At 43.0% G+C, this 57,671-nt stretch carries 57 protein-coding genes, 3 rRNA genes, 1 other RNA gene and 1 riboswitch (2 of these 62 cut by a window edge); of the genes, 47 read left to right on the plus strand and 14 right to left on the minus strand.

Going from position 1 to position 57,671, the window contains the following annotated elements; translation table 11 throughout:
• Positions 1-921, plus strand: the 3' portion of a protein-coding gene (locus ACZ5NG_RS04040; protein WP_464252717.1) for a 6-phosphofructokinase. 150 nt of this gene lie to the left of the window's left edge; 921 of the gene's 1,071 nt are visible here — the last part of the coding sequence; its start codon lies off the left edge, out of view; the stop codon is at positions 919-921.
• A gap of 420 nt (positions 922-1,341) precedes the next feature.
• Here the strand turns inward: ACZ5NG_RS04040 and ACZ5NG_RS04045 are convergent, their stop codons facing one another.
• Complete coding sequence (locus tag ACZ5NG_RS04045; protein ID WP_464252718.1) at positions 1,342-2,358, minus strand: hypothetical protein; 1,017 nt, start codon at positions 2,356-2,358, stop codon at positions 1,342-1,344.
• Between the two features lie 91 nt (positions 2,359-2,449).
• Between ACZ5NG_RS04045 and ACZ5NG_RS04050 the strand changes: the two genes are divergently transcribed.
• Entirely contained in the window at positions 2,450-2,758 is a 309-nt protein-coding gene (locus ACZ5NG_RS04050; protein ID WP_464252719.1) for a hypothetical protein, read from the plus strand.
• Positions 2,759-2,783: 25 nt separating this feature from the next.
• On the opposite strand, the gene ACZ5NG_RS04055 is transcribed toward ACZ5NG_RS04050, so the two are convergent.
• Positions 2,784-3,383 carry a class I SAM-dependent methyltransferase gene (locus tag ACZ5NG_RS04055; RefSeq protein ID WP_464252720.1) on the minus strand — a complete coding sequence of 200 codons (600 nt, stop codon included), beginning with the start codon at positions 3,381-3,383 and terminating at the stop codon, positions 2,784-2,786.
• Positions 3,384-3,460: 77 nt separating this feature from the next.
• A complete protein-coding gene (locus ACZ5NG_RS04060; protein ID WP_464252721.1) occupies positions 3,461-3,778 on the minus strand; it encodes a hypothetical protein in 318 nt (105 codons plus the stop codon).
• 321 nt (positions 3,779-4,099) lie between these two features.
• Here ACZ5NG_RS04060 and ssrS point away from each other — a divergent pair.
• The 6 genes from ssrS (at position 4,100) to ACZ5NG_RS04090 (ending at position 10,055) form a co-directional block, all read left to right on the plus strand.
• Positions 4,100-4,281, plus strand: a non-coding RNA gene (ssrS, locus tag ACZ5NG_RS04065) — 6S RNA.
• Between the two features lie 123 nt (positions 4,282-4,404).
• Positions 4,405-5,964 (plus strand): spore germination protein, encoded by a 1,560-nt coding sequence (locus ACZ5NG_RS04070; RefSeq protein WP_464252722.1) that lies wholly within the window; start codon positions 4,405-4,407, stop codon positions 5,962-5,964.
• On the plus strand, positions 5,951-7,105 hold the full coding sequence (locus tag ACZ5NG_RS04075) for a Ger(x)C family spore germination protein (protein ID WP_464252723.1): 1,155 nt from the start codon (positions 5,951-5,953) through the stop codon (positions 7,103-7,105). The genes ACZ5NG_RS04070 and ACZ5NG_RS04075 overlap by 14 nt, the downstream gene beginning before the upstream one ends.
• A gap of 16 nt (positions 7,106-7,121) precedes the next feature.
• Positions 7,122-8,216 carry a GerAB/ArcD/ProY family transporter gene (locus tag ACZ5NG_RS04080; RefSeq protein WP_464252724.1) on the plus strand — a complete coding sequence of 365 codons (1,095 nt, stop codon included), beginning with the start codon at positions 7,122-7,124 and terminating at the stop codon, positions 8,214-8,216.
• 136 nt (positions 8,217-8,352) lie between these two features.
• Complete coding sequence (gene ltaE / locus ACZ5NG_RS04085; RefSeq protein ID WP_464252725.1) at positions 8,353-9,381, plus strand: low-specificity L-threonine aldolase; 1,029 nt, start codon at positions 8,353-8,355, stop codon at positions 9,379-9,381.
• Between the two features lie 140 nt (positions 9,382-9,521).
• Complete coding sequence (locus ACZ5NG_RS04090; RefSeq protein ID WP_464252726.1) at positions 9,522-10,055, plus strand: cell division protein SepF; 534 nt, start codon at positions 9,522-9,524, stop codon at positions 10,053-10,055.
• A 331-nt stretch (positions 10,056-10,386) separates the two neighbouring features.
• Here the strand turns inward: ACZ5NG_RS04090 and ACZ5NG_RS04095 are convergent, their stop codons facing one another.
• The gene (locus ACZ5NG_RS04095; RefSeq protein WP_464252727.1) at positions 10,387-10,839 is read right to left on the minus strand and encodes a hypothetical protein; all 453 of its coding nucleotides are present in this window, start codon (positions 10,837-10,839) and stop codon (positions 10,387-10,389) included.
• Positions 10,840-10,844: 5 nt separating this feature from the next.
• Positions 10,845-11,918: an NAD(P)/FAD-dependent oxidoreductase gene (locus tag ACZ5NG_RS04100; protein ID WP_464252728.1), complete on the minus strand. Its 1,074-nt coding sequence runs from the start codon at positions 11,916-11,918 to the stop codon at positions 10,845-10,847.
• A 90-nt stretch (positions 11,919-12,008) separates the two neighbouring features.
• On the opposite strand from ACZ5NG_RS04100, the gene ACZ5NG_RS04105 reads away from it, so the two are divergent.
• The 3 genes from ACZ5NG_RS04105 (at position 12,009) to ACZ5NG_RS04115 (ending at position 13,732) form a co-directional block, all read left to right on the plus strand.
• Positions 12,009-12,215 (plus strand): hypothetical protein, encoded by a 207-nt coding sequence (locus ACZ5NG_RS04105; protein WP_464252729.1) that lies wholly within the window; start codon positions 12,009-12,011, stop codon positions 12,213-12,215.
• Between the two features lie 14 nt (positions 12,216-12,229).
• Positions 12,230-12,454 (plus strand): hypothetical protein, encoded by a 225-nt coding sequence (locus ACZ5NG_RS04110; RefSeq protein ID WP_464252730.1) that lies wholly within the window; start codon positions 12,230-12,232, stop codon positions 12,452-12,454.
• Between the two features lie 186 nt (positions 12,455-12,640).
• Complete coding sequence (locus ACZ5NG_RS04115) at positions 12,641-13,732, plus strand: NAD(P)/FAD-dependent oxidoreductase (protein WP_464252731.1); 1,092 nt, start codon at positions 12,641-12,643, stop codon at positions 13,730-13,732.
• A gap of 18 nt (positions 13,733-13,750) precedes the next feature.
• Here the strand turns inward: ACZ5NG_RS04115 and ACZ5NG_RS04120 are convergent, their stop codons facing one another.
• Complete coding sequence (locus ACZ5NG_RS04120) at positions 13,751-14,902, minus strand: hypothetical protein (protein WP_464252732.1); 1,152 nt, start codon at positions 14,900-14,902, stop codon at positions 13,751-13,753.
• A gap of 454 nt (positions 14,903-15,356) precedes the next feature.
• Between ACZ5NG_RS04120 and ACZ5NG_RS04125 the strand changes: the two genes are divergently transcribed.
• The 3 genes from ACZ5NG_RS04125 to rrf all read left to right on the plus strand — a co-directional run bounded on the left by ACZ5NG_RS04125 (position 15,357) and on the right by rrf (position 20,321).
• Positions 15,357-16,892, plus strand: a 16S ribosomal RNA gene (locus ACZ5NG_RS04125).
• Between the two features lie 181 nt (positions 16,893-17,073).
• Positions 17,074-20,019: ribosomal RNA gene (locus ACZ5NG_RS04130) — 23S ribosomal RNA — on the plus strand.
• Between the two features lie 187 nt (positions 20,020-20,206).
• Positions 20,207-20,321, plus strand: a 5S ribosomal RNA gene (gene rrf / locus ACZ5NG_RS04135).
• Together the 16S, 23S and 5S rRNA genes form the textbook arrangement of a ribosomal RNA operon.
• A 65-nt stretch (positions 20,322-20,386) precedes the next feature.
• On the opposite strand, the gene ACZ5NG_RS04140 is transcribed toward rrf, so the two are convergent.
• Positions 20,387-20,662, minus strand: a complete 276-nt coding sequence (locus ACZ5NG_RS04140; RefSeq protein ID WP_464252733.1) for a hypothetical protein — start codon at positions 20,660-20,662, stop codon at positions 20,387-20,389.
• A gap of 83 nt (positions 20,663-20,745) precedes the next feature.
• Here ACZ5NG_RS04140 and ablB point away from each other — a divergent pair, with 83 nt between their 5' ends.
• On the plus strand, positions 20,746-21,594 hold the full coding sequence (ablB, locus tag ACZ5NG_RS04145; RefSeq protein ID WP_464252734.1) for a putative beta-lysine N-acetyltransferase: 849 nt from the start codon (positions 20,746-20,748) through the stop codon (positions 21,592-21,594).
• On the opposite strand, the gene ACZ5NG_RS04150 is transcribed toward ablB, so the two are convergent.
• Positions 21,589-22,635 (minus strand): hypothetical protein, encoded by a 1,047-nt coding sequence (locus ACZ5NG_RS04150; protein WP_464252735.1) that lies wholly within the window; start codon positions 22,633-22,635, stop codon positions 21,589-21,591. The two genes, ablB and ACZ5NG_RS04150, sit on opposite strands and share 6 nt — an antisense overlap.
• Positions 22,636-22,781: 146 nt before the next feature.
• On the opposite strand from ACZ5NG_RS04150, the gene ACZ5NG_RS04155 reads away from it, so the two are divergent.
• From ACZ5NG_RS04155 to selB, 10 genes are all read left to right on the plus strand, one after another.
• A complete protein-coding gene (locus tag ACZ5NG_RS04155; RefSeq protein WP_464252736.1) occupies positions 22,782-22,970 on the plus strand; it encodes a ferredoxin in 189 nt (62 codons plus the stop codon).
• Between the two features lie 294 nt (positions 22,971-23,264).
• On the plus strand, positions 23,265-25,478 hold the full coding sequence (locus ACZ5NG_RS04160) for a hypothetical protein (RefSeq protein ID WP_464252737.1): 2,214 nt from the start codon (positions 23,265-23,267) through the stop codon (positions 25,476-25,478).
• Between the two features lie 4 nt (positions 25,479-25,482).
• Positions 25,483-26,244 (plus strand): fumarylacetoacetate hydrolase family protein, encoded by a 762-nt coding sequence (locus tag ACZ5NG_RS04165; protein WP_464252738.1) that lies wholly within the window; start codon positions 25,483-25,485, stop codon positions 26,242-26,244.
• 179 nt (positions 26,245-26,423) lie between these two features.
• On the plus strand, positions 26,424-26,807 hold the full coding sequence (speD, locus tag ACZ5NG_RS04170) for an adenosylmethionine decarboxylase (RefSeq protein WP_464252739.1): 384 nt from the start codon (positions 26,424-26,426) through the stop codon (positions 26,805-26,807).
• A gap of 208 nt (positions 26,808-27,015) precedes the next feature.
• The gene (locus ACZ5NG_RS04175) at positions 27,016-27,792 is read left to right on the plus strand and encodes a polyprenyl synthetase family protein (RefSeq protein ID WP_464252740.1); all 777 of its coding nucleotides are present in this window, start codon (positions 27,016-27,018) and stop codon (positions 27,790-27,792) included.
• A gap of 26 nt (positions 27,793-27,818) precedes the next feature.
• On the plus strand, positions 27,819-28,538 hold the full coding sequence (locus ACZ5NG_RS04180) for a demethylmenaquinone methyltransferase (RefSeq protein ID WP_464252741.1): 720 nt from the start codon (positions 27,819-27,821) through the stop codon (positions 28,536-28,538).
• Between the two features lie 61 nt (positions 28,539-28,599).
• The gene (locus ACZ5NG_RS04185; protein WP_464252742.1) at positions 28,600-29,463 is read left to right on the plus strand and encodes a menaquinone biosynthetic enzyme MqnA/MqnD family protein; all 864 of its coding nucleotides are present in this window, start codon (positions 28,600-28,602) and stop codon (positions 29,461-29,463) included.
• A 141-nt stretch (positions 29,464-29,604) separates the two neighbouring features.
• On the plus strand, positions 29,605-30,078 hold the full coding sequence (locus tag ACZ5NG_RS04190) for a YkvA family protein (protein WP_464252743.1): 474 nt from the start codon (positions 29,605-29,607) through the stop codon (positions 30,076-30,078).
• 66 nt (positions 30,079-30,144) lie between these two features.
• Entirely contained in the window at positions 30,145-31,566 is a 1,422-nt protein-coding gene (gene selA / locus ACZ5NG_RS04195; protein WP_464252744.1) for an L-seryl-tRNA(Sec) selenium transferase, read from the plus strand.
• Positions 31,563-33,476, plus strand: coding sequence for a selenocysteine-specific translation elongation factor (selB, locus tag ACZ5NG_RS04200; RefSeq protein WP_464252745.1), 1,914 nt, complete (start codon positions 31,563-31,565; stop codon positions 33,474-33,476). Before selA ends, selB begins: the two co-directional genes overlap by 4 nt.
• Before the next feature lie 149 nt (positions 33,477-33,625).
• Here selB and ACZ5NG_RS04205 read toward each other — a convergent pair whose 3' ends face one another.
• Positions 33,626-33,856 carry a DUF1657 domain-containing protein gene (locus ACZ5NG_RS04205; RefSeq protein WP_464252746.1) on the minus strand — a complete coding sequence of 77 codons (231 nt, stop codon included), beginning with the start codon at positions 33,854-33,856 and terminating at the stop codon, positions 33,626-33,628.
• Between the two features lie 129 nt (positions 33,857-33,985).
• Here ACZ5NG_RS04205 and ACZ5NG_RS04210 point away from each other — a divergent pair, with 129 nt between their 5' ends.
• From ACZ5NG_RS04210 to ACZ5NG_RS04230, 5 genes are all read left to right on the plus strand, one after another.
• Entirely contained in the window at positions 33,986-34,405 is a 420-nt protein-coding gene (locus ACZ5NG_RS04210; protein WP_464252747.1) for a nucleoside recognition domain-containing protein, read from the plus strand.
• 13 nt (positions 34,406-34,418) lie between these two features.
• A complete protein-coding gene (locus ACZ5NG_RS04215; RefSeq protein WP_464252748.1) occupies positions 34,419-34,898 on the plus strand; it encodes a nucleoside recognition domain-containing protein in 480 nt (159 codons plus the stop codon).
• A gap of 73 nt (positions 34,899-34,971) precedes the next feature.
• Positions 34,972-35,220 carry a hypothetical protein gene (locus ACZ5NG_RS04220; RefSeq protein WP_464252749.1) on the plus strand — a complete coding sequence of 83 codons (249 nt, stop codon included), beginning with the start codon at positions 34,972-34,974 and terminating at the stop codon, positions 35,218-35,220.
• A gap of 72 nt (positions 35,221-35,292) precedes the next feature.
• Positions 35,293-35,475, plus strand: coding sequence for a YgaP-like transmembrane domain (locus ACZ5NG_RS04225; protein ID WP_464252750.1), 183 nt, complete (start codon positions 35,293-35,295; stop codon positions 35,473-35,475).
• Between the two features lie 71 nt (positions 35,476-35,546).
• Complete coding sequence (locus tag ACZ5NG_RS04230) at positions 35,547-35,708, plus strand: hypothetical protein (protein WP_464252751.1); 162 nt, start codon at positions 35,547-35,549, stop codon at positions 35,706-35,708.
• Between the two features lie 249 nt (positions 35,709-35,957).
• Here the strand turns inward: ACZ5NG_RS04230 and ACZ5NG_RS04235 are convergent, their stop codons facing one another.
• Complete coding sequence (locus tag ACZ5NG_RS04235; RefSeq protein WP_464252752.1) at positions 35,958-36,797, minus strand: DegV family protein; 840 nt, start codon at positions 36,795-36,797, stop codon at positions 35,958-35,960.
• A gap of 223 nt (positions 36,798-37,020) precedes the next feature.
• A riboswitch (purine riboswitch) is annotated at positions 37,021-37,122 on the plus strand.
• 250 nt (positions 37,123-37,372) lie between these two features.
• Here ACZ5NG_RS04235 and ACZ5NG_RS04240 point away from each other — a divergent pair.
• The 7 genes from ACZ5NG_RS04240 to ACZ5NG_RS04270 all read left to right on the plus strand — a co-directional run bounded on the left by ACZ5NG_RS04240 (position 37,373) and on the right by ACZ5NG_RS04270 (position 44,246).
• On the plus strand, positions 37,373-38,491 hold the full coding sequence (locus ACZ5NG_RS04240) for a BMP family ABC transporter substrate-binding protein (protein ID WP_464252753.1): 1,119 nt from the start codon (positions 37,373-37,375) through the stop codon (positions 38,489-38,491).
• Positions 38,492-38,578: 87 nt separating this feature from the next.
• Entirely contained in the window at positions 38,579-40,105 is a 1,527-nt protein-coding gene (locus ACZ5NG_RS04245) for an ABC transporter ATP-binding protein (RefSeq protein ID WP_464252754.1), read from the plus strand.
• On the plus strand, positions 40,102-41,208 hold the full coding sequence (locus ACZ5NG_RS04250; protein ID WP_464252755.1) for an ABC transporter permease: 1,107 nt from the start codon (positions 40,102-40,104) through the stop codon (positions 41,206-41,208). The genes ACZ5NG_RS04245 and ACZ5NG_RS04250 overlap by 4 nt, the downstream gene beginning before the upstream one ends.
• Positions 41,190-42,152 (plus strand): ABC transporter permease, encoded by a 963-nt coding sequence (locus ACZ5NG_RS04255; protein ID WP_464252756.1) that lies wholly within the window; start codon positions 41,190-41,192, stop codon positions 42,150-42,152. Before ACZ5NG_RS04250 ends, ACZ5NG_RS04255 begins: the two co-directional genes overlap by 19 nt.
• A gap of 25 nt (positions 42,153-42,177) precedes the next feature.
• Entirely contained in the window at positions 42,178-42,750 is a 573-nt protein-coding gene (locus ACZ5NG_RS04260; RefSeq protein ID WP_464252757.1) for a xanthine phosphoribosyltransferase, read from the plus strand.
• A gap of 130 nt (positions 42,751-42,880) precedes the next feature.
• Entirely contained in the window at positions 42,881-43,612 is a 732-nt protein-coding gene (locus ACZ5NG_RS04265) for a protease complex subunit PrcB family protein (RefSeq protein ID WP_464252758.1), read from the plus strand.
• Between the two features lie 82 nt (positions 43,613-43,694).
• Complete coding sequence (locus ACZ5NG_RS04270; protein WP_464252759.1) at positions 43,695-44,246, plus strand: hypothetical protein; 552 nt, start codon at positions 43,695-43,697, stop codon at positions 44,244-44,246.
• 238 nt (positions 44,247-44,484) lie between these two features.
• Here ACZ5NG_RS04270 and ACZ5NG_RS04275 read toward each other — a convergent pair whose 3' ends face one another.
• Positions 44,485-44,736 carry a DUF1540 domain-containing protein gene (locus tag ACZ5NG_RS04275; RefSeq protein WP_464252760.1) on the minus strand — a complete coding sequence of 84 codons (252 nt, stop codon included), beginning with the start codon at positions 44,734-44,736 and terminating at the stop codon, positions 44,485-44,487.
• Positions 44,737-44,964: 228 nt separating this feature from the next.
• Between ACZ5NG_RS04275 and yedE the strand changes: the two genes are divergently transcribed.
• From yedE to ACZ5NG_RS04300, 5 genes are all read left to right on the plus strand, one after another.
• Complete coding sequence (gene yedE / locus ACZ5NG_RS04280) at positions 44,965-46,074, plus strand: YedE family putative selenium transporter (protein ID WP_464252761.1); 1,110 nt, start codon at positions 44,965-44,967, stop codon at positions 46,072-46,074.
• Positions 46,034-46,246, plus strand: coding sequence for a sulfurtransferase TusA family protein (locus tag ACZ5NG_RS04285; RefSeq protein ID WP_464252762.1), 213 nt, complete (start codon positions 46,034-46,036; stop codon positions 46,244-46,246). Before yedE ends, ACZ5NG_RS04285 begins: the two co-directional genes overlap by 41 nt.
• A gap of 297 nt (positions 46,247-46,543) precedes the next feature.
• Positions 46,544-47,257 carry a thermonuclease family protein gene (locus tag ACZ5NG_RS04290; protein ID WP_464252763.1) on the plus strand — a complete coding sequence of 238 codons (714 nt, stop codon included), beginning with the start codon at positions 46,544-46,546 and terminating at the stop codon, positions 47,255-47,257.
• A 20-nt stretch (positions 47,258-47,277) separates the two neighbouring features.
• The gene (locus ACZ5NG_RS04295) at positions 47,278-48,672 is read left to right on the plus strand and encodes an MFS transporter (RefSeq protein WP_464252764.1); all 1,395 of its coding nucleotides are present in this window, start codon (positions 47,278-47,280) and stop codon (positions 48,670-48,672) included.
• 452 nt (positions 48,673-49,124) lie between these two features.
• Positions 49,125-50,549 carry an MFS transporter gene (locus tag ACZ5NG_RS04300; protein ID WP_464252765.1) on the plus strand — a complete coding sequence of 475 codons (1,425 nt, stop codon included), beginning with the start codon at positions 49,125-49,127 and terminating at the stop codon, positions 50,547-50,549.
• Between the two features lie 96 nt (positions 50,550-50,645).
• On the opposite strand, the gene ACZ5NG_RS04305 is transcribed toward ACZ5NG_RS04300, so the two are convergent.
• Positions 50,646-51,542: a LysR family transcriptional regulator gene (locus tag ACZ5NG_RS04305; protein ID WP_464252766.1), complete on the minus strand. Its 897-nt coding sequence runs from the start codon at positions 51,540-51,542 to the stop codon at positions 50,646-50,648.
• Positions 51,543-51,795: 253 nt separating this feature from the next.
• Between ACZ5NG_RS04305 and ACZ5NG_RS04310 the strand changes: the two genes are divergently transcribed.
• The 5 genes from ACZ5NG_RS04310 to ACZ5NG_RS04330 all read left to right on the plus strand — a co-directional run bounded on the left by ACZ5NG_RS04310 (position 51,796) and on the right by ACZ5NG_RS04330 (position 56,972).
• Positions 51,796-53,844, plus strand: coding sequence for an alkaline phosphatase family protein (locus tag ACZ5NG_RS04310; protein ID WP_464252767.1), 2,049 nt, complete (start codon positions 51,796-51,798; stop codon positions 53,842-53,844).
• A gap of 121 nt (positions 53,845-53,965) precedes the next feature.
• The gene (locus ACZ5NG_RS04315) at positions 53,966-54,292 is read left to right on the plus strand and encodes a thioredoxin family protein (RefSeq protein ID WP_464252768.1); all 327 of its coding nucleotides are present in this window, start codon (positions 53,966-53,968) and stop codon (positions 54,290-54,292) included.
• A 26-nt stretch (positions 54,293-54,318) separates the two neighbouring features.
• The gene (trxB, locus tag ACZ5NG_RS04320; RefSeq protein WP_464252769.1) at positions 54,319-55,533 is read left to right on the plus strand and encodes a thioredoxin-disulfide reductase; all 1,215 of its coding nucleotides are present in this window, start codon (positions 54,319-54,321) and stop codon (positions 55,531-55,533) included.
• A gap of 135 nt (positions 55,534-55,668) precedes the next feature.
• Positions 55,669-56,679 carry a DMT family transporter gene (locus ACZ5NG_RS04325; protein WP_464252770.1) on the plus strand — a complete coding sequence of 337 codons (1,011 nt, stop codon included), beginning with the start codon at positions 55,669-55,671 and terminating at the stop codon, positions 56,677-56,679.
• Positions 56,680-56,681: 2 nt separating this feature from the next.
• Complete coding sequence (locus tag ACZ5NG_RS04330) at positions 56,682-56,972, plus strand: hypothetical protein (RefSeq protein WP_464252771.1); 291 nt, start codon at positions 56,682-56,684, stop codon at positions 56,970-56,972.
• Positions 56,973-57,112: 140 nt separating this feature from the next.
• On the opposite strand, the gene ACZ5NG_RS04335 is transcribed toward ACZ5NG_RS04330, so the two are convergent.
• Complete coding sequence (locus tag ACZ5NG_RS04335; protein ID WP_464252772.1) at positions 57,113-57,481, minus strand: GIY-YIG nuclease family protein; 369 nt, start codon at positions 57,479-57,481, stop codon at positions 57,113-57,115.
• 2 nt (positions 57,482-57,483) lie between these two features.
• A protein-coding gene (locus ACZ5NG_RS04340) for a DUF6530 family protein (protein ID WP_464252773.1) crosses the window boundary here: on the minus strand, positions 57,484-57,671 show its end. Its footprint extends 292 nt past the window's final position; the window shows 188 of its 480 coding nt (coding positions 293-480); its start codon lies off the right edge, out of view; its stop codon occupies positions 57,484-57,486.

Here is a 57,671-nt window from a genome sequence, read left to right on the forward strand (position 1 = left end):
ATTATGCCTTTAGGGGATAAAGAGGTATCCGGTATTCTGCCTAAAGGCGGCACCATTCTCGGCACTACCAACCGGGATAACCCTTTTCACTATCCGATAGGTAATAATCAATATGAAGATAAATCAGATGAATGCATCCAAGTGATTAAAGAACATGCCGATTGCTTAATAGTTATCGGCGGCGACGGAACGCTGTCAATTGCATATGAATTATACCAAAAAGGCTTACCGGTAGTAGGCTGCCCGAAAACCATTGATAACGACCTGTATATCGGCAACTCTCAAACTTTTGGTTTTGACACCGCTTATAGTTATGCTACCGAAGCATTAGACAGATTGCATTCAACTGCGGAATCACACCACCGCATAGTTTGTTTGGAAGTAATGGGCCGAAATGCCGGCTGGATTGCTCTTTATGCCGGTGTAGCGGGAGGAGCCGACGTTATTTTACTGCCTGAAATACCCTTTAGCTACGATAAGATAGTAGATAAAATTAAAGAAAGACAGGCCCAAAATAAGCGATTTAGCTTAATAGTTGTAGCTGAAGGGGCAGCACCGTTAGGCGGCGATTTGGTGTACCAAAATGAAGGTGCTAATGAGCCCTTAAGGCTGGGGGGCATTGCCAATATTGTGGCCCGAAATTTAGAAAAATTAACCGGCAGTGAAGTCAGATCAATTGTGTTAGGGCATTTACAGCGCGGCGGTACTCCTACCGCACATGACCGCATACTGGCTACGATGTACGGTACATCGGCTGTGAAATTAGTGGCAACCGAACAATACGGAAAGGTAGTTACTTTAGATAATCACAGAGTAGTTCCTATTCCTTTAGAAGAAGCCACCAAAAAAGTCAGGTTAATAGAAGGGGATAATGAACTATTAAATATAGCCAAGCAAATAGGTATATCTTTTGGTCAGTAGCTAAGATATCTCTTACTGCCTAATACCAAAGAACAGCTACCGCTATACCGGTGGCTGTTCTTTTTCTTTTTTAAGAGTTTCGGCTATTTCTTTTACCGAAGTACTTAACGATTCATAGGATTTAGCAATTTTCCACAGTGCAACCAACCAGCGGGAGCAGTACAAGGATAAGATTAATAATAGAAAGAGCTAAAATTTCCATTCCTCCTTAAAATTTTATATATCAAACTAAACACACTCTTCTGCATTACTCAAATTTGTCCTTTAAAATTTGGTAAAAATTATTTCTAAAAAAACTTAGTATGTTGCTGTAGATAGAGATAGATTCTGCCAATAATAATTGTTGCTAAAAAATCAAGGGAGCGAAAGCGCACACCCTTGATTTTGGTAATGGTTCTTCAAAATTAGGTTGATTTATCATTAAGTTGTCCACTCATCATGAATGATCCCTACTAATAGCCATTCACCCTGATATTCTTCAAACACTAAACGCAAGCTTTGCCAGTCCATTCCTGCGTATTTTTCATCAAAACCTTCAAAATGGTATTCCACAATAATTGCTCCCGGGTAAACCTCTGGGGCGTTGTTTATCATATTGCCTTGGAACAACTGTTTATTATAGCTGACCTGATCGGCATTTTTGAAATCATGGTTGTAGATGAAACGGTTATAATATTCCGCCGGAGTTAATAAAATTGGTTCACCGGTTCCGTCATAACTTCCCCAGCAGTATTCATGTGATGAAGAAAAGAATTGCTGAAGATCAGTTGGCTTGAAAACAAGATCATTTTCAATATCTACATAACTATAAGGGCTGAATCGCACACCCTTTTCCGGGTGCACAAAATCAATTAACCCTTCCATATTTTTATCGGCAATTAAACTTAATACATTGTCTGCCCGGGTGGAGATAATTTTTTCTGCTTCATCCGGTGAAAGTGATTCTTCCTCTGCCTCTAAAACTTTAAAATCATAATTTTGAATAATCCATCGATCATCTTTGAATTTAAAAGTAACGGTTAATTGGTATTTGCCGGTCATTTCCGTTTCGTTAATTTGTGTTACTTGGACTTCCCGATCGCTGACTTTTTTTAGCTCGTACGGTTTATCGGTTATTAACATGATTGGGCCACCCCGGGAGCGGAGGTAGAGCCCATCTTCTTCTTCATAGAAAAAATCGTTGGCATAAGTTTTAGCTAAGTCCTCATCCATAAATGACGACATGTGTTGAATCCATTGTTCTTTAGTATCAAAGTTTTTAACTTTTCTGCTGTTGGGCTCAACTTCTTGGTAAATACCCTCTTTAAACTTGTTTGTTAATTCCTCTATGGGAATTGCCGGAATGTCTTTATCGTTTGTACCAACAGTGTTTCCGCTGCAGCCGGACAGTGCGGCAAACAGAACAATAGCCGTTAATAAAAAAATATACTTTTTCATTAAACTATTGGCGAAGACTCCCTACTTAAGAGTAAGTGGGGGATCGCCATACCTCCTTTCTTTGCATCTAAATAATAAGGCGTTTTTGTTGATGCAAATGTTTCTATTGCCGAGCAAAATTCTATATACATTTTTTGTCAAACGACTGAATGCCTTCTTTGATTGGCTCAACCAAAACCAATGTTCCTCACATGCACAGTTGCTTTACCGCATACTGCTGATGGTAAACAACAAAGGCATTAAGCAGTGGGTTTGTCAAGATCGACTGGCGAAAAAACGGTGTGCGCAGCCGGACAGGCGGTTTTATGTCCGCAAAAAATCCGCTCAAGGGGCACAAAATGCTCAACCGCCGATTGATGAAGAGCAACAAAAAATATTCGATGCGCTGTTAATAAGTTAAAGGGGCGTTTTTAGCAAAAAGACTGTTATTCACTTTGCTTTTCTAAAACGCAAACATTGTGATTATCAATTACTTTTATTTTAAAATATAAATGCCTTTCCAGCCATTTAAAAGTGACAGGGCTGTAAAAGCAAATATGGGTGGGGTCTTGGCGGTACCACCAGTTTTTGAAATCGCCTTTACGGGCAGTGTGAAACAGTGTAGAAACAGCTAACAAGCCGTTTTTTCGCAAAAGTGATGCTAAAAGCTTAATTTCTTTGTGAGGGTGCGTTAAGTGTTCCAGTACTTCGGTGCATGTTATTAAGTCATACTTTTTATTCAAAAAGTTATTGTCCGGGTAAAAATAGGGATCGTAAATATCAGTTTTAATACCCATTCTTTGCAACAAAATTTGCAATACCGGTTCCGGACCGCAGCCAAAGTCTAAAGCGCCGTTTACCTTGGTTAATTTATCTATACCGGCGGTTTTAATAAATTTTTTAAAGTAATTAACGTAGCCTTCGTCTTCAATTGAATTATTGTGCAGTTTATATCGTTGCAGTTCAGAGTGACTGTCTAAAATGTACTTGTCATCAATGAATATTAAATCACATAGCAAGCAATGATAATAAACCGGTTCAACCACTTCAGTTATTACCTTGGTTTTGCTGCCGCATAGTTTACATAGCTTACTAATTATTAATCACCTGCCGAAACTTATTTTTAAAACAAAGTTAAAGGGAAGAAGAGCCAGTAACGATCAATTGTAGATACACTTAACAACCAAGCAGCCAGCGAGGTTAATACAGCTACCGCCACATGCCGGCAGTTTTTTATCCATTGCATGCTGTGGCCCAAGCCTAAGCCAAGCAGAACAAAGGTAATGCTTAAAGTATACAGGCCGATTGACCAATTAACAAAAAAGCTAAAAATGCAAGATGCCAAAGCACCCAGCCAATAATATTCCGGATCTTTCCATAATGCCAGCCCCAGCGACAAAATTGTCACTGCTGCAGTAAAGCACAGAGTGAAAGTTAACATCAATAACCAACCCCGTAAATTTGGCAGTAAATTTTTTATAAGGTTAAGTTTATCATATCAAAAATAATGTGCTTTAATAACTATCTTTTCCGGCATTTTTTTCCACCGTCGGGCACAGTATTGCCTGCCTTTGCTTATTTAACTGCTTACTAACTAATCCATTTTCTCCAAAATTAAAAATTTAAAAACCATTTTGCAAAACAGCCATTTATGCTATAATGAATCTGCAAGCAACAAAAATAATTGCTTAAAAAAATGTTGTTGCCAAAATTAGTACGGCATAATAAAATAATTAAGCAAACAATTTTTCTAAATAATATATGTTTCCTGCTTTGTACGTTGCCTTAGTTTGTTTTTAACCTACGTTGTGAATACGGGAGTCCTACGTTCATTAACGTATGTCAAGCCGCCGTTTGTAGCGGACGGCAGAAATTAATGACGGGACACCCACCTGTGAGGAGCAGGTTTTAAAAACATTAAGGCGACGGCATAGTGGGGTATCAAGTTGCTTATTTAGGTAAAAACCACTTTCTTTGAAAAGAAAGTGGTTTTTTTGTTTACATATTTGCTCCCCAAAATGTAAACATTATCATATTAAGGTTGCAACTGTTAAGGTGGGAAAAAACATGTTAAAAAAATTGATCAAAAAAATATCACCGGGCAGAAAAGATAAAAGCCAAAATACAGCAAGCGTAAATAAAACGCCTATTTATCCCAGCTTAACTAAAGTTGAAAAGTACCTTCGGCAGGAGTTTGGCAATACCAGTGATTTAATTATCCGACGTTTTGTTATTGCCGGTCAGGTTCCGGCTTTACTGGTATATTTAGATAACATGGTAGATTTGAAAATAGTAAATGAGCATATTATGGAACCGCTGATGGAAAAACAACACTATCCGGTAGAGGATATAGAAGAACTGGTGCGTACTGTGGTGACGGTAGGCCAGGTGCAAATCTTTCATACGATGGATAAAGTACTGGAAGATGTGCTTTACGGCAGCACGGCCGTTTTTATTGAACAAATGCCGTTGGCCCTTGTAGCGGATACTAAAGGTTGGAAATTTCGGGATATCCAAAAGCCGGACAGCGAGCAAAATGTGTTAGGGCCCAAAGAGGCATTTACCGAAACGGCGATAATAAATCAAACTATTCTGCGCCGCCGTATCCGCAGCACCAGACTAAGGTTTGAACAATTGACGGTGGGTGAAATCAGCAAAACCGATGTATTCATTGCCTATATCGATGGATTGGCTAAACCGGAGTTAATAGAAGAAGTTAAGCAGCGCTTTAACCAATTTAAAATCGATGGCGTACCGGCCACGAATTACTTAATTGAGCTCATCGATGATCACCCGCTCTCACCCTTTACCACGATTGAACGCACTGAAAGGCCGGATAAAATGACTGCCGCCCTTTTAGAAGGGCGGGTGGGAATTATTGTGGATGGCACACCCTTTCAATTAATTGTTCCTACGATATTTTGGGATTTCCTAATGACTACCGACGATTATGCCGGCCGTTTTTATTTCGGCAGTTTTATGCGCATACTGCGTATATTGTCCTTAATAGTAACTTTAACCTTGCCGTCACTGTACATTGCTATTACCACCCATCATCAAGAAATGCTGCCGACCGCGCTGGCGTTGTCCATTGCCGGAGCACGGGAAGGAGTGCCTTTTTCAGTTTTTATAGAGGCGTTGTTGATGGATATTGTTTTTGAACTGGTACGCGAAGGCGGCGTGAGACTGCCTAATGCTGTCGGTCAGGCGGTAAGCATTGTCGGAGCACTGGTGCTGGGTGATGCAGCAGTGCGTGCCGGTATTGTTTCGGCTACTGTGGTTATTGTGGTGGCGGGCACCGGACTTGCTTCCTTTGTCATTCCCGGCTACACTGCCTCTAACACGATACGGCTTTTGCGGTTTCCGCTGATGCTTTTGTCCTGGTTGTGGGGATTGCACGGTCTAATAAGCGGCCTGTTAATTATAATTTGTCATGCTATTTCTCTTTCTTCTTTTGGACAGCCCTATTTGTGGCCTGTTGCACCGGTAAAATTATCCGGTCTTAAAGACACTGTTATTCGGGCGCCCCGTTGGGCAATGGGTAAACGTCCGAATATGGCGTTAGACAAAGATCGCCTGCAGCTTAAGAAGTCTCACACTAATAAGGAGGAAAATGATGAGAGTTAAAGCGGCGGTGATGATGCTAATTACTGTATTGCTTTGTCTGCTAAGTGGCTGTGTAACTATTCGTGAAATAAACCAGTTAAACTTTGTGTTGGCCTGTGCCGTTGATTATGATCCGCAAACAGAAGAATATATCATTACTAATCAAGTGCAGGTAACTAAACCTCGTGGGGAGATACAGGAAGGTCCTTCTTGGTTGCTTTATCAAGCCCGGGGGCGTACTTTTTTTGAAGCGGCGCGTAATTTGAGTAAGCAAAGCTCGCGGCGGATGAACTACACACATTGTCATGTATACATTGTTGGGGAAGAAATGGCTAAAAAAGGTATTAAAGGATTGGTTGATTTTTTGCAGACTGATGCAGAAACCAGAGTTAGCCAGTCGGTGCTGCTGCTGACTCAGGGAAATGCAAGTGATCTTTTAGCAGTTAATGAAGGCAAAGAATCTGCTCCCGCCCTAGCTATTGGCCAAATTGCCGAGCAAATTGAAGCCGGCAGTGCTTTGGCTCCTCAAACTACGGTGAGAAATTTTATCAGATCGTTATATGCTAAGCCTTCTTACAGTGTGATGCAGCTGATTGGCCGCACCGCACCGGATATAAATGCACCAGAGGCAACTGATAAGTTTTATATTGCCGGCGCGGGTGTGTTTAAAGACGATAAATTAATCGGTTATTTAACCCCTCAGGAAGCCCGGGGGTATCTTTGGATTATGGGAGAGCTGGAAAGTGCGGTATTGGTGGGCACCACTCCGGATGGAAAAAGCAAATTTTCTTTTGAAGTTAACGATGTTAATTCAAAGGTAAAACCGGATATCCGGCAGGATGAATTAACGGTGAATATTTCTGTGAACACCATTACCAATATCAGTCAGTTTGAAGAACACTATTCAATTGATACTCCGGAAACAATTTTAGAATTCCAGAAGGTAGAAGCAGAGGTTATTGAAAGGGAAATAAAAGCGGCCATTGCCAAGGCACAGCAGCTTAAGGCGGATATCTTTGATATTGGCGATAAACTGCACAAATTTCACCCCGAAATATGGAGGCAGTTAGAAAGCGACTGGCCGGCTATATTTGCCGACCTGGAATTTGATGTGCAGGTAAAAAGTAAAATAATCGGTGTCGGCCGAATTACCGGTATTTAAAAGGTGGTTAACCGCTTTGAACAATCTTAACAGATTAACCTCTAGGCAGTTTGCCATGGGTTGGGTTGGCAAAACAACTTCAATTTTAATTCTGGCCAGTTTAACGGAAATTGTAAAAACTGCCGGACGAGATGCTTGGCTGGCGGTAATCATCGGCAGTTTTATCGGGGCAGTGTTTTTTGCTGTGCTGTTGAAGTTGGCTTCTCAATTAGGCCGGGATTCACTGGCGCAGTGGTCGAAAAAAAACTTTGGCAAATTTTTTGGGTTTATTATTACGGCGATATACATTCTCTTTTTTATAACTTTAGCTGTGTTGGCTACCAATCAATACGGGCAAATCATGGAAGGGGTTTTCCTTCCGGAAGACCCGATAGAAGTATATTATTTGCTGCTGATTATTCCCGCTGTTTATGCCGTACTATTAGGCATTTCCGTATCTTACCGATTAAACGAAACGTTGTTACCATTTCTCATCATAGTAAATATACTGTTAATTGCTTTAAATTTTCCGGATATGGATTTTTCCAATATACTGCCGATATTAGAAAAGGGCCCCCTGCCGGTTATTCAAGGGGCGTTAGAAGTGGGCAGCAAGTTTTCGTTTTTTGCCATTATTTTGGCACTGTATCCGTTGATTGATAAACCGCAAAAATTAAAAAAACATTGCATTATTGCCATAGTGGTTATTATGCTGTTGGCCCAGCTCAATATGCTGATTGTGGTTATTTTTGGGGCGGACTATGCGGCTTCAATTAATTTCGGGCTTTTAGAATTAACTCGCAATATCACTGTTTCCGAACCCTTATCGCGATTGGATGCGGTAGCTATTTTAATTTGGGTTACCGGAATATTTATATTTGTCACTCATTTTATTTACGGTGCCGCGGTTTTAACGAGAGATTTGCTTGGTTTAAAGAGGTATCAGGGTATGGCGGTGTTTTATGGCCTACTGATTATTGTGATAAACATTATTTGGCAGCCAAACATTATTGACATAAAAAAATTTACTGCAACGTATCTGGTTTATATTCAGTTTGCGATAGGCATAGTGCTGCCGCTGCTGTTAATAATGGCGACAGCGGTGAAGAAAGGATTGAAAAGGGGCTCGTAAGTTCACTTGCGCTCATAAACTTTATTTTTCGCTCCGGTTAGCTTTAATAACTGATATTGAATTTGGTAACCCTGCCAAAATACGGTTATAATATGTTTGATAGCACTTAACTTACAGACAAGGAGTGTACTGTAAGATGATTGATTTACGCAGTGATACAGTTACTCAACCTACTTTAAAGATGCGTGAAGCAATGGCCAATGCAGAAGTTGGGGATGATGTTTACCAAGAAGATCCTACTGTGCGCAAGCTGGAGGAAACCGTTGCTGATATGCTGGGTAAAGAAGATGCACTTTTTGTACCCAGCGGTACTATGGGTAACCAACTTTGTATTTTGGCACAGACGGAACGCGGCGATGAGGTCATCGTTGATGCCGAATCCCACATTTATTATTATGAAGTAGGTGGCCCGGCGATGTGGTCGGGCGTGCAGTTAAATCCGGTGCGCGGTTTAATCGGCAGGGAAGCGGCGCAAAAACTGCAAGCTGTTTACCGGACGCCGGATATTCATTTTCCGGTCAGCAGGCTGTTATGCCTAGAGAACACATTTAATCGGGGCGGCGGCACGGTAATGACCCCGGAAGAAATGAAAGACGTTTATGAATTGGCCAAAGAAATGAACCTTAAGGTACACTTAGACGGAGCAAGGATATTTAATGCTGCGGTGGCTTTGCGCTGTGATGTAAAAGAATTTACCCAGTACTGCGATACCGTAATGGTTACTTTATCTAAAGGCTTATCGGCTCCCGTTGGCTCGCTGGTAGCCGGTGATGAAGCATTTGTGGATAAGGCCAGAAAATACCGTAAAGCAATGGGTGGCGGTATGCGGCAGGCCGGTGTGCTGGCAGCGGCGGGTTTAGAATCTTTAAAACTTATTGACCGCTTAGCGGAAGATCATGCCAATGCCATGCTGTTAGCGGAAGGATTAGCAGAAATTAAAGGCTTAAAGGTTGAACTGCATCGGGTACAAACCAATATCGTAATTGCTGAGATAACTAATCCGGACATAGATGCTGCCGACTTTGTGGCCGAAATGGAAAAAAAAGGCGTGAGGGTTTCCCTTTTTGGGCCGCAGTTGCTGCGTTTTGTCACTCATAAAGATGTGGGCAAAAGCGATATAGAAAAAGCGATAAAAATTGCCCAAATTATTATTGGCGCTATTTAACTTTTATGGAAATTTTGGGCCGATTTTAGAGGTTTTTATTGAAATTTCATACCATAATGTGTAAAATTATTTACAAAGTGTCGATATTTTTTGGTAGAGAAAAATTTCACCCTGCGGGGGATTGGAGGGTAATATTAGTTTTGGCTAAAATTACAGATAAGTTTTTAAATTTGCTCGGTTTTGAAGTGGTTGAAGAAAGCGTAGATCCTGACAAGCTGCTGCCTGCAGTAAAAAATGAAGAACCAAAAGAAGAACTTTGGAAATTGCCCGATAAACCTCAAGAAAAGAAAAAAGAGCGTCGAGGGGAATTAAAAGCGGTACAGAGTTTCAACCCAACCACGGCAAAAATGGTTGTCTTTCGTCCGGCATCTTTTGACGAAGTACATAAGGCAGCAGATCAACTGTGCAATGCCTATTCGGTGATAATTGATTTAAACGACCTTACTGTAGAAGATGCCAGAAGAGTGTTAGATTATTTAAGTGGCGTGGTGTTTGCAATTGACGGCAATGCCAGTCGGGTAGGTAGCGGCATTTTTATATTTACCCCGAAAAATATTACTATTGAAGGTGCAGCTGCTGAACTTATGTTTGACACCAAAAGGTTTAAAGTTGCTGAACAAGAAACAGCAGAAGATGAGAAGGATACCAAAATATTTAACATAGCCGGTGCATAAAAAATAAGAGGCTGAAGCACAACGGGCTAAAAGCGGCAGTGCTTCAGCCTTTTTGTGTGGGGGTCGGTTTCCATGCCGGCCCCCTTAGAGGCTGCGATAAAACGCCAAGGCATTTACCGGAACAAACAGTTAGCCGGCTAATTCAAAGAGCGTTGCTAAGGGAGGATTAGCGCCGAGGACTGCTCAGGGAGCTTTGCCCCGGGTTTCGCAGGGGCCCGGAGGCGGCGGAGCTCGTTCATTTATACGTGCCGGCGTGCTTGGGTAGTGTAAATGTCTTGGTGGCTATCTAAAAGGTTCTTTTACGAGAACCGGCAAGCATGCTTCCCTCTCCCTACGTCGATGTTTTTCCTTTGTGCAAATTAAAATTATCGGCAACCCAAGTCAGGGTGACAAAGACCAAAACATTGGTAAACCAGCTGGCAGCCATACCCCAATAGGTGTGAGAGATTATATTTCTTGATACCAATAATTGCTCAAAAGCTAAAAACAAAGTTGCGGTAGCAATAATGTGTGCGACCTTTAACCAACGGTTTTGCGGAATATACTGCACAAATAAAGTGCCCATGGTTAATACCGCCCCAAGGGTAAAGAAAGCCGAACCGCCACCCAGTTTTACTCCGGCTGACACATGATACAGGTTCATTTTAGCTGCACCGGTATCAATTATTAATTGCAAAATCATAGCACAAACGCCGCCCCAAAGGATGTATTTTAATTGTTTTTTGTCCACAAGAAGCAAAAAAATCAACCAACTTGCGGTAAAAGTTGTTAACCATTCTTTCATTGCCTTTAACTCTCCTCGTTGCAGCCGCTAATTCTGGTCAATAAATTGGATATCAGTTTAAATCCGCTGTAATTTGCCGTTGACAGCAATGATTTAATTCCCGGTAATTTCAGCATTTTAATCAGCAAATCCAATTCTTGATTGTTTAAGCGGTTTAAGGACTGTCTCAGATGATACAGTCGTTCATTATCTTTTAACAGCGGTTTTATTTGCTTATCAAATTTTTTCCCTTTGGCCAGACAACGGGCGGCTTCAATACCGCTGACAATGGAGTTAAAAACGCCATGCCCCCAAAAAATGTCCACCAAACCGCCGGCGTTGCCAATCAACAGCGTGTTATCATATTGATTTGTAGTTGTTTTACCGGTTTGGTATTCCATTTCATAAAAGCCCCGCCCGTTAGGTTCGGCCGGCAGTTTGTTAACAAATGTGTTCCAGTAATCATGCAGTTCCTGCCGACTTATTCCGTTTACCGCCAATAATAAAGTCGCTGACTTCTCATTAATTGGAATCAGCATGGCAAAACCCTCACGGGCAAATTCCCGATCAAACCACAAATCTACTTTAGCGGTATCAAATTTGCCCACGATAACACTGCCCCTAATCCAACACTGAAAAGTAGGTTGCCATATTTTTAAAGTAATAGGGATACTGGGGGAACCGTCAGCCAGCACCACCCAATCATACTGTTTTTTAATCTGAAAATAATCTACATGTTTTTTGGTCATTACTTTGGTTTGTAATTTTTTGGCTAACTGCTGGGCAAGGGAGTTTGGGCCCTGACCTAATTCAATTATATTTCCCAACCGGCCGGAATAAGTCAATTTGCTCCTTGGCCCGTGTATAACCAAACGCTTAATTTGCCCGCTGGGTTCTATGTTTAAACGGTAATGTTTTTTCAGATGAATTAACTGTTTTTCAATACCTATCTGGCCGAGATCAAGCATGGCCGCATAAAAAGGAACGGGTGTGCCTAACTGATAGCGGCGCTCAAAGATGTCCGGTGTAATACCGTGTCTTTCTAATTCCCAAGCACAAGAAAGCCCTGCCACACCAGCGCCTATAATTGCAACTTTCATTAACCCACCGCCTGGAATTAGGTTTTTAAGTGTAATTTATCCAGAATATAAAGAAGTAATCCCGATAACAATATTTTTAGGTGATGGACAATGCGTCGACTGACCCAAAAAGAAGTGATGAATTACGCCTTTAAAACGGCAGTAGAGCGAGAAGAGCGTTTTGCCGCTAAATATTTTTATTGGTCGAAACAGGTAAAAGGCAGTGATCTGACCGCGCTGTTTGGTGATTTTGCGGTAGCCAGCCGTTCAAGAGTGGCGAAAATTAAACAGGAACTAAATAAGTTCAACATTAAGTAGGAGGTATTTGGCCCATGGATACCCTGGATTTACTATACGACGCCTTAAAAGACAAAATGGAAAACCAAATGTTTTATAACGAACAAGCGGTTAAGATTGCAAACCCAATGGCCCGACAATTTTTTATCAATCTAAGGGATGAAGAGATGCAGCAGATTACGATGCTGCAGAAAAAAATCAATGCTATTGAAGGCAAACCCTTTCCGGTTAGCAAAATTTTGCCTAAAATTCAAATCTAAGACCTTACTTTGGGGTTAAACGTCTATCCAGCCAGAAAACGAACAAAAACCAACCGATTACCGCTACACCTAATACAGATAAAGCGATGACAAATGTCCAAAAGCTCATCAAAGGATTCCCCCGCTAAAAATTACTTTTTCTTAGTTTGTTTTTAACTTTGTAAATTTATACTGAGGTGAGAAACAGTGAAAGTGGCAATATTGGGAGCGGGCATATCCGGCTTAACATGCGCTCATGAGTTAGAGCGTAACGGTATTATGCCGGATGTATTTGAAATAAGAAATAAATCCGGGGAAATGTTCGCGCACGTAGGGGCAATGATGAATTTATTAATTCGCCCTAAAAGTGATCCGGTAAAGTATTTAGAAGAGGAATTTCACATCAAACTAAAACCGCTGGCAAAAATGAAAAAAGTAGAAATGTGCATGCCCGGTGTGACCAAAGAGATCACCGGAAATTTAGGCTATTTTTTTCTTCGCGGGCAGTACCAAGGCTCGGTGGAAAGTCAGCTAACTCAGATGGTTAAAACTAAAATTAACTACAACGTAAAGGCCGACTATGAAGAATTAAGCAAGCAGTACGATTACGTAGTGGTTTGTGACGGTAGCGGTCATGTAGCTAAAAGTTTAGGGCTTTGGGATAATCTCTTTTTTTCTCTTTTAAGAGGGGCCATTGTTTTAGGGGAATTTGACACCAATAAGCTGGTAATGTGGTTTAACAAAAAATATAATGACACCGGCTATGCATATTTAACACCCTTTAGTAACGACATGGCTTCATTAGTACTGATTGTGCGCAACATTGCTCCGGAAGAATTGGATGACTATTGGCATTTATTTTGGGAAAACGAAAACTTCGATCGGCGGTTTAAAATGATCGAGAGTTTTACTTTAGAACATAGTGCCGGTTATGTGTATCCGCATCAATTAAATAATATACTGTTTGCCGGCAACGCAGGCGGTTTTTTAGAGCCTTTTCTAGGATTTGGGCAAATGACGGCTATACGCACCGGTTATTATGCCGCGCAAGCCATTGCTAAAAACAAAGATTATGAAAAACTGCTGGAACCGATTAAAACCGATATAAGCCGTTCAACGATGATTAGAGAATACATGAATATAGCCGGCAACCCGGCAATAAGTTGGGTAACCCGGGCAGTAACCTTACCGGGCATAAAGCAAATTATTTATAACAGCTCAATTGATGTGTTGAAATATACAACCGCACTGATGAAATTTTTTGACAAACTAGGCGGTAAGCGGATATCCAGACAGTAGGAAGGAATAAAAATAAACCTACTGTCTGCTAATCACTGCTTTTAATCGGTGATTGTCCTGCTGGGCCTTTTCTGTCAGATAAAATTCACCGATTAAGCTAACGCCGGTTTTTATAGGAAGTTTAAGTTGGAATCTGCTCAGTCGACGGTTTAAAACAGTAAACGGTACAAACAACTGACCCTGCATATTTTTAATTGGCTCGGGTGTCTCACTGGAATTTGCCTCGTAATTTAAAACGGCTACATTTTTGTCTAAGCTGAATTTTGTTCCGGTTACCCAAAATTTAATTGTGCTCAGCGGGCGGTATTTGGTACGCTGACTGACACTTTTAGCCCGGCTGAAATGTTCCCTTAAGCTAATTAGTGCTGCTTCGAATAAATTGCGATAATTAAGATTATGTTCAAACACTACCGGGTAGCCGTTCATAGAAGCTAACATCAGCTGCTGTAGCTTGTTTTGCAACAAAGTAAACGGCGATTTATTCAATACTTCGTTAATTATAGTAAACAAATCGTGGTATTGCTCTGGCTTTAAACTTTGGCAGCTTTTTTTATCACCCAATAAATTAATTACCTCTTTAAAAGCGGCATGCTTTTTTTCTTTTTTGATCAAACCGGGCAGAGTAAAGGAGCCGTGATGATCAATAACACTATTTAAATGATCTTTTAATAAATCAAACCAATACTTTAAATGATGACCGGCAATTACAGAGGGCAGATAAATAATGTATATTCCGTTGGCATTGGCATATTCCCAGGCATTTTGATTAAATGCTTTGCTGATAAATATACAGCCAACATAATTGACGGTGAATTTTTCACGGTCTTTTTGTTTGCCGTAAATACGATGAAATAGATCTCCGCGGTCGGTACCGGCAACATCACGAATTAACTCTCTTTTGGGGGGGAGAGTTTGGGCTAAATCCGTTACGGTAGCTTTTAAGCTTCTGACCATATCTAAATCAGGGCTTTCATCTTGTTCGCAGCTGCCACGCACGATAATGATATTGTTAAATGTAAAAGGGGTATTATTAATATCTATGGCAATGACATTTACTTGATGTTTTGTCGCCCGCCCACCTAAGGCTCGACGCGGCACACCGGCAATATAACCGTTGTTGCGCAGGATAACTGCCACTAATAATTCATACAACTGATCGTCACTGAGCATGATAGGCAACCCTTTGATAACACCTCATTTCTGAATTAAGATTATGAGATATTATTGCCCATAGCAGTCAAACATTATTTAAAAAATAAGTGTGCAGAAAATTATACATAGTACTTGACACAACTAAAATATGATGCTACCATAATGAAAGCTTGTGACAAAAAAGTTTGGTCGTTGACAAAAAAGCAAAAAACTCCAGTTGACGACTGAATAAAAAAATGATAAACTAAAAAATGCCGCTGAGGAGCGGCAGAGATAAATTACCAGTTGACATAAAACATAAAAACTGATAAACTAAAGCTTGCCGCGCTGGAGCGGCAAACAAAATATGGCAGTGAGAAAGATCCTTGAAAACTGAACAGTGAGCAAGAGATGAATGCAAGGAAATACCCGTTTAAGAAGATGAGTAATTCAGGATAACGCAGAGCTTGGAAAAAGCTTTCTGAGATAATTTTTCACGGAGAGTTTGATCCTGGCTCAGGACGAACGCTGGCGGCGTGCCTAACACATGCAAGTCGAGCGAAGGATCGGCAATGAAGTTTTCGGACGGAATTGCCGATTACTTAGCGGCGGACGGGTGAGTAACGCGTGGATAATCTGCCTATCAGACCGGGATAACCCTTGGAAACAGGGGCTAATACCGGATACGAACATCGGGACACAAGTTCTGATGTTGAAAGGGGATACCGCTGATAGATGAGTCCGCGTCCCATTAGCTAGTTGGTGGGGTAAAGGCCTACCAAGGCGACGATGGGTAGCCGGCCTGAGAGGGTGACCGGCCACACTGGAACTGAGACACGGTCCAGACTCCTACGGGAGGCAGCAGTGGGGAATATTCCGCAATGGGCGAAAGCCTGACGGAGCAACGCCGCGTGAGGGAAGAATGTCTTCGGACTGTAAACCTCTGTTGTATGGGAAGATAATGACGGTACCATACGAGAAAGCCCCGGCTAACTACGTGCCAGCAGCCGCGGTAATACGTAGGGGGCGAGCGTTGTCCGGAATTACTGGGCGTAAAGGGCGCGTAGGCGGCAAACTAAGTTAGAGGTGAAACCTGCAGGCTTAACCTGCAGCATGCCTCTAAAACTGGTTAGCTTGAGTGCAGGAGAGGGAAGTGGAATTCCTGGTGTAGCGGTGAAATGCGTAGATATCAGGAGGAACACTCGTGGCGAAGGCGGCTTCCTGGCCTGTAACTGACGCTGAGGCGCGAAAGCGTGGGGAGCAAACAGGATTAGATACCCTGGTAGTCCACGCCGTAAACGATGAGTGCTAGGTGTTGGAGGTATCGACCCCTTCAGTGCCGTAGCAAACGCGTTAAGCACTCCGCCTGGGGAGTACGGTCGCAAGACTAAAACTCAAAGGAATTGACGGGGGCCCGCACAAGCGGTGGAGCATGTGGTTTAATTCGACGCAACGCGAAGAACCTTACCAGGGCTTGACATCCTCCGCCATCCCTAGAAATAGGGAGTTCCCTTATGGGACGGAGAGACAGGTGGTGCATGGTTGTCGTCAGCTCGTGTCGTGAGATGTTGGGTTAAGTCCCGCAACGAGCGCAACCCTTACCGTTAGTTGCCATCATTAAGTTGGGCACTCTAACGGAACTGCCGTTGACAAAACGGAGGAAGGTGGGGATGACGTCAAATCATCATGCCCCTTATGCCCTGGGCTACACACGTGCTACAATGGCCTGTACAGAGGGCAGCGAAGCCGTGAGGCGGAGCGAATCCCAGAAAGCAGGTCCCAGTTCGGATTGCAGGCTGCAACTCGCCTGCATGAAGTAGGAATCGCTAGTAATCGCAGGTCAGCATACTGCGGTGAATACGTTCCCGGGCCTTGTACACACCGCCCGTCACACCACGAAAGTCGACAACACCCGAAGCCGGTGACTTAACCTCGCAAGAGGAGAGAGCCGTCGAAGGTGGGGTCGATGATTGGGGTGAAGTCGTAACAAGGTAGCCGTATCGGAAGGTGCGGCTGGATCACCTCCTTTCTAAGGAGTAACTGAGAGGAGACAAGGTGTTACCTCTCACTCCTAGGTCGATCATTCATCTCTTTGCACTGTTCAGTTTTGAAGGATTAAAGCCTTCAATAAAGCAAATTAGATAGAAATGTTCCTTGAAAACTGCACAGCGAGTAAGAGAAGCGAGAAGTAGGTAGAACCAATTTCACCAGGTCAAGATAGTAAGAGCACATGGTGGATGCCTAGGCGCTTTAGGCCGATGAAGGACGTGGTAAGCTGCGAAAAGCTGCGGGTAGCTGCAAACAAGCGTTGATCCGCAGATCTCCGAATGGGGCAACCCGGCGGGAGCGAACTCCCGTCACCGTTTAGTGAATCCATAGCTAAACGGGGGGCACCCGGGGAACTGAAACATCTAAGTACCCGGAGGAAAAGAAAGAAAACTCGATACCCTAAGTAGCGGCGAGCGAACGGGGTGTAGCCTAAACCGGCAATGCTTGCATTGCCGGGGTTGCGGGACCTCAAGAATTGGATTTGACTTATCTAGCTGAACACAGCTGGAAAGCTGGAGCACAGAAGGTAACACTCCTGTAAGCGAAAGATAAGCAAACCAAAGAGGGATCCCAAGTACCGCGGGACACGTGGAACCCCGTGGGAATCCGGCAGGACCACCTGCCAAGGCTAAATACCTAAAGCGACCGATAGTGCACAAGTACCGTGAGGGAAAGGTGAAAAGCACCCCGGGAGGGGAGTGAAATAGAACCTGAAACCATGTGCTTACAAGCAGTCGGAGCGCGTTAAAAGCGTGACGGCGTACTTTTTGCAGAACGGACCGGCGAGTTACTTTAACGAGCGAGGTTAAGGCTGGAAAGCCGGAGCCGTAGCGAAAGCGAGTCTGAAGAGGGCGCATAGTTCGTTAAAGTAGACCCGAAACCGGGTGATCTACCCATGGCCAGAGTGAAGCTGAAGTAAAATTCAGTGGAGGCTCGAACCGACCGTCGTTAAAAAGACGGCGGATGAGCTGTGGGTAGGGGTGAAAAGCCAATCGAACTCGGAGATAGCTGGTTCTCCCCGAAATAGCTTTAGGGCTAGCCTCGGGAATGAGTGCCGGAGGTAGAGCACTGACTGGGCTAGGGGCCTTCACCGGTTACCGACCCCAATCAAACTCCGAATGCCGGCCACTTGAATCCCGGGAGTCAGACTACGGGTGCTAAGATTCGTAGTCGAGAGGGAAACAGCCCAGACCAACAGCTAAGGTCCCCAAGCATGGCTAAGTGGGAAAGGATGTGGGGTTGCAGAGACAACCAGGATGTTGGCTTAGAAGCAGCCATCATTCAAAGAGTGCGTAATAGCTCACTGGTCAAGTGACCCTGCGCCGAAAATGTAACGGGGCTAAGTCATGCACCGAAGCTTTGGTTTGGATGGTATGGACCATTCAGAGGTAGGGGAGCGTTGCCAACGCGCGGAAGCAGTACCGAAAGGAGCTGTGGAGCGTTGGGAAGTGAGAATGCCGGTATGAGTAAACGAAAAGGCAGGTGAGAATCCTGCCCGCCGAAAGCCTAAGGTTTTCTGGGGAAGGCTCGTCCGCCCAGAGTAAGCCGGGACCTAAGCCGAGGCCGAAAGGCGTAGGCGATGGACAATCGGTTGAGATTCCGATGCCACCAACGACCGTTTGAAGGATGGGGTGACGCAGGAGGGTAGGCTAAGCGCACGGTTGGAAAAGTGCGTCCAAGCCCGTAGGGTGATAAGTAGGCAAAACCGCTTATCAAAAAGCCCGAGAGGTGAAGGGGAGCGAAAAAAAGTAGCGAAGTAGCCGATCCCAAACTGCCAAGAAAAGCCTCTAACGAGGAAGTTGGTGCCCGTACCGCAAACCGACACAGGTAGGCGAGGAGAGAATCCTAAGGCGCGCGAGAGAACCCTCGTTAAGGAACTCGGCAAAATGACCCCGTAACTTCGGGAGAAGGGGTGCCTCATTATCGTGAAGTTAGAACAAACGGAGCGAGAAGAGGCCGCAGAGACCAGGCCCAAACGACTGTTTAGCAAAAACACAGGTTCCTGCTAAAGCGAAAGCTGACGTATAGGAGCTGACGCCTGCCCGGTGCCGGAAGGTTAAGAGGAAGGGTTAGGGAAATGACCCGAAGCTCTGAATTGAAGCCCCGGTAAACGGCGGCCGTAACTATAACGGTCCTAAGGTAGCGAAATTCCTTGTCGGGTAAGTTCCGACCCGCACGAATGGCGTAACGATTTGGGCACTGTCTCAACGAGGGACTCGGTGAAATTGAAGTTCCGGTAAAGATGCCGGATACCTGCGACAGGACAGAAAGACCCCGTGGAGCTTTACTGCAGCTTGACATTGGGTTTCGGTATTTCATGTACAGGATAGGTGGGAGACGGAGAAGCAAGTACGCCAGTATTTGTGGAGTCGGCGGTGGGATACCACCCTTGAGATATTGGAATTCTAACTTAGTGCCGTAAGCCGGTACGAGGACAGTGTCAGGTGGGCAGTTTGACTGGGGCGGTCGCCTCCCAAAGGGTAACGGAGGCGCCCAAAGGTTCCCTCAGCGCGGACGGAAATCGCGCCTAGAGAGTGTAAAGGCAAAAGGGAGCTTGACAGCGAGACTGACAAGTCGAGCTGGTACGAAAGTAGGGCTTAGTGATCCGGCGGTATCGAGTGGAAGAGCCGTCGCTCAACGGATAAAAGCTACCCCGGGGATAACAGGCTTATCTCCCCCAAGAGTTCACATCGACGGGGAGGTTTGGCACCTCGATGTCGGCTCATCGCATCCTGGGGCTGGAGTAGGTCCCAAGGGTTGGGCTGTTCGCCCATTAAAGCGGTACGTGAGCTGGGTTCAGAACGTCGTGAGACAGTTCGGTCCCTATCCGTCGCAGGCGTAGGAAACTTGAGGAGAGCTGACCCTAGTACGAGAGGACCGGGTTGGACGGACCGCTGGTGTACCAGTTGTCTCGCCAGAGGCATAGCTGGGTAGCTATGTCCGGAAGGGATAAGCGCTGAAAGCATCTAAGCGCGAAGCCCCCTCCAAGATGAGGTTTCCCATCGTAAGAGTAAGACCCCACGAAGACTACGTGGTAGATAGGCCGGATGTGTAAGCACAGTAATGTGTTTAGCTGACCGGTACTAATAGGTCGAGGTCTTGACCTGAAAGCTTTTCTTGACTCGCTGTACAGTTTTGAAGGAACAGCAGACATGGTATCCTGCAACGATACTGAACGCCAAGGCATTTGCCGGAGCAAACGATAAGCCGGCGTGTTTGCGGAGCGTAAATGCCTTGGCAGACCGCGAGCGAACAGGCCGTAAGACAGGCCTGCCTAAGAATGAAAACAATATTTTCGGTGGCAATACCGCAGGGGGTACACCCGTTCCCATCCCGAACACGGAAGTTAAGCCCTGCAGGGCCGATGGTACTTGGGCTTGAGCCCTGGGAGAGTAGGTCGCCGCCGAAATAAAATTTTATAAATTTGCCAAAACCCTGAGGAATTAAACCTCAGGGTTTTGCTTTTACTATAACTTATACGCCGGTAAAAATACTTGCGCCCGCTTCCAGGGCAATGACAAAATTTATTGTAGTGGTTGGGTTAATAAATATGATTAGCTCGATTGAAGGAGCATTTCTTTCCGTTCCGGAAGCAAAACTTAAATCAAAATCAATGCCGGCTTTTATCAGCAAAGAAATTGCCGCTTGCAGTTGATTTATTTTTAACATGTCATTATTGATGATATGCTTAAAAACATCAGTACCGAATATAATCTCCAGTTCACGGCTTAACTTATCAAATGCAGACATAGCTAAACCTCTTAGTTTTTTCTAATATAGTATGCAGGGTTATTTTTTTTGCCAGTATCACGTTATTGAAAGGGGATTTTAAAGTGGGTGTCAGATATCAATGCTCCGGGGGAGATATTATAATTGATCTTCACAACCGCAGAATGAAAGTCTTAGATTATACCGGAGGTAATCTAGATGTTTTAGTGCAAGAAGTGAAAGAAACCGCACAGCGGTATCGGCTAAGTAAAATAATCTTTCAGGCAAAACAAGAGATTAAAAAACCGTTGTTAGATAAAGGCTTTGTTTTAGAAGGTATCATCCCCGCCTTTTTTGCCGGACAGGATTGCTTTTGTTTATCCTACTTTTTAACTGAAGAAAGGCAAAAAAGTGATTATATCAGTAAGGAAGAGGAAATTATAAATGAAATTTTAAACTCAAAAAAAGAACGGCAAACTAAACAATTGCCGCCAACCCTGTCATTGCGCCCTGCCGGTGGGCATGATGTAAAAAAACTGGTGCAGTTATATCAAGAAATATTCACTAGCTACCCCAGTCCGCTGTTAAACGAAGCTTATGTGCGGTCGGTAATCAATAAGCAGGTGTACTTTATGGCAGTCTTTGACGGTGAGAAACTTGTCAGTGCGGCATCGGCGGAAATTGATCAAAAGAATAACAATGCGGAAATAACTGATTGCGCCACTCTGCCGGAATATCGGGGAAAGGGGCTTCTCACGGCATTAATCACTGCTTTAGAAAAGGAGATGTGGCAGCGTAATTTACAAGTGCTATGCAGCTTTGCCCGTGCCGGCTCATACGGTATGAATGCAGTACTGCACAAGCTAAATTATCGCTTTACCGGCAGAATGATTAACAACTGCCACATCGCCGGCAGGTTTGAAGATATGAATATTTGGGTGAAAGAAATAGGTAATTTAAAAACGAATCTATAAAATTTCCGCATAGTCGGCAATGGTGGAAAAATGGGCAACATTATCAGTGCGCATTAAATCACCGTATTCACGTAAAATTGCTTGCAGCTTATCTCCTTGGGCATGATTTACTACGGTTACTTTTTTGCTTTTTTTACTTTGCTCCATGGCTTTTCTAAACAACCACTTGGTGCGAAAATCCGCTGCCGGAAATGAGTAGCCGATAATCACAATGTGATCGGCATTGCCCAGAGCCTGGCGGGCTCTGCGCCACAATTGATGAGTGAATGGCATAGTCCGATAATTTTTCATCATGGTTGGCGGAATGATAATTGGCTGCAGCAACTGCCGGCAGCTCCGGTGCGGGCAATTGATTTTATTGGCATAGCTATATTTAAATATTAGTCTATTATCCATATTTTCCAGTTCAGTAAACAATTGCTTGCAGTTTGGGCAATAAAGCCAATTAAAAGAGCCGTGCAGTTTTAATAGATATATCTCCGAAGGTGGCCGATCCGGGAGAAAATGCCGCCGGCTGGAAAGTAAGCTGCACGGCACGCCGTAACCGTCTTGGGGAAACCAGCGCTTTGATGCTAACAGTGCATTGTCCATCAGCAATTCATAATTAAAGGATATAACCACGTCGCCCGGTGCTAATGAATTGACAATTTTTTGATGGTGAGGGCAGGGATGCCCGTATAATATTTTGTCAAAAGTGATTGCCATCAGCAGCATGTATTCTCGCCAAGCCTCTTTTAATTCCAAAGAGTGCGGATTTTCCTGCCGCTCAATGTACAGTAAGGTAAAAACCTCTTCCATGTCAATGTCTATATCGGTTTGGCCAATTTGCTCTCGGGAAATGCCCCAAAGGCGCTCGATAAAATTAAACAAATGGCTGTATGTTTGTTCATCGTTGTCAAAATGCCGTCCTTTTATTTCGTGGATATCCATGACTCGTGCTGCTTTAATAAAAAAGTTTTTTGATACCGGACTGGTTTCGCCGATATATGAACCCTGATAGCCGGCGGTGGCACCGGCTCCCAGCACATAAACCGTTTTCAAAGCACACTCCTCCAACATCGATATACCTTACTTATTGTGCAGCACAAAATTAATAATATTCGAGCAAGCATAGGGATAAAAACTAGAAAAATAGGCAGACTATTACTGCAAATTGGCAAAAATTAATGAAGGTGGAGGTTAGTTTTATGAAAGCAACGGTTGATCAAGATTTATGTATCAGTTGTGGAGCATGTATAGACACCTGCCCCGAAGTTTTTGATTGGAATGATGACGATAAGGCTCATGCTATTGTTGATGAGGTTCCCGAGGAAGTAGAGGAGCAGGCCAAAGAGGCGGAAGAAAATTGCCCTACCGAAGCAATTAAGGTTTCATAATGCCGGAAAAAATTTTTTGTTACATGATGAACAAGATGAGGATTTGTTACTGTTAAAAATTGCCACAATAAATTAGCAACAAAAATAACAAGGAAGGGCACGCAAATTGCGAGCCTTTCTTTTTTCTTTAGATAAAATTAAGCTATTGTTAATTTTCGATGGCAGTGCAGGTAAAATACAATACATGGCGAAAATAGATAATTAGGAATAACTTTGGCTAAAAATGGAAACCTTATTATTTACTGTTTAACTGTCCGATGTATTATTTTAAGAACTTTGTGGAGGTAATTAATTTTGCAACGTAAGTGGTTAGTCTTGTTAATTGTTGTACTTTGTTTATTAATTAGTGTCGGCTATGCCTGGGCAGCTGAAGACGCAAAGAAAACCGGTTCAGTGGTAATTGTGGTGATCGACCGCTTGGATATCAGCGATATTAATACCGATGCCCTTCCCGGTTTTAAAAAATTAATGTCTGAAGGCTCAGTTGGCTTGCTCAATACCCGATCGGCCGGTAATTACTATGCACAGCATGCTTATACTACCATTGGAGCCGGTACACCGTCCTATGGGGTGGGCAGTGCCGATATGGCCTTTGATGTCAATGAGCAATTGGAGGCCGGGAAGGCTAAAGATGTCTATAGGCAGCGAACCGGCAATCAGCCGCCGGCCGAGGGCATCATTCAGCTAAGCATGCCGCAGCTGGAGCTGGCAAACAGCGAACAGTTCCGCACCGTTCAACTGGGGGCGATAGGAACCCAACTACATAAGGCAGGTTATAAAACTGCCGTTTTTGGCAATACCGATTACAGCGATCAAATCGGGCGGCAGGCTGTTGTCATTGCGATGGATAACCAAGGGATCGTTGACGGCGGACTGATAGATGACAGCATACTGCTTACCGACCCGTCATTTCCCGGCGGAAAACGCACAGATTACGCCAAAATGTTGGATTGTGTGTTGCAATCTTTAGACGAATATCAGCTAATCGTGGTGGAATTGGGTGATACCACCAGATTACATGAACAAAAGAATATGTTATATGAAAATGTATATCAAGCTCACTTAGCAAAAACATTAAAAAGAGCTGATCAGTTCTTAACTGAACTGGCCGCCGGATTAGGCAAAAAGGATTTGTTAATGGTGGTTTCGCCTACACCGAGCGCTCAGATGCTAGAAAAAAATAGATTGCTAACCCCGATTATTGTTTACGGTGAGGGGTATAACGGTGACGGCAGCAGTGAACAGCACCTGCTGGTTTCCGGCACGACCAAACACCCCGGTATTGTAGTCAATACCGACATTGCCGCTAGCACATTAAATCATTTGGGTGTAGATTTTGGTACAAATATTATTGGCCGGGCCATGTATATTCAGCCGCTGAACGGCGATGCCGGGCAGTATTTGCAGGATAAAATGGAAAGATTGGCAGTGACTTACAGTGCCCGGGCCCCGCTGCAGCAGGGTTATGTGGCTTTTCATATCATAATTATTGCCGTGGCTTTATGGTCGATTTTAGTCCGCCAAAAAGCTCCTAAATGGTTAAAACCGGCCTTACTTGCGGTGGTATCCGTTCCTTTAGCCTATTTATTGATGTCTTTGCTGCCCCTGCCTTCGGTACCGCTTGCCGGGCTGGAATTGCTCGTTATCGCGCTGGCTTTAGCCGCGATCGTATCTGTTTTGGCTAAAAATTCTTTTACCCCGGCCTTTTTAATATTGGCGGTGGCTACCTCAACATTATTGCTGGTGGACATTGCCTTGGGCCAGCCTTTGCAAAAACAGGCAATATTAAGCTACGATCCGATGGTGGGTGCCCGTTTCTACGGCATCGGCAACGAGTATATGGGTGTTTTTGTCGGTGCGACTATTATAGCCGCTTCAATAGTGGTAGATAATTTTGCCAAACACCGGAAATTTGTTATTGCGTTAATCGGCTTGTTGTTTGTGGTTAGCATTTACTTTTTGGCCGCCCCCCACTTGGGGACTAATGTTGGCGGCACGATTGCGGCAGTAGTATCATTTACGGTTACCTTTTTGCTTTTCCTAAATATTAAAATGCGGCCGAAAGCGGTCATTGCCGTTGTGGGCATAGTATTACTGGTCTTACTTGGTTTTATTGCTTTTGATTTAACCCGTCCTATTCAACAACAATCCCATATCGGACAAACAGCCAGGTTAATTATGGACGGCGGCTTTGTGGAAATTTTAAATGTTATCCAGCGTAAATTAAGTATGAACCTTAAACTGATGCGTTACACCGTTTGGACCAGAGTGCTGCTGGCCAGCATCATTGCTTTAGCCATTCTGTATTATAAGCCCAGAGGGGTTATGCAGCGCATTAAAGAAAAGTATCCTTATATTTTTAAGGGTCTTATCGGCGTTATTGTCGGAGCATTAGTAGCCTTTGCCTTTAATGATTCCGGAGTTGTAGCTGCAGCTACTACCATGATCTTTGGAGCGCCGCCTTTAATTTACCTTGTAATAAATGAACAAGCCGATGGGGGGGATTAATTGCTTGCGCATTGGCCGCTTTTCTTACCAAGGTCAGGTTTTTTACGGGCAAGTAACGGAAGATAACCTGGTATACCAAATATTCGGAGATATTTATCGTGAATTTGAAACTGCCAAGCAGCCATATGCTTTAACTGATTTAATGCTTTTGTCTCCGTTAATGCCCAGCAAAATAATTGCCGTTGGATTAAATCTGCGCGAGCACGTTAAGGAGTTCGCGCTAACGGTGCCCGATGAACCCTTGTTGTTTATGAAGGCTCCCACAACGGTAATTGGCCCCAATGAGGCGATTGTTTTGCCGCCGGAAAGCAAACAGGTTGATTTTGAAGGGGAATTGGCGGTAGTAATTGGTAGGCGGGCCAAAAATATCAGTGTAGAAGATGCGCCATCAGTCATTTTGGGGTATACTTGTGCTAACGACGTCACCGCCAGGGATTTGCAGCAAAAAGACGGGCAGTGGTTTCGGGCAAAATCTTATGACACTTTTTGCCCGTTGGGACCATATGTTGTTACTGATATAGATCCCCATTCGCTGACGGTCAGTGTCTATCTAAACGGAGTGCTAAAACAGCATTTTTCCACTGCTTCGTTTATTTTTGACGTGCCTACGCTGGTCGCTTATATATCAAACATAATGACATTATTACCCGGCGATGTTATTCTTACCGGAACTTCCAGCGGTGTGCAACCCATGACGGATGGCAGCATAGTTGAAGTAGAAATTAGTCAAATCGGCTGTTTAAAAAACCATGTAATTACAAAATAATAAGCTAAAAATTAGGAGATTTGCCGTTTAATTATTATCTTTTAAAGTGATATTTTTTATTGACAATCAAAAATCATGTGTTAAAATTGTCATTGTGGAATTTAAGATGTCTTTGGTAAGTATCAAATACAGGAGGATGGTAATCCAAAATAAATAAAAAAAGGGGGACGATAGCCAAGATGAAATCCTTGGGCCGTCATGTCTTAGCAGAAATTTATGGGTGTGAATTTGACATTTTAAATGATCTCCAAAAAGTAGAGGAGATTATGGTCAACGCCGCTTTAGAAGCGGGGGCGGAGGTAAGGGAATTTGCTTTTCATAAATTTAGTCCGCAAGGCGTCAGTGGTGTAGTGGTAATTTCCGAAAGCCATTTAGCCATTCATACCTGGCCTGAACTTGGTTATGCTGCAGTAGATGTGTTCACCTGCGGCGAAAAAGTTGATCCGTGGGATGCCTGCAACTACTTGGTTCGGTATTTTGGGGCAAAGGACATGACTGCCCAAGAAACCGAAAGAGGTATACTGGCTGATATAGCGCGTCAAAAGGTTGCTGTGAATCTATAGGAGGGGATATTATTAATATCCGAACAACTGGCAAAAGATAGCAAAGCCTTGCATGATGAGAAGTAATGCAAGGCTTTGCTTTTTTTGTCTTTAAATACGGGTTAAATACCCATAAAATAATTGTGGGTTAAATTTCAAGTTGGTAATAGGCAGGAAATATGATAAAAGTAACGAATAAATAATAAGCTATGAGAGGGGGAACTTGCCAGTGTGTTATTTTCAATCCATTAATCAAGAGCTGGAAGAAGTAGAAGCAATAGTAAGAAAAGTCTTAAAGGTCAAAAAGGCCGAGCATGTGGCTTTACTTACCTATAAAAAGTTCTCTCGTCTCAACCAAAAAATTCGTCCGGCTATGGTCATTTATACTGCTGAGTTATTTAGCTATAAAAAAGAAAATATTTTTCAGTTGGCGGCAGTCATGCAGCTTTTATATACAGCCTCGCAAATACACACCAATATTGCCGACAGCGACTCACCGACTGCCGAAGAGATTAATCGACTGGAAGAATATCAATTACCTGTGCTGCTGGGGGATTATTTATTTGGCCAGTGTCTTTCAATGTTGGTTAAGGGATCAATGACCGGCTTTATTGCCACGTTGGCTAAAATTATATGCTCAGTCCATGATGTCGCAGCTACCCAGACACAATACCAAAAAAGTGAGTTAAGTAATAACCCGGAACTACTGCATGATATGATGCATCGGGATAGCGGGCAGTTTTTTGCCGGCTGCTGTTCTCTGGCAGCTAAAATTTCGGGGGCAAATAAGGAAGAAGTAGAAGTGATGCATGAATTCGGTTTACATGTCGGCGTTGGCTATGGCTTACTGGAATGGGGGGCACCAATAGAACAGGCTCAACTATACTTTGCCAAAGCAAGGGAAGTATTAGACCAAATCAGTCGGAAAGCTGCAAAAGATAAATTTTATGCCCTGTTGGAGATGCTGGAGAATGACAAGCAGGCAATCGAGAGATTAGTTGTTTGATATATAATGTAAGGGAGCGACGTCAGTTGCCACAAGCTAAGCGTTACAAAAGCAAAGAAGAATACGTACATGAGATTTTTTCAACTATTGCCAAGCGCTACGACTTATTAAATACTTTATTGTCTTTCAATCAGGACAAATACTGGCGGCGCTTTGCCGTTAAAAAATGTGATTTAAAACCCGGCAATATCGGCCTGGATGTAGCTTGTGGTACCGGCATGCTGTGTATTGAGCAGGCGAAATATGTTGGTGAAAGCGGAAAGGTTATTGGCATAGATTTTTGTGAAAATATGCTTGCCGTTGGCAGAAAGAATGTTTCCGCCACAAAATATAAGGATATCATTGAACTAAAACAAGGAAATGCCGTCGACCTGCCCTTTGCAGACAATACTTTTGACTGTGCTACCATTGGTTTTGCATTGCGCAATGTACCGGACATCCGCAAAACGATTGAGGAAATGCGCCGGGTAGTTAAACCGGGCGGTAAAGTGGTAAGTTTGGAATTATCCAAGCCCAGTCTACCGGTCTTTAAGCAACTTTATTATTTATATTTCGACCATATCCTGCCAATTCTGGGTAGATTAGGCATTGGCCAGAAGGGACCCTACAGTTATTTGCCGGCTTCACTAAAGGCTTTTCCACATCAAAAAGAGATCCGAGATATGTTTGTTGATATTGGCTTAAAAGACGTAAGTTACCATGAATTAACCGGAGGAATTGTTACCGTTCATGTTGGTACCAAATAACTTCTGACTTAACTGGATAATGCTCCGCGAACCGCATAGAAACTTTTGGGGAGGGTTATAAGTGGCCAAAATAAGATTGGGTGAGGCAGAATGTATTAGCAGCATGCCTATTTACCATGCCTTAGAAGAGAGTCCGCTGTCTCTGGAAGCTCACTTAATTAAGGCCTCCCAAGACAAGTTAAACGAGATGTTTTTAACGGGAAAGTTAGATGTTTCATTGATTTCAGCGATGGAATATGCTAAATATGCCAATCAGTGTTATCTGCTGCCCAATATTTCTGTCAGTACTGACGGAAAAGAGGGCAGTGTGTTTTTATTTAGTGAGGTACCGGTTACTGAGCTGGAAAAAAAGTGTGTTGTTTTGTCGGCGGAATCAACCGAGAGAGCGCTTTTGAAAATTTTGTTGGATCATTATTATCATGTCGATGTAGAATACCATGACACGAAATCAACCGACTTAGAGCAAATGCTAAAAGAAGCAGATGCCGCACTTTTAGCCGGTGATGCTGCGATGTTGATTAATCAGCAAGTAAAAAAACAGAATTTGCCCTATGTAGTCACTGATTTGTGTGCGGCCTGGACCGAATTTACCGGTGAAAAAATGGTTTTTGCCGTTTGGGCGGTACAGAAAGAGTTTGCAGAAAATAATTTTGACGAAGTTAATAAAGTCTCACAGGTGCTGCAGCACTCTAAAAGTTTGGCTTTACAGCAAATGTCGACGGTGCTGGAAGTTGCCCGCCGCAACAGCAATTTGCCCTTGCCATTGCTGGAAGAATATTATCAGCATATTTATTACGATTTTGATGAAAGTTACCGGCGAGCGTTAATTACATTTTTTGATTATGCTTATAAAAGCGGCTTAATTAAAGAGCGGGTGCGGCTGAATGTTTGGGACGAAAAAAAGGAAAGTACCAACTCTATATAATATATATAATTTAAATATAGACGCTTAAAGGCGTCTTTTTTATACTGCGGAAAAGACAAATTGCCTGCATTTAGAACGATGACTATTCTTGCTGTCGGTCAGGTATAATAACAGATAGAAACATAAAACGGAGGTTGACCGGTGGAAAATGTCGAATTAAATGCCATAGTCAAGAGACTGGCTACCTATGGCAAACTGATTTATTATATCTTATGCAACTTAAAACTTACCAGAAAGCAAAAAATGCTATTAGGAGTAGGTTTAGGTTATCTGCTTTCTCCCATTGACTTAATACCGGGTTTTATTCCGGTACTGGGGCAGCTTGACGATATTATCGTTACTCTGACAGTTCTAATAAAAATTCTTAAAGAGTTGGCCCCTGAAACAAGAAAAGCCTATCTGGATAAGTTTGCCTTAACGCTGGAAATGATTGAAAGTGATTTGGCGTATGTTAAACATATTGCTGCCGACATTGCCAGAAAAACTGCTTCATCGGCAGGCAGAGTTATAAGTTTCGGAGGAAAAACAGCCTTACACTTGGCGGTAAAGGGGTTGAGCGGCGTCCTTAGGGGTGCGGCAAGTTTAGCGGCTAGTAAAAGTAAGCATAAGTTTTAAAATGTTGCATTGACGGTAGAACTTGCCATATAATGTCGTATGAATAATCTAGTGCGGAGGAAAGTAATGGTAGATGCAGAAAAAATAAAAGTGTTGCGAGAAATCCCGGCGGTTGATGAATTGCTGAAACAACCGGAAATAAAACAACTGCTGGCTTCACATTCGCAGGCACAAATAGTACAAGAAATCAGAAAAGTTATTCAGTCATTGCGTGAAAAAATTCTTTCCGGGGCAGTGTCCGAAGTAAACCAAACTCAATTGATTAATCAAGTTTTATCTGCCATAAAGCAAAGTGAGCGGTTTAATTTGCGTCCGGTGATTAATGCCACCGGCGTGGTACTGCATACAAATTTGGGCCGGGCGGTACTGGCACAAAGTGCCCGGCAGGCAGTAAACAGGGTAATTCAGGGCTACTGCAATTTAGAGATTGATTTAGAAACCGGCAAACGTGGTTCACGTTACAGTGCCCTGGAGGGAATCATCACCGAACTTACCGGCGCAGAAGCGGCACTGGTGGTGAATAACAATGCGTCAGCAGTGCTGTTGGCTTTAGGTACGCTGGCTAAAGGCAAAGAAGTGATTGTATCTCGCGGGCAGTTAGTAGAAATCGGCGGTTCTTTCCGTATACCGGAAGTAATGGCCCAAAGCGGTGCTGTATTGGTGGAAGTGGGCACCACTAACAAAACTTATCCGAAAGATTACGAAAAAGCAATCAATGAACAAACCGGCTTGCTTTTAAATGTACATACCAGCAACTACCGCATTGTGGGCTTTACCAGAGAAACTACCGTAGCGGAATTGGTGCAGTTAGGCGAACAATACAAGCTGCCGGTGATGTGCGATCTAGGCAGCGGTTTTTTGGTTGACTTAAGCAGGTATGGACTGCCTAAAGAACCTACCGTGCAGGAAACGGTAAAAGCGGGTGCGGATGTAGTTACCTTTTCGGGGGACAAGCTGTTGGGCGGACCGCAGGCCGGCATTATTGTAGGAAAGAAGCGCTATATTGAAGCGATGAAGAAAAATCCGTTAACTCGGGCGGTGCGCATTGATAAATTTACAGTGGCAGCATTGGAAGCAACACTGCGGGAATATCTCAACAGTGAGCAGGCACTGCAAAATATTCCGACACTGCGCATGCTTACTGAATCAAAAGAAAGTTTGTATCAACGGGCCCGTTCATTGGCCGACGTGCTGGCGTTGAAGCTTAAAGACTATGCTGAAGTTACCTTTGAAGAAGGCTCATCCCAAGTTGGCGGCGGAGCAATGCCTACGGCAGAAATGCCTACCGGACTGATAGTGGTAAACCCGCAGACAATGTCAGTTGAGACATTAGTCTACCGCCTGCGCACCGGCACACCTTCTGTAGTGGGCAGAGTGCAGGGTGAACGCCTATTATTGGATGTGCGTACGCTGCAGGACGGGGACAGCGAACCGCTGCTCAATGCGTTGCTGGCGGCGTTGAAAGAAGAAAGCGGTGATCGGACATGAAGCATATCATCATTGGAACAGCCGGTCATGTTGACCATGGAAAAACAAAATTAATTAAAGCTTTAACCGGCATAGAAACCGACCGCTTGAGAGAAGAAAAAGAGCGAGGAATATCAATTGAGTTAGGTTTTGCCAACATTAACTTGCCCAGCGGACGTACTGCCGGCATAGTTGATGTACCGGGGCACGAAAGGTTTATTAAAAACATGCTGGCCGGCGTTAGCGGCATTGATTTGGTTTTATTGGTCATTGCGGCCGATGAAGGAGTGATGCCGCAAACCAAAGAGCATTTTGATATTTTACAGCTGTTAGAAGTTAAAAAAGGCATTGTAGTACTTACTAAAATCGATTTGGTAGAGCCGGACTGGCTGGATTTAGTGCAGGAAGAAATACGCGAATTTTTAGCGGGAACTACCCTGGAAAAAGCACCGGTTATTCCGGTATCTTCAGTGACCGGTGAAGGGATCGACAAACTGTTAAATACTATTGACGACATGCTAGATAATATTGAAGAAAAGCCGACAGCCGGTCAAATGCGTCTGCCGGTTGACCGCGTTTTTTCAGTGACCGGTTTTGGTACCGTAGTTACCGGCACAATGCTGTCCGGTGAAGTGAGCATTGGTGATGAAGTGCAAGTTATGCCCAACAACATTGTCACTCGGGTGCGGGGACTGGAGGTACACGGCAAAAAGGTGGAAAAAGCCGGTGCCGGCCAAAGGGTGGCAATGAATTTAGCGGGCATAGAAGTAGAGCAAATTAAGCGCGGCGATGTAGTATGCGCAGTTAACGCACTGACACCTTCTTATAGATTGGATGCCAAACTACACCTGCTGGAGAACGCAGCAAAGCCCTTGAAACATCGGGCGCGAATCAGACTGCACATCGGTACTGCTGAAATACTCGGCCGGGTGATACTGCTTGATCGGGAAGAATTGGCACCCGGCGAAAATGCTTATGTGCAGTTTCAATTAGAAGAAGAGGCTGTTGCCGGCAAAGGGGATCGGTTTGTAATCAGAAGTTATTCTCCCATGCACACTATTGGCGGTGGGGTAGTAATTGACCCGGTACCGCAAAGGCACAAGCGATTTAAACCGGAAGTAATAGCGGCATTGGCTACTAAAGAGAAAGGTAGCCCGAAAGAATTAACTTTGCAGTATATTGAAAGTCAAAAACTGCCGGTAGCGATTGCCGACATTGCCGAAAGTATTAAGCTGAGCGAAGCCGATGTAGAAGCGGCTTTGGATAGTTTAAAGCGTGATGTGCGGGAAATTGATGTAGAGGGTAGCAAGATGTATTTATCCGCTGCCCGTTATCACAGTTGGGCGGAACAAATAAGTGCTGCTTTAGCGGATTATCATCAGAAATACCCGCTGCGGGAAGGTTACCCCAAGGAAGAACTGCGTTCGCGGATGTTTAATGCGTTAAACAACAAGGTTTTTCAAGGCTTACTGCAGGCACTGTCCGAAGACGGGGTAGTGCGCTTAAATCCACAGACGGTATCAACGGCTGATTTTACCGGGCAGCCTACCGGAAAAGCAGCTGAAATCATCTGCCGCATAGAGCAAGTTTTAAAAAGCAACGGTTTTCAACCGCCTAATTGGAAAGAGGTAGTAAATGAGCTGGCGATAAATCAAACTGACGCAGCAGAGTATTTGGCTTATCTGCTGCGGACAGATAAAATTAGAAAGATTACTGACGATATTTATTTTCCTACCGACACATTGAATGAAGCCAAAAACAAGATTATAAATTACTTGCAAGAGAACAATAACATTTCAGTGGGAGAAGCCAGAGACTTATTGCAAACTTCACGAAAATATGCCCTGCCGCTGTTGGAGTACTTTGATCGTCAGCGTATTACCCGCCGTGTAGGAGATAACCGAGTATTAGGGGCAAAAGCAAAACAGTAAGGATCTTGTGGGCATTGCCGGATTGCGGTGGCTGGCTTTACGGCAAGGTGCCAACATTGTCTTGAACAACTGTTTCGTCCGATTTATAAAAGGGGCTAAAGCACTGCGAACCTGCGCTCGCCGTGCAACAGCCCCTTACTTCATGGAACCTATTGTTGTTGCTGTTGGGCTTGTTGAAAAACTTTGTACTGGGGTTCTTGTTGTTCGATATAATTACAACGCTCGGACATACCTTGGCACATTGATTGTAACTGCTGCGCATAATTGCTGAACATTGCTTTAGCATTTTGGTCTTGGGTTTCTAAAGCAAACTGCTTCATGTTTGCCATAGCGCTTTCTAGACTGGCCAAAGTTTGATGCATTTTAGTGCCAACAGTCAATACTATTGAACCCCCTTTAAAATTTTTAGCCCAAAATCCATTTATAAAATGTAACTTTTTAAACTTTTTTATGAGTTGAAGAATTTGTAAAATTAAAACTGCAAGGCAATGATTTAGCGGGAGGATGGCATGATTACGGCAGAAACTTTTAAACGCGGATTAAATAAAGGTTTAACTACAACTTGGGAATTAACTAAAGTTGTTGTGCCGGTGTATGTTTTTGTTACGTTTTTAAGCTATACCCCGATACTTAATTGGCTGGCTGAAATATGCCGGCCCTTTATGGGCTTAGTGGGTTTGCCCGGCGAGGCATCCCTGGCGCTGGTGTTGGGCTATGTTTTAAACATTTACGCGGCAATCGGTGTAATCACTTCCCTGTCTTTAACATCCAAAGAAATAACCATTATTGCGGTAATGCTGCTGTTGTGCCACAGCTTATTTATGGAAACGGCAATTAACAAAAAAACGGGAGTAAACGCCACTTTGATAGTAGCTATACGTTTAGTGCTTTCATTTATCAGCGGCGTTTTTTTAAATTTACTATTGTAGGGGGATCTTAATTTTGCAATACTTTGCTTTCTTTAAAGATGCGGTATTTGGCAGTTTAGAACAGGTTTTGATTATGGCGGCGATAATCATGCCCCTAATGGTTTTTTTAGAAATAGCTAAGGATTTAAATGTGTTGGACAAACTAAGTATGCTGTTACGCCCGCTGTTAAAAATGTTTACCATGTCTAATCAAAGTGCCGTTCCGCTCATGGCCGGAATAGTTTTTGGCATCAGCTACGGAGCAGGGGTAATTATTGACGCGGCCAAAAGCGGCGAATTAACTTTTCGGGAAATATATTTAATAAATATGTTCTTAATTATTTGTCATTCGCTGTTTGAAGATACAGCCATTTTTGCCGTGTTGGGGGCAAACGCAGTATTTTTGGTACTTATCAGACTGGTATTGGCCGTGATTGTTACTTTTATTTTGAGCCGGTGGAAATTTTTAATTAGCGAATCGACGGCATTTCATGTCTCCGATAAAGCCGGGTAATTTGTTACCTGTTAACATTTAACTGCATTAATTGGGCGTTAGTAATTAATACTAACCCCAGGTGGTGGTTAATGTGGATTATGCTTGCATATTGTGCAATCATCTGGCAGAGGTAACCCAGCCCTGTCCCTTTTGCGGTCATACTAAAATGCAGAATATCGGCTTATTGCAGGATTTTTATGATCCATACAGCCCCTATTTAGATCAAGAAATATATCAAGACGGTTATGAACACTACAATGAACATTATTGTGTCCATGTTTTAAAATGCGAACAATGCGGTCAGGAAAGGATCAGTAAATTTCATCGCTTAACACCTTAAAGGGATTTATCACCAAAATATGGTATATTTAATAACCGGCCACAAGTAAATAATAAGCTTAGGGGTGAATTTATGCGCCAAAATATGAATGAAGGGCAAAGGTTGCTCAGTATTTTCGGCGGTTTGGCCTTTATTGGCTTGGGAATGTCTAAATCAAATACCTTCATGGGAAAGGTATGCGCAATTATCGGTGCTAAAACGGCCCTTGTGGGTTTGATCGGATACGATCCGCTGCTGGAACTTGCCGATGAATAACCAATCTTAGGGACAATAGTTTTGAGTAATTGCTTTGTTTTGGGAAACAATATGCCCATGGAGGTGATCAAGTGGCTAAAGAAAAAATCAATAAGGAAAAACAATGCAGCATAGATGACGGCAGCTATTTAACTTCTTCAGAAGCGGAAAGCGGTTCTGAGGGGTGCGGTTCTAGCAGCCGTTCATCAGGCACTGCAAGTAAATCCGGAAGCTGCCCCGGCGGCACTTGCTAATTTAATAAAAGCCCGGTCCGGACTGTCAATCCTACAGATACAAAAAGGGCGTGTCGCAAAAAACTACTTTATTAGTAGTTAGCGGCACGCCCTTTACAACTACTGTACTTTTTCCACGATGCTTACTTCAACTATGCCGGAAGTTACCTTTTTGCCCTGGCGGCTTTAATGAACTAAAAATGAACAAAACATCTCCGCAACTCTTATTAGGGTTAAAATTTTACCACTCCCGGCATTATCTGCCTGCAATTAATGGCGGTAAAAGGCAACGCCAACCAAACCGGGGCCGCCGTGGCAGCCCACCACCGGACCCAACTCACCAAACAGCAGTTCTTCACATTTTACTTCTGCTTGTAATTTTTCTACGAAGTTACCAAATCCTTCCTGGTTGCCGGCATGGGCGGCAATAAAACTGCCTTTTCCGCCGTTGGTTTCTGCTTTAACCAATTCAATGATCTGCTTTATTGCCCTGTTTTTTCCGCGCACCTTTTCTACCGGCTGAACAATACCGTCTAAAACTCCTAAAACCGGCTTAATGTTCAAAAGAGAACCCAACAGAGAAGCGGCCTTGCCGATGCGACCGCCACGGGCTAAGTATTCCAGTGTATCCACCACAAAATAAATTTTCACCTTAGGAATAGTGTCATTTACCAGGGCAATTATTTCGGCAACATCTTTATTTTGCTGGGCCGCTTTGGCTGCTGCCAGTACCACTAAGCCTAAACCGACACTGACGGTACGCGAATCAATCACATGAATATCAGCATCGGGCAGCATAGATTTAGCCAGCAGTGCCGCTTGATAAGTGCCGCTTAAATCAGAGGATATGTGTAGTGATATAATGCTGTCCCCTTGGTCAGACAGCTTTTTATAAACTTGGTAGATATCTGCAGGTGACGGTTGGGAAGTGGAAGCAGTTTTATTTATTTTCAGACGTTCATAGAATTCAGCGGGCGTTATTTCCACCCGATCTTTATATGTTTCTTCATTAAATCTAATTTGCAGCGGAACAAGACTGATATTATATTTATTTAAGTATAGCTCATCCAAATCAGCAGTACTGTCAGTGACAATTTTTACAGCAGCCAAAGTTAACACCTCGGTAGTATAATCATTTTGATTGACAACTACAGGTTATTCGACATATTTGGGATAATTCCCTTTATAGTATAAAAAATTATACAATACACAAAACACATTATATGAGCAAAAGACAGACAAAAACAATAAATCCGGCGATTTTTTAAGCTAAACATCGTTATTTAGCTGTACAAACTGTTGACATAGTTTGCCACATTTGTTAGTATCAAAACATTAAAATAATAAATACACACGTATATGCTTGGGAATATGGCCCAAGTGTTTCTACCGGGTAACCGTAAATTACCTGACTACGTGGGAAAGTGTACCTAGGGTTCCACGTCTTTTAAAGACGGTTCGGTCCAAGCGGTACAGGCTGGCTGGTTAGCCAGTTACACCTATAGGGATAAAAGCCCAGGGGGTAGGTTTCACACGATATGAAAACCTATCTCTGGGCTTTTTTTATTAGGCATAAGTAAAACTATAGCTTCCAGCGCACCACAAAGAAATAGGGCCGACAAGATACCCCGGAGCTATAGTTTTTTATATAAAGCAGGATAAAAAATTATTGGAGGGAGACAGACATGAAGAGAAAGTCACTCTTGGCGCTGGCACTGGTTCTGATGATGGCATTGCTGGTGGCCGGCTGCGGCGGCGAACAGGCAGCCACCGAAAATGAACCGGCCGGCGAAGAGGACGGAGAAAAGCTGAAGGTAGGTTTTATTTATGTAGGGCCAACCGGTGATGCCGGTTGGAGCTGGGCACATGAGCAGGGAAGACTGTATTTACAAGAGCAGCTTCCTTACGTTGATGCCAGCTACTACATGGAAAGTGTGCCTGAGGGCCCGGCCAGTGAGTCCTACATACAGGAATTAGTTAATCAGGGTTGCAAGGTAATCTTTACCACCAGTCTGGGATACATGGATGCGACCCTGGCGGTGGCTGAGAAAAACCCAGACGTTGTATTTATGCACTGTTCCGGTATTAAAACTGCGGAAAACATGGGTAATTATTTTGGCAGAATGTATCAAGCACGCTATCTTTCCGGTATCGCTGCCGGTAAGCAGACTGAGAGCAATTTAATCGGCTATGTGGCTGCCTTCCCCGTTCCGGAAGTGATCCGCGGAATTAACGCCTTTACATTAGGTGTTCGTTCAGTGAACCCTGATGCGGTTGTTAAGGTTGTATGGACCAACACCTGGTATGACCCGGTGAAAGAAAAAGACGCGGCAAAAGCATTGCTAAATGAAGGCTGCGACGTTATTGCCCAGCACCAAGATACGCCCGGACCGCAGCAGGCTGCTGAAGAAAAAGGTGTATACGGTGTAGGTTACAACAGTGATATGAGCAAGATGGCTCCTAAGGCAGTATTGACTTCGCCGGTATGGAATTGGGGCCCCTATTATGTAAAAGTGGTAGAAGCGGTTAAAAACGGCACTTGGGAACCTGAAGCTTATTGGGGCGGCTTGGAAGACGGCATTGTTGATTTAGCACCCTATGGCCCCATGGTAACGGAAGAAACCAAACAGCTTATTGAAGCTAAAAAGCAGGAAATTATCGACGGCAAGTTTGATGTATTCTGGGGACCGATTAAGGATCAAAACGGCAATATTAAAGTAGCCGAGGGAGAAAAATTAACCGATAAAGAAATGCTGGAAATGATGTGGTTTGTAGAAGGCGTTGAAGGCAATATTCCGCAATAAAAAGTATTAGGGTTGCTGGCAAATTTACCGCCGGCAACCCATCTCGCTTTGAAAGCTTTTAATCGGCTGCAAAAGGAGCGGAGATTGATGAATAATGAGTACATAATTGAAATGATCGGCATCACCAAAAAGTTTCCCGGTGTACTGGCCAATGACCGGATTAATTTTAACGTAAAACCGGGAGAAGTGCATGCTTTGCTGGGCGAAAACGGTTCCGGCAAAAGCACGTTGATGTCTGTTTTATGCGGATTGTATCGTCCGGATTCCGGAAAGATTTTTGTTGACGGCAAGCAGGTAAACTTTAAAAGTCCCAAAGATGCAATCAACGCCGGCATTGGTATGGTTCACCAGCATTTTAAATTGATCGATAACTTTACAGTGGCAGAAAATATAGTGCTGGGTTCTGACAAGTTAGCCTTCTTTTTACGCATGGACAAAATAGAAAAAGAACTGGCGGATTTATCGGCAAGTTACGGTTTGCAAATCAACCCGGCAGCAAATTTAAGCGAGCTTTCAGTTGGGGAAAAACAACGGGTAGAAATTGTTAAAATGCTGTACCGCGGCTCAAAAGTATTAATTTTGGATGAGCCGACCGCAGTGCTCACGCCGCAGGAAACACAGGAATTGTTTGTTATACTGAAAAAGCTAACTGCCAAAGGCCACGCAGTAATTATTATTACTCACAAAATGCAGGAAGTAATGGAAGTAGCCGATCGGGTGACAGTACTACGGCGCGGCAAGGCAGTGGCTACTTTAAAGCGCAGTGAAGTTAACCCTAAACTTTTGGCTCGCTTGATGATCGGGCAGGAGATTGCGGTAAAAGCTAAACGCAGCAGTGTAGCTTTGGGCAAAAAAGTTCTGGAAATGTCCGGAGTGTGCACTAAAGGCAGCGAGCACCGTGTGGGCCTAAAAAACATCGACTTATTTATCCGCGAGGGGGAAATTCTCGGCATTGTGGGCATTGCCGGTAACGGCCGAAGAGAACTTGCCGAGTCTATTGCCGGTTTACGCAAAATTACGCAAGGGAAGATTCTGGTGGATGGGCAAAATATTGCCAATCAATCTCCGCGGGAATTAATTAAAACCGGTGTAAGTTATATTCCGGATGACCGGTTGGGCACCGGCCTGGTACCGGCACTGGGGGCAGTAGATAACTTAATTATGAAGACTTACCACGGAAAACTGAGCAGCGGACGGATGATTAACTTTAAAAAAGCTGAAGCTTATGCCCGAAAGTTAATTAACGATTTTGAAGTGAGCTTACCCAGCTTGCACGCTCCTGTTAGACTCCTTTCCGGCGGCAACCAGCAGCGACTGCTTTTGGCCCGCGAGCTGGCCGAGAACCCCAGATTAGTGGTTGCTTTTTATCCTTCCCGCGGCTTGGATATTGCCGCTACCGAGGCAGTGCACAACCTGCTGATTAGGCAGGCTGAGCGGGGCAGTGCCATCATGCTGGTATCTGAAGATTTAGGAGAAGTATTTAAATTATGTACGCGGGTTGGTGTTTTATATAAAGGAAGATTAATGGGTGTACTAAATGTAGAAGAGGTAACGGCTGAACAAATCGGAATGATGATGTTAGGCACCAGTTTTGCGGAGGTTAAAGCATCATGAAATTTCCCATTGAGCTGGAGAAAAGAGCAGCTGCTTCACCGGTAAGCTCTTTAGTGATACCGATCATTTCGGTTTTTTTGGCTCTGCTGGTTGGAGCGCTGTTCTTATGGGCATCCGGACATAATCCCTGGCAGGCATATGGGGCAATGTTTAACGGAGCTTTTGGTTCAAAATACGGAATATCGGAAACTATTGTTAAGGGTATTCCGTTAATGCTGTGTGCACTGGGCATTTCTCTGGCATTCCGCATGTTGCTGTGGAATATCGGGGCGGAAGGACAACTTTATATGGGTGCTTTTGGTGCTACCTGGGTAGCGTTGACATTTCCCGATGCTCCGGCGATAGTACTTATCCCGGCTATTTTTTTGGCAGGTACCCTTTGCGGTGCCTTTTGGGGTCTTTTGCCGGCAATACCGCGGGCTTATCTGGGGGTAAACGAAATTATTACTACCTTAATGCTTAACTATGTAGCTATTCTTTGGGTGAATTTCTTTATTTACGGACCCTGGAAAGATCCCAACGCCCTTAACTTTCCGCTTACCCCTGAGTTTTCAGAAGCGGCCCAACTGCCCACCCTGTTTGGCACACGTATTCACTTGGGATTGATTATCGCAATCCTATTGGCCGTGCTGATTTACTATGGGATGAAATACAGTCGTTTTGGTTATGAAATTAGGGTAATCGGTGAAAGTCCGGCAGCGGCACGCTATGCCGGTATCAGCATTTCTAAAAACATTCTGCTGGTGATGCTGGTCAGCGGTGCCATTTGCGGCTTAGCCGGAGCGGTTGAAGTTTCCGGTTTGGCCCATCGTTTACAGGACGGTTTTAGTCCCGGTTACGGGTATACCGCCATTGTTGTCGCTTGGCTGGCAAAACTGCATCCGGCGGCAATTATTGTTGTTTCCGTGCTGTTTGGCGGTCTGCAGGCCGGTGGCTTTAGTTTGCAGAGCAGCGGCATACCGGCGGCAATGGTTTCCATGTTGGAGGGCTTAATCTTATTTTTTGTGCTGGGTACTGAAATTCTCACCCGCTATAAAATTAAATTTTCTAAACCCAAAACCCAAAAAACAGGAGGGGAGAAAAATTGGAAACAGGCATATTAATAACCATTTTGGCGGCTTCTGTTACTGCCGGCACTCCGCTCCTATATGCAGCATTGGGTGAAATACTTACCGAACGGTCGGGAATATTAAACTTAGGCGTGGAAGGCATGATGCTGACCGGGGCAGTCTGTGGCTTTATTGCCGCACAAATCACCGGCAATCCTTGGGCCGGTGTGATGGCCTCACTGTTGGCCGGAGGCTTAGTAGCCTCAATTCATGCCTTTTTGACCGTATCATTAAAGGCCAATCAGGTTGTCTGTGGCTTGGCCCTGACTACATTTGGCATCGGTTTGTCCGGATATTTAGGCAAACCTTTTATTGGCCAGCCGTTGTCCAACCCATTTAGACCGATAGAGCTGGGCTTTTTGGCAGATATTCCCGTTATCGGCCCGATATTTTTTCAACAAGATCCTTTAGTTTACTTAAGCTTTGTATTTGTTATTGTCGCTTGGTTTGTTATGTTTCATACCAAAGCAGGAATGCATATGCGGGCGGTGGGCGAAAACCCGGCCGCAGCCGACGCCATGGGTGTCAGTGTTTCTAAAACCAGATATTTTTATACCATTATCGGCGGTATGCTGAGCGGTTTAGGGGGCGCATATCTTTCCTTAGCCTATGCCCCGGCTTGGATGGAAAATATGACTGCCGGCCGAGGCTGGATTGCGGTGGCTTTGGTTATATTTGCCGCCTGGAAACCAATGCGCGCTTTGCTCGGCGCTTATATGTTCGGAGCAATTGATGCCCTTAACTTTAGATTGCAAGTAATTGATGTCAACATACCTTCTTATTTTTTAAACATGCTGCCCTATCTTAGCACAATCTTGGTATTGATTATCGTCACACGCAAAATACAATCTCAGGCTGCGGACGCACCCCGCTCACAAAACAGCGGTGTGGGCGCACCCGGAGCGCTGGGGTTTGCCTATGATCGGGAAGAGCGATGACTGTTACAGAAAAGAGGGACATTAAATGCAATTGCTTAAAGAACGCATACTTAAAGAAGGAAAAGTAGTTTCGGACAGTATATTAAAGATAGATTCCTTTTTAAACCACCAAATTGATCCGTTTTTTATGAAAGCGGTGGGCGAAGAATTTGCCAAAAGGTTTCAAAATCGGGAGATAACCAAAGTACTGACGGTAGAAGCATCCGGCATAGCAGTAGGTTTAATGGTGGGCTTAGCCTTAAAGGTGCCGGTGGTTTTTGCTAAAAAGAAGCTGGCTTCTACATTAGATCACCGCTATTTTAGTTCTACCGTGTATTCTTTTACTAAGAAAGAATCGGTGCAAATATTTGTTTCCAAGGCGTATTTAAAACCGGAAGACAAAGTACTTATTATTGATGATTTTTTAGCCCGGGGTGAAGCCCTTAAGGGTCTCCTTAGTATTGTTGAACAGGCACAGGCAACCGTTGCCGGTGTAGGTATTGTTGTGGAAAAAGCCTTTCAGGACGGCGGCAAAAAATTGCGTGAAAAGGGCATAGAAATACAATCGTTGGTTAGAATTGCCAGCTTAAAAAACGGCCAAGTAAAATTTTGCGAATAAAATACATGGTATAATAATTAGCTAATTACTACTATATGTTGTAGGCAGCAAAAAAATTTTTTCCACATTTCGTTTGCAGTGGGAACTATTTCTGGGTTGCTTTCGTCTATCTCTTACGGAGGTGCAAAAAATGAAAAGGGTACTATTAGCATTAGTTGTTGGCGGGTTGTTAATTGGCGCACCCTTAGCCTACGCAACGGTAAGTGACCCAGTTACCAATGATAATAAACCGGCAACGGTGACGGAGATGAAAATAAGCAATCCGGTATCCGGCAGTCAAGTTACCTGGTCGGAATTTACCGCATTGCTTTCAGATAAAATTGCTGGTTTAGACAGTCAAACTAAAAATATTTTTGACAACAATCAAGTGCTGACTTATGAACAAGCAGCCAAAGGAATTGCGGCCGTTCTGCAGCAAGAGGGAATTAATGTAGATCCCTTCGGCAAAGAAGATGAGACGGTAGCCATACTTTACAAATTGGGTTTAACCTCTACACTGCCCGATAAAAATGACGCTGTGCTTACTAAACAGGCGGCAGAAGAAATTGCTGCTCATTTGCCGGCGGTATTAAACTTAAAGCCTACCGATAAAAATATCTATGGGGTGAGTTATACCCTTACACCTTTAGGCAAACAGCAATATAATCTGCAGTTGATGTGGGGGCGCAAATCTTCCAGCGGGTACAGTATCGAAATTACTGATACCTTAATGATTGGCAATACTTTATATGTTGGCTACCAAACAAATGAACCCAAAGAAGGCTGTGCTTATTTAACCGTAATTACTCATCCGAGTGATGCAGTAATAATCAAAGCGCAAGATATGCCGCAAAAAGTTGTATTAATAAATGAAAATAACTAATAATACAAAAAAAACAACTCCATACCGGAGTTGTTTTTTTACTACATAAACTAAATATAAAAAAGGAGGAATTTTATTACTATTGGCGAATAGGCTATGCTATGATGTTGATAAGGAGCTGGTAGCAATGACAAAAGAAATTGCAATTCCGGAATTTATTGGAGAATCAGATGATGCCTTGGTGTTGGTGCTGCCAACCTTAAAAGATGAACTTTCCGGTTTATTAGAAAAATATTACGCCGGAGAAACCCTTAACTATTCTTTTGGCTGGGAATTGGTAAATATAGCTAATGATGAGTACTTGATCGTGCTGGATATTGACTGGGAAGACGGCAGCAGTGCCGTAATAGGCTTTACCTCTGAAATGTGGGAAATATTCAGACACGCAAGTTCAAGACAAAACCTGATACTAATGCTGGATTGGGAACTGATTATGAAAGGCATTGCCGGCGGAATTGACCATCATGGGGATTTTAAACCGCAGGCCATTTTAATCAGAGGTGTAAACCGCGGCTTGCTTAATTTGTTAGAACAAGCAGAAGAACTGGATCCCATAGAAAAACAAAGCGAAGACCTAGAATACCTGTTTGACGTGTTAAGGGAAATACAAAAAGAAAAATATTTGCTTCATTAAGGAACTAAGGCACAGCAAGCTCTAAAATTCGCTGTGCTTTAGTTTTTGAGCCGGCATAGGCATTTAGCCGGCTAAAGCATAAGGTCAATTGCCTTATAGACTTCTAACAGACCAGGCGTGGGCTTCGTACCAACTAATATATAGCGGAACGCACAAAGACCGACTCCGGCAACAACCTTAGCGTACAATAAGGCGTATCGCTCATTTAGCGACACGCCTTTTTTGTTACTAACTTAAATTATTGGGTTCTATAAACACCGTCGGCATTTATTTTTGCTGAGTTTTTGGGAACGAAAGTTTTACAGCAGGTCTCCATACAAGTTTGGGCCGGTGTCGGTGAAATTTCTTTAGCCATGCTGCAGTCTATTTGATCAGGCTGCTGATTGCCAAACTCATCATTAACAACGATAATTTCGTTCGCTACGCATTTGTTGCCTTCTGCCCAGTAATGACAAGTGTTGACCGCACAATGAATATGTTGATTGCCCATACATTCACCTCCGAATTTATTTGTTAATAGTATTGGTTTTTACAAAAATAAAATGCTAAAAAAAATATGGAATGTCAGCAGAAAACTTCGGCAATTTTTGTTTATGATAAAAGCTTATACCGATTAGAGTAAAACAACGGTATAATAAAAAGTTATAAATGAAATAACAGGAAGTTTAATATTTGTGTTTAATAGATAATATTGGCATTATTTATAAGGAGGGTTTGTATGAAAGGCAAATTTTTTATTATCAGCACAGGCGCAATAGTAGGGCTGTTTGCTGTAGTGCTGGTAGCAATGGGCAATCCGGCTAATATGGGTTACTGTATCGCCTGCTTTTTGCGGGATATAACCGGAGCACTTGGGCTGCACCGGGCAGAAGTTGTGCAGTACATTCGCCCGGAAATTGTCGGACTGATATTAGGTGCCTTTATCACCGCCATTGCCACCAAAGAATTTAAAGTAGTTGGCGGTTCGGGAACATTAACCCGCTTTGTTTTAGCTTTCTTTGCGATCATCGGTATGTTAATGTTTTTGGGCTGCCCGTTAAGAATGTTATTGAGAATAGCCGGTGGCGATTGGAACGCTATAGTGGGCTTAGTTGGATTAATTGTAGGGGTATTCATTGGCACAATGTTCTTAAAGCATGGATATTCATTAGGTAAGGCGACGGTGCAAACAAATAAGTTCGGTGGTTATGTCATGCCGCTTATAGGCGTAGTACTATTAATTTTTCTGTTTGCCAAGCCGTCATTTATATCCTTTAGTCAAGAGGGTCCCGGTTCAATGCATGCCCCGGTATTAATTTCTTTAGGTGTTGGCTTGCTGGTGGGCGTTATGGCTCAGCGCTCCCGTTTGTGTCTGGTTGGTGGCATCCGTGACTTTATTTTCTTTAGAGATACCCATCTATTATCCGGTTTTTTAAGTATTTTTATTGTGGCACTAATCGGTAACTTAATAGTAGGCAACTTTAACCCCGGATTTACCGGACAGCCAATTGCCCACAATGACGGTTTATGGAACTTTTTAGGTATGACATTGGCCGGTTTGGCATCAGTGCTGCTTGGCGGATGCCCGCTTAGGCAATTGATTACCGCAGCGGAAGGCAACGCTGATTCTGCAGTTACCGTTCTGGGTTTAATGGCCGGAGCCGCTTTTGCTCATAATTTTGGTCTGGCTGCAAGCGGAAACGGCGTTACCGGTGGCGGTCAAATCGCAACGATAATCGGTTTGGCGGTAGTGCTGGTAATTGGCGCCTGTGGCATAATGAAAGCAAAAAACCTGGGAGGTGCAGCAAATGTCAACAGTGATCGACGCTCAAGGTCTGTCGTGTCCTGAACCGGTCCTTTTAACCCACAAAGCTTTAAATGAATTAAAAAGCGGAAGAGTAGAAGTAATTGTCGATAACCATACCGCTAAAGAAAATGTTACCCGAGCAGCCGAAAATTTAGGCTGGAAGGTTAAGGTAAACGATCAGGGAGAAAAAATTATTTTAGAACTAACTAAATAACTGTTTATCCCGTAAGTATTTACATATTCATGAAAAGGACTTTATATAACCCAAGGCTTTGGCTTTGGGTTATATCTTTTTATTTGCAGTTAATTAAATACTGCTTTTTATATTATAGGGAAGACATAACAATGGATATTTTTCTGACAGCATTAATAATGCGATTTTTACTGATTGGTACGGCGGTGGCATGTGCCTGTCATTGCCTGTTTTTTTGTTATCTTATCCACAAGGAACCGATACAAATTTTATGGAATATATAGAAGTTATTACACTAAATCACAAAGGAGTTTGCTTATGAAGTTTCGTATTATTATACTGACAGTATTTATTGTTTTATTGAGCACTGTCACCGGCTGTGGCTGTGACTCCTCAGACTATATTAAAGCCACGGTCACCAGAGTGGTAGACGGGGATACCATTCGTGTTGACATCAACGGTAAAGAGGAAGCGGTACGGTTAATCGGCGTTGATACTCCTGAAACGGTGAAGCCGAACCATCCGGTAGAACCTTACGGTAAAGAGGCCTCTGAATTTACCAAAAAAAAGTTAACCGGCAAAACGGTATACCTGGAAACCGACCTTGAAGAGCGGGACAGATATCAGCGGCTGTTGGCTTATGTTTGGTTGGAAAAACCTAACGGAATTAATAATCAAGAAATTAGAGAAAAAATGTTTAACGCCATCCTTTTGAGAGAAGGCTACGGTCAATTGCTGACCGTTCCTCCGAATGTAAAATACAGCGATTATTTTACTGAATATCAAAAAGAAGCGCGGGAAAATAACCGGGGTTTATGGGGATTGCAAGAAACAGACGAAAACAACAACAATGAACCGGCTGCCGAACCAATAACTGCCAATAGATATATTGGCAACAAAAATACTCGCAAATTTCATCTGCCAACCTGCACTTCGCTGGATAAAATGAGTGAAGCAAACAAAGTCTATTTTAATGAGCGGCAGGAAGCATTGGACGCAAATTTTGTGCCTTGTGGCAATTGTAAGCCATAAAGAACAGGAGATGAAAAAACATGCAGCAAGATTCTGCATATAAAAAATATACCCTACTGGCAGTAACCACCGCTTCTTTTCTTACCCCCTTTATGGGTAGTTCCATTAACCTGGCAATTCCCTCTATAGCCGCTGAATTTAATGCCAGTGCCTTAATAATTAGTTGGGTGGTCACCAGTTACATTCTTGCTTCGGCAGCTTTTTTAGTGCCCTTTGGCCGCTTGGCGGACATTGTCGGCCGCAAAAAAATATTTATTTTAGGAATTTCCTCCTTTGCCGCTTCATCTTTGTTGTGCGCTTGGGCTTGGTCGATTGAATCTTTGTTATTTTTCCGCGTGGTGCAGGGCATTGGCAGCGCGATGGTTTTTGCAACTGCCATGGCCATCCTGACTTCGGTTTACCCACCGAAGGAACGCGGCAAAGCTTTGGGTTATAACGTATCTACCGTCTACATCGGCCTGTCACTGGGGCCGGTAGTTGGCGGGGCACTTAACCACCATTTTGGCTGGGAATCCATCTTTTACCTGTGCACACTGATTGCCGTGGCCTCTTTACTGATCACGTTGAGTAAACTAAAAGGAGAATGGGCCGGGGCAAAAGGCGAAAAATATGATTTTGCCGGTGCGGTGCTTTACGGTGTGGGCCTGGTGTTGTTTATGTATGGTATTTCCAGTGTAACCACCGAAGTGTTTGGTAAATATTTTGTTGTCTTAGGGCTTGCGCTGCTGCTGGTGTTTATTTGGTATGAAATGAGGGTTGAGCAGCCGGTGCTGAATGTAAAGCTGTTTCGAAATAACCTTGCCTTTACCTTTTCCAACCTGGCGGCACTGATCAATTACTCGGCCACTTTTGCCACTACCTTTGTGCTTTCACTGTACTTGCAGGTGGCTAAGGGGTATAACTCCCAGGAAGCCGGCCTGATTTTGCTTGCCCAGCCCATAATTATGGCTTTGTTGTCACCATATGCCGGCAGGCTTTCTGACCGGATTGAACCGCGCATTGTGGCCTCTATAGGCATGGCCTGTACAACAATGGGCCTGTTTTTGCTGTGTTTCTTAACTCAAAATACACCTATTTGGCTGATTATGACTGATTTGTTCATTTTAGGTTTTGGGTTTGCCTTGTTCTCTTCTCCTAACAGCAACGCAGTGATGAGTTCGGTAGAAAAAAGGTTTTACGGTATTGCTTCATCCACACTTGGTACCATGCGGCTTACCGGTCAAGCTATTAGTTTGGCCATTGTCACCTTAATAATCGCTCATTTTTTAGGTAATGTGGAATTAACCCCCGCTTACGCCGGGCAGTTAATTACCAGTGCCAAAGTTTCCTTTATTATCTTTACAGTAATTTGCTTTGCCGGCGTTTTTGCCTCATTGGCGCGCGGCAATGTACGCAAAGAAGAACCCCTGGCCTAAAAAATAAGAGCGTAATTAGAAGAGCATAATAAAACCGTTTAAACGTTTATACGTTTAACGGTTTTTTTTGTATTTTATTGAGCGTCGTAAGTGTAAGTAGAAAATATACTGCATTAGTGGGCCATTTATGTCCAACGCATAGACCGTTAATAACTTATTACACTGATTACTAATTTAAGTTTAAAAGATTAAGTACTAAGTAATAACATTCCCAATTGATTTTATCAATACCCGGTATCGGTACTATATATTGTACTTTCTATAACAACATTATTTATAATATAACTGAAAAGTGAAGGCAGGTACAAATCTGTTAAAGAAGTCACTGCCTTGATAACAACTTTATAATATCGTTGGCTTAACGAGTTACTTTGCATTGAAGGAGGCGGAAACAATGTAGTACTGATTTTGCATATATTAACCAATAAATTGAAAATTTAGGAGGATTAACCATGACAGAAGAAAAGAAGCAAATGACTAGTGCAGAGTATATGGATAATGCCACGATGAATAAGTCACATTATAAGTTCTTGATATTATTAGCATTAGGTTACACATTTGAGCAGATTGACGTTTTTAATTTCTCTTTTGTCGCACCCGCACTTAGAGACTACTGGGGCGTATCCATGGAATGGATTGGTTTGGTTAACTCTTGTACTTTTATCGGTATGTTGGTCGGTTGTTGGATAGGCGGTTGGATTGCTGACCGTATCGGCCGTAAGAAAACATTTTTAGGCTCAATTTTAATGTTCTCTATCTTCTCTTTAATTAACGGTTGGGCGCCTAACCCGGAAATATTCTTAATTGCCAGAACACTCACCGGTGTTGGTATGATGAGCATGGTAGTAGTTGCCATGGTGTATATTGTAGAGTTATTACCGGCTGCGGTAAGAGGGAAATGGCAGGCTATTGCTTTAGCCACAGGACTTTTAAGCATTCCTCTGCTTGGTCAAGTATCCTCTTGGATTATACCTCATTCTCCTGATGGTTGGCGCTATATTATGTACGTCGGTGGTTTCGGTTTCGTTGTATTGGCTTTTGGTAAAAGCTGGTTGAAGGAATCACCCCGTTGGCTAATTAGCAAGGGCCGTTATAAGGAAGCTGAAGAAGCAATCCAGTTTTACAGACCGGATGTTAAGGTGGATATCAGTGCGGAAGCACGCGGTGAAATTAAAGTACAACAAACGGAGGAAGTTACGAATTTTCTTGAAGTACTTAAGTTCTTATTCAGTAAAGAATACAGGAAAAAGACATTGGTATTGACCAACTTAGTTGTTTGGAACACTGTCGGTTACTTTATGTTCTTTGCTTGGATGCCTACCCTGCTCAGTGAATATGGCTTTTCCCTGGAAGATGCTTTGTGGATGGTGGCACTTGTATCCTTTGGTAGTCCGATTGGTAACTATATAGCTGCCTTTTTCACTGATAAAGGTGGCAGGAAAGTTCCAATTGTAACCTACGGTGCAGTAATCGGTGTACTCACAGTGCTTTTCGGTACCATTCATATTCCAATGTTTATTGTGATTGTTGGCTTTATAATCAGAATCCTGATGGACGGTATCTTCGTTCTGATGTGGTCTTACCTGGCAGAGTCCTATCCCACCAAGTTTAGAAGTAGCGGTACGGGCATTATCTTTAGTACGGGCCGTATCTTAAACGTCGGTGCCATGTCGTTAGTTCCTATTATTTATCAACAATTTGGCTACAGCGTTCTGTTTGCCATTATCGGTGCTATGTACCTGGCAATAGCCTTTGTAACCGGTATCTGGGGTGAAAGAACTGCTTGCCGTTCACTGGAATCAATTTCCGAGGGCTGTGATGAGGAGTCATCCGGCACGGTAACCACAGGAGAGCTTGCCGGCGCCAAAGCAAAATAATATTTTAAAAATGCAATGTTGCTCGTAAAGCTTAAAAATACCCCTCTGCGTTTTCATTACATGCAGAGGGGTATTTTTTAATTACAGCTCTAAAAATTAAAGGACAGCAATGTTATCAACCAGTGATTTTAAGAAATCATTAATAATCTTAGGCATTTTGTATTTAGGATTGATCACATAGCCAACTGAAATGCTGGTATCAAGGTCAGAAATCGGTATAGCGCGAATTAAACCATCCTGCAAATAAATATCGTTTTGTGACATTTTTTCCGGAAAGAAAGCCACGTAATCCGAGTACTCAATCATTTTACGAATGGTGTTAAGATCATCTGTCCGAAAGACAATATTAGGTTTTTCAATTTTATTAAAAATAAAGCTCAGCCCTGTATTTTGCGTTTGGAATTCTTCGCGATAAGCAATATATGGGGCAGACAGAAATTCTTCAAAACTGATGCTTTCTTTATTGTACATTGGAGAACGCTGCCCCACATATAGTACATAGCGATCCTCGAATAATTCATGGTATTCAAGGGTACCTAAATCTAATAAATGGTTATAGAGAATTATCCCCAAACTTGAAATACCGGAAGCTACATTATGAATAGTTTCTATACTTTCAGCAGTTTTAATAGATAGTTTCAAAGGATGTTGTTTCTCCTTTGTTAGATTCAGTATACATTGGGGAATTAAAAGATCACAGACACAGGGTATCGCTGAAATATTAATCATTTCTTCTTGATATTTTGGAGAAAGTGCACGTATTTCATCAATTATAGAAAAAATTTCTTTCGCTTTTTCTATAACTTGTTCCCCAAGTTGGGTAGGTTGCACACCTTTGTAACTACGTTCCAGCAAAAGGATATTAAGCTCATTTTCTAAACTTGTAATGGCAGAGCTTAAAGTTGATTGTGAAATATAATTCTTTTCTGCGGCAATAGAAATCGATTTATACTTGGCAGCTTCAATTAAATAGAAAAACTGACTTAATTTCATAGTTAACACCACCTTTTCTAATACAAATTACATAATAAATTGTAACGTACTTTACAAACTTTTTTAACTAGTAAATTAATCTATATGATCTTTAGTTTATCAGATATCCCATATCTGTTTTTGCTGATTCTCAAAGAAAAATAAGAATGTTACATTATAGATAAGAACAATTGTGATAGACCTAACAAAAACTATCGGGACCAAATGTCAACTAAGTATTAATTGTAACAAAAGCAAGAAAGGAGATAGGTAGATGAACCGAAAGGCCCTAACTAACAAAGTGTTGGTATTAGGTATTGATGGTATGGATCCTAAAATTAGTCGGAAATACTTGGCTGAAGGCAAAATGCCTAACTTACAAAAGTTTATTGAACGTGGTTCAGCCAGAGAAGACTTAGGTATGCTTGGGGCAATTCCAACGATTACCCCTCCTTGTTGGACGACACTTGCTACAGGTGCTTATCCCGGAACCCATGGCATTACTTGCTATTGGAGACAATCACCGGAGAGCCTGGATGCTGTAGTTTACAATTTGGATTCTCGCAATTGTACTGCAGAACAGGTATGGAATATCACAGCTGAAGCAGGGCTTAAAACGCTGGTTTGGCATTGGCCCGGAAGTTCCTGGCCGCCAACCTCTAATAGTGAAAATCTGCATGTTGTTGACGGCACGCAGCCGGGTTCTGTAAATATGGGCGTTGCTCAACTGGATTGGGAAAAAGTTATCTTTGCATCACCGGAAGTTGAAGAAGTACGTTATGCCCCAAGGGTAGAAAAGCCGGCCGGTGTTGGCTGTATCATTAATGATTTGGATGAAGTTTTAGGCGAAGAAGTTGAAGATGAAATGATGGAACTTTGGTGGGGCGATAAAGCTCGTGAAGGTGGCGAAATTCGTACCTACGTTATGGATCTTGAAGATACGGAAATGATTATCGGTAGTAAGGTTGCCTATGATATTGTAAACTCTCCTCTCAAAGATGCCGAGGGTTGGGCAAATGCTCCGGAAGGCGCTAAAGAATTCACGATCCTAACATCCGGTGGGATGGTTAGACGCCCGGCCTTAATTCTTAAAAACGAAGCCGGCGAATATGATCGCGTTGCCATTTATAAGAATAAGAAAGCAACAGAGCCCATTGTTGTTCTGGAAAAAGGCAAAATGGTAACCGGTATCATTGATGACGTTATCAAAAAAGGAGTTACCAAGCCGGCATGCCGTTCCTATAAGATTCTTGAACTTGATCCGGCAGGCAACAAAGTCAGAATCTGGATTAGCAATGCACTTGATATTTCTAACGACCAATTATGGCATCCGAAAGATCTCTATAAAGAAATTGTTGAAAACATTGGTCATGTTCCGCCCGTTAGTTTAATCGGTGGGGAAGATGATGAATTAGTACGTGAAATTTTTGAACCGTCCTGGGCTTTGTATAACAAATGGCAGGCTGATTGCCTAAATTATTTAATCAAAGAAAAAGAATATCAAGTAGTATTTACTCACTTGCACAATGTTGACTGTGCCGGCCACCAGTTGTGGCATTTAGCTAAGACACTGGAGCCATGGAAACATACAGATGAAAAAATTTATCAAGGATTTATTGAAAAATTCTATGAGCAAACAGATGATTATATCGGCGAATTCCTGCATTTGCTGGATGAAGGTTGGACAGTGCTAATTGTAAGTGACCATGGCCTGATAGTTGGGGAAAATGTGCCGCCTATTTTGGGTGAGTACGGCGGTCTGAATACAAAAGTTATGGAAGAACTGGGCTATACAGTATTGAAAAAAGATGAAAACGGCAATACCTTACCGGAAGTTGACTGGGAAAAGACAAGAGCCGTACAGATTCGCAGCAACTATATCTATATTAACCTCAAAGGCCGGGACAAATACGGTATTGTAGATCCTAAAGATAAATACGACTTAGAAGAACAAATCATCTCTGACTTGTACAACTACAGAGATCCGGAAACCGGTAAGCGTGTTGTCGGCATTGCTCTGCGAAACAAAGATGCTGTGTTACTCGGCGTCCATGGACCTGAATGTGGTGACATCTTCTTCTCAATTGAAGAAGGATTCAACAGATTACATGGCGACAGCATTTCAACTTCAGAAGGATATTTTGATACTTCAGTTTCACCAATATTTGTTGCAGCAGGCCCCGGTATTAAGCCTGGGTTTACAACAGAACGTATTATCCGGCAAGTTGATATTGCGCCTACTATATCAGTATTGCTAGGTTTGCGTTTCCCTGCGCAATGTGAAGGAGCCCCAATTTATCAAATCTTCACCGAAGAAGTTTGATAAAAATATATGCGCAGCTATCAGAAAAAGTAGCACTCTGATAGCTGCTTTTTAAATGTATCATCTAAGACCGACTAAACTGCCGATGTAAATATATTAGTTAAATTAAAGGAGTGGGAATATGTCTTTACAACAACTAAAAGGAAGCAATTTCGATGAAATTATCTATGATAACTGTGAGCCCTGTCTGGTTATATTTTCAAGAAAAAACTGCCATGTCTGTAAAGAAGTTGTTCCCATGTTAGAAGAATTGCAGCCGCAATATGAAGGGAAATTTGCTTTCTATTATGTTGATGTTGAAGAAGATAAGAACCTGTACCAAAGGTTTTCTTTAAAAGGAGTTCCGCAAATCCTCTTTTTCAATGACGGCGAGTATCGGGGGAAACTTGCTGGTAATGTCGAGGATGAAGAGGTCGAAGAAAAGATTGCAGAAGTTCTTGGCGCATAAAACTCGATTAAAAGGATGTGGAATAGATGGCTAATAATTACGACTTAGTCATTGTTGGCGGCGGCCCTGCCGGACTTACCGCAGCTATCTACGGTGGTAGGGCTAAGCTTAAGACTTTAGTGATCAACAAAGGAACAATTGGTGGGCTAGTGGATAATACCCGGGAAATTGTCAATTATCCGGGATATACAAAAACCAGTGGCCCTGAACTGATGAAAGATTTTTATAATCACGCTTTGAGCTTTGGGGTTGAATTTCTCAAAGGGGAAGTAGTAAGCGTAGACTTTTCAAAAGAAAAGAAAGTTGTTAGAACCAAAAAAGGTCAGGAATTTACCGCTAAAGCGGTGATCCTTGCCGTGGGCACTCAACCGCGACTCTTAAATATCCCCGGCGAAAAAGAACTGCGGGGTAGCGGTGTTGCTTACTGTGCTACCTGTGATGCCGAGTTCTTTGAAGGTGAAGATGTAGTTGTAGTGGGCAGCGGTGACCAAGCTATTGAAGAGGGTATGTATATTACCAAGTTTGCCCGCAAAGTTACAGTAATAGTTTTGCATGATGAGGGTATTTTAGACTGCAATAAGGTCAGTGCCGAAAGAGCTTTTAAAAACGAAAAGATGGAATTTATCTGGAATTCAACTGTTACCGAAGTGCTTGGTGAAGATAGTGTAGAAGGGGTAAAAATTAAGAATCTCAAAACCGGCGAAATTACGGATTTTAAATGCCAGGGTGTATTCTTCTTTGTTGGCATGGTGCCGGCAACGGGTTTTCTTAAAGGCAGCGGCATAGAGCTGGATGAAAGAGGATATATTCCGGTAAATGATCTGATGGAAACCAACATTGAAGGGGTATATGCAGCCGGTGACAGCCGGGTGAAATACCTAAGACAAGTTGTTTCCGCTGCCGGTGACGGTGCTACTGCCGCTGTAGCTGCCGAGCGGTACATTGAAGAACTTAATAACTTTAATAATGAAGTTGTGCAAAGTGAGAAAAAGGTGCTACTGCTGTTCTTCAATGCAAAAGTAAATGAAAGTTTAGAGTTTGCTACATTGTTGGAAAAATTAAACAATGAAATCGGTAACCAATATAAAATAGTTAAAGTAGATATGGCAACTAAGAAGAATTTGGCCGCTAAGTATCAGGTTGAAACCGTTCCTACTGTAGTAGTGTTGGAACAGGGAAAAGAAATCAAACGACTGGATTGCACCATGGATGAAGCAAAACTTAAATCTCAAATTTGCTAACTATTTAACTTAGGTTCCGCTGAACTGCTTTCTTAATAGAGGTTAATTTGCTTAATAACACTTTTAGCTATCGAATATCTGAGAACGCAAGTTCTTAGATATTCGAATTTTGTAAGTAAGGAGAGGTCGTACAAAATGATGACGTCTGCAAATATGACAGCTTTTATGATGAAGGAACAACTGAATGCCAATTTTGCCAAAAAAGGTGTATTAACCGGCCTCTTCAGCGGCTGTATTTGGGGCTTGAACAGTGTGCTCTTAGGATTGGCAATGGCGATGGTGCCTGTGATGGGTGCCAAAGCAGCGATATTTGCCATCCCGCTGACCGGTGCTTGTATCAATGATTTTATTGCGGGGATCTGGCTTTTGCTTTATAACGGTGCGGCCGGGCGGATTAAAGAAATTATTCGCAGCTTGAAAACCTTTCCCGGGATAATGGTTGTGATAGCTGCTTTGGCAGGAGGGCCTATTGCCAATAGCGGTTACCTGTTGGGAATTTCTTTGGCGGGACCTGCTTATGCTTTAACTATTACCGCCTTATATCCCCTTATTGGTGCGATTCTTTCTCGGATTTTCCTAAAACAGCGAATTTTGCCTCGTGTAGCGGTTGGTATGGTGATTTGTGTTATCGGGGCTATCGTCATATCTTATGTGCCCCCTGAAGGCGGAAACAGCTCGAGCTTTTACCTTGGTATTCTCGCAGCATCTATTGCCGCTTTGGGTTGGGGCACAGAAGCTGTTTTGGCCGTGTTCGGTATGTCTATGATTGACCCGAAAATTGCTATTAATATTCGTGAACTGACTTCCGGCATTTGTAATGGTCTTTTTATTCTACCCTTGGTCGGTGGCTGGGCTGTTATTTCTCAAATTGTTACTCTGCCCCAAACTCTTGGCGCTTTTGCCATTGCTGCTTTAGCGGCAGCGGTATCTTATTTGGCATGGTATAAGTGTAACACTACCATTGGTGTTGCCAAAGGGATGGCCCTTAACGGAACTTATGTCATGTGGGGTGTTATCTTTTCCGTTATTATCTTGAACACGCCCCTGACGCAAAATTTGCTTATAGGTAGTGTTTTGGTACTGATTGGTGCTACTCTTGTGGCTATTAACCCGAAAGAATTCTTCAATAAAAGACAGGGGGCATAATCATGACTGATACATTACCGTTAAGATTTAGAATTCTTCATTATATTTCTACTGTCGATAAAACCTGTGTTGATGATGTAATGAAGGCATTAGAACCGGAATATGGCCGGGAAAGACAGTTTAAAAAACAGGTCATAAGGGATCATCTCCTCGACATGAAGGCAAACCAAATTATTGATGATAATGATGTGACACTGGACGAGAATGGAAAACTGGTTATCTACTACTCCATCAGGGAAGAAGGGAAAAAACTGCTCGATAAATATCTTCCTAAACGATGGAGAGAAAAATAGGTAAAAGATGATAGGCATTTAGTGGACAATATATACAAAGTCAGCGGGCCGGTTTTGACGGGGATGCCACTTTTGAAGGGATATATGCCATAGCTCACATCAGGTTAAGTTCTAAACCCGGCCCGCAATTTTTCATTATATTATTTTTTCACCGGTGACTTTTGATAAAACTCTATGTTTTGCTGAGACAATTTTTCTTCCCAAATCATTTGCAGCAGTGCTAATTCATCAGTGTAATCTGTTTTGGACTCATCTTTTTTATCATATTCCAGACGGTCAATAATCTCAAAAGTAAAGTTAGCTTCGCCGTATTTTTGCCAATCTTTTTGCAGTTCCTTGTTAGGGTGGCGGCCGGCATTAAGCTTAAATTTGCTGCTGTTTATTTTGCTTTTTAAATCTGTGGTTGCTTCTAAATAGCACTTATTGTTAGAGTGACTGCGAATGATAAATACCCCCATTGGCGGCTTCATTTCTTTATACTGCAATTTCAATTCTTTTTTTCTGTCCATATTTAATACCCCATCTCTTTTAATATTCGGGATAGAGTGCGCAATCGTTCACCCAACAGCTCACTGTCTTCACTTAAGGCTTGGTTAAATAATTTGATATCTTGATCAATTTTTTCATTATCAGTACACACCGCTACGGTCATGGCATCGCCCTGTAAACCAACCCGATCAATAAGGGGTTTTTCCGGGT

This window comes from Desulfovectis peckii, assembly GCF_055391705.1.

Bases quoted from the DNA above. Each gene is read 5' to 3' on its own strand.
- ACZ5NG_RS04060 (WP_464252721.1), bottom strand. From the start codon at position 3,778: ATGTTAACTTTCACTCTGTGCTTTACTGCAGCAGTGACAATTTTGTCG.
- ACZ5NG_RS04155 (WP_464252736.1), top strand. From the start codon at position 22,782: ATGAAAGCAACGGTTGATCAAGATTTATGTATCAGTTGTGGAGCATGT.
- ACZ5NG_RS04290 (WP_464252763.1), top strand. From the start codon at position 46,544: ATGAAGTTTCGTATTATTATACTGACAGTATTTATTGTTTTATTGAGC.
- ACZ5NG_RS04275 (WP_464252760.1), bottom strand. From the start codon at position 44,736: ATGGGCAATCAACATATTCATTGTGCGGTCAACACTTGTCATTACTGG.
- ACZ5NG_RS04315 (WP_464252768.1), top strand. From the start codon at position 53,966: ATGTCTTTACAACAACTAAAAGGAAGCAATTTCGATGAAATTATCTAT.
- trxB (WP_464252769.1), top strand. From the start codon at position 54,319: ATGGCTAATAATTACGACTTAGTCATTGTTGGCGGCGGCCCTGCCGGA.
- ACZ5NG_RS04140 (WP_464252733.1), bottom strand. From the start codon at position 20,662: ATGTCTGCATTTGATAAGTTAAGCCGTGAACTGGAGATTATATTCGGT.
- ACZ5NG_RS04295 (WP_464252764.1), top strand. From the start codon at position 47,278: ATGCAGCAAGATTCTGCATATAAAAAATATACCCTACTGGCAGTAACC.
- ACZ5NG_RS04245 (WP_464252754.1), top strand. From the start codon at position 38,579: ATGAATAATGAGTACATAATTGAAATGATCGGCATCACCAAAAAGTTT.
- yedE (WP_464252761.1), top strand. From the start codon at position 44,965: ATGAAAGGCAAATTTTTTATTATCAGCACAGGCGCAATAGTAGGGCTG.
- ACZ5NG_RS04335 (WP_464252772.1), bottom strand. From the start codon at position 57,481: ATGGACAGAAAAAAAGAATTGAAATTGCAGTATAAAGAAATGAAGCCG.
- ACZ5NG_RS04265 (WP_464252758.1), top strand. From the start codon at position 42,881: ATGAAAAGGGTACTATTAGCATTAGTTGTTGGCGGGTTGTTAATTGGC.
- ACZ5NG_RS04075 (WP_464252723.1), top strand. From the start codon at position 5,951: ATGATGAGAGTTAAAGCGGCGGTGATGATGCTAATTACTGTATTGCTT.
- selB (WP_464252745.1), top strand. From the start codon at position 31,563: ATGAAGCATATCATCATTGGAACAGCCGGTCATGTTGACCATGGAAAA.
- ACZ5NG_RS04095 (WP_464252727.1), bottom strand. From the start codon at position 10,839: ATGAAAGAATGGTTAACAACTTTTACCGCAAGTTGGTTGATTTTTTTG.
- ACZ5NG_RS04285 (WP_464252762.1), top strand. From the start codon at position 46,034: ATGTCAACAGTGATCGACGCTCAAGGTCTGTCGTGTCCTGAACCGGTC.
- ACZ5NG_RS04070 (WP_464252722.1), top strand. From the start codon at position 4,405: ATGTTAAAAAAATTGATCAAAAAAATATCACCGGGCAGAAAAGATAAA.
- ACZ5NG_RS04325 (WP_464252770.1), top strand. From the start codon at position 55,669: ATGATGACGTCTGCAAATATGACAGCTTTTATGATGAAGGAACAACTG.
- speD (WP_464252739.1), top strand. From the start codon at position 26,424: ATGAAATCCTTGGGCCGTCATGTCTTAGCAGAAATTTATGGGTGTGAA.
- ACZ5NG_RS04310 (WP_464252767.1), top strand. From the start codon at position 51,796: ATGAACCGAAAGGCCCTAACTAACAAAGTGTTGGTATTAGGTATTGAT.
- selA (WP_464252744.1), top strand. From the start codon at position 30,145: ATGGTAGATGCAGAAAAAATAAAAGTGTTGCGAGAAATCCCGGCGGTT.
- ltaE (WP_464252725.1), top strand. From the start codon at position 8,353: ATGATTGATTTACGCAGTGATACAGTTACTCAACCTACTTTAAAGATG.
- ACZ5NG_RS04300 (WP_464252765.1), top strand. From the start codon at position 49,125: ATGACAGAAGAAAAGAAGCAAATGACTAGTGCAGAGTATATGGATAAT.
- ACZ5NG_RS04240 (WP_464252753.1), top strand. From the start codon at position 37,373: ATGAAGAGAAAGTCACTCTTGGCGCTGGCACTGGTTCTGATGATGGCA.
- ACZ5NG_RS04260 (WP_464252757.1), top strand. From the start codon at position 42,178: ATGCAATTGCTTAAAGAACGCATACTTAAAGAAGGAAAAGTAGTTTCG.
- ACZ5NG_RS04110 (WP_464252730.1), top strand. From the start codon at position 12,230: ATGGATACCCTGGATTTACTATACGACGCCTTAAAAGACAAAATGGAA.
- ACZ5NG_RS04210 (WP_464252747.1), top strand. From the start codon at position 33,986: ATGATTACGGCAGAAACTTTTAAACGCGGATTAAATAAAGGTTTAACT.
- ACZ5NG_RS04225 (WP_464252750.1), top strand. From the start codon at position 35,293: ATGCGCCAAAATATGAATGAAGGGCAAAGGTTGCTCAGTATTTTCGGC.
- ACZ5NG_RS04050 (WP_464252719.1), top strand. From the start codon at position 2,450: ATGCAAATGTTTCTATTGCCGAGCAAAATTCTATATACATTTTTTGTC.
- ACZ5NG_RS04330 (WP_464252771.1), top strand. From the start codon at position 56,682: ATGACTGATACATTACCGTTAAGATTTAGAATTCTTCATTATATTTCT.
- ACZ5NG_RS04120 (WP_464252732.1), bottom strand. From the start codon at position 14,902: ATGCTCAGTGACGATCAGTTGTATGAATTATTAGTGGCAGTTATCCTG.
- ACZ5NG_RS04305 (WP_464252766.1), bottom strand. From the start codon at position 51,542: ATGAAATTAAGTCAGTTTTTCTATTTAATTGAAGCTGCCAAGTATAAA.
- ACZ5NG_RS04105 (WP_464252729.1), top strand. From the start codon at position 12,009: ATGCGTCGACTGACCCAAAAAGAAGTGATGAATTACGCCTTTAAAACG.
- ACZ5NG_RS04045 (WP_464252718.1), bottom strand. From the start codon at position 2,358: ATGAAAAAGTATATTTTTTTATTAACGGCTATTGTTCTGTTTGCCGCA.
- ACZ5NG_RS04250 (WP_464252755.1), top strand. From the start codon at position 40,102: ATGAAATTTCCCATTGAGCTGGAGAAAAGAGCAGCTGCTTCACCGGTA.
- ACZ5NG_RS04100 (WP_464252728.1), bottom strand. From the start codon at position 11,918: ATGAAAGTTGCAATTATAGGCGCTGGTGTGGCAGGGCTTTCTTGTGCT.